Raw genomic sequence first — 56,379 nt, forward strand, 5'->3', positions numbered from 1 at the left:
TCGACAATAAAAAACTATCCATCAAAAGACAAAATAGGTAAAAAGTAATCTTTAAATTTCCTTTTTTAGGTAATTATACCTCATTATTCTCTTATTGATTATAGCATAGATATAATAATATCTGGAATAAAATTGTTTTATTTTAACTTAAATTACCTGTAATCTCTAGAATAAAGTATCAAATAATGAAAATCAGGTCTGAAATGTAGTAGGTTCTTGAACAAATAATAAAATTATCTTCATTTTTCCTTTTACTAAAATAATTTATTCTTATTCTACCTCCACTAAATAAACCCGATCATCAAACTTCCCGCGCTCCCTGGCCTTCTCCTCACGCACTTTCTCAAGTTGTTCTGGCGTGGCCCCGTGCACAGCTGCTAGCGCCTGCATAACTTCCAGTAAATCCGCGAGCTCTTCAATTGCCTCCTCATGCGTTTGGGCTTCTACGTACTCTTGAAGTTCTTCTTTTGCCTTTTTCGTCAGCTCATGTTGATATTCCTCTCGCTGGAGCACACGTGATTTGAAGGTTTTTCCGCTTTGTTCAATAACCGTAGGAATTTTATCACGCACTAGCTTGTTATAAGTAGGCATTATTTTTCCCTCCATCTCTTACCTTTCTAGTAAACTAGTATTTTTCAAATTCTGCTTGATTTCCGTTAAACACATTTAAATCAATAAACGTTTCTTTACCTTTATAGGCGCTTAACCGCCCTTTGTCCGTATACTGCCAAAACGCCCATTTCTTCTGTTCTTCAAGAGTAGGCTTTTTCACAACATCGCGAATCCAAATATCACACTCAGGATATCTGTTTTTAATATACAAGTTATACGCTTTAGGCGTCGTATAAAGAATGACGCGCTTGTCATAATGAGATTCAAGATGTTTAATCATGCTAGAAAGCTCCTTGTATACATATTTCTGAGACGGAAGGTTTTGTTTTTTGTCTCCGTAAAATTCAACATCAATCACGGGAGGCAGATCGTTATCTTTAAGAGAAACCGTTTTGATAAAATTAGCCGCTTGTGTGGAACCTTTACTATCGTAGCTAAAAAAGTGATAAGCTCCGATCCGCATGCTTTTGCGATTTGCTTGTTCCCAGTTTTGTTTAAATAAAGGATCTTGAAATGAACTTCCTTCCGTTGCTTTGATAAAAGCAAACTGAATATCTTGTTTACTCAGCACACTCCAATCAATCTCCCCTTGATAAGAAGATACGTCTACGCCTTTTACATCATAGCGGTTGGCACTTATCGCATTAGGAATTACCCATCCTTTACTCCATAGTAAAAATATAAAGCTTACAAGAGCGACTAATATGAGTCCTGCTGTAAAAAGTCTTTTGTTTTTTCGATTGGCTTTGCCTATTATGTTTACCCCCTTTTTTAGAAAATACTTCTAATATTCTAACATAAAAAGGATTTTCCAAAACAAGAGAGCCTACATGTCTTTGTTAATAGATACAAAAAACCACCTAAAAATCAGGCGGCTTTTCTTTTATGCTGCGTCTTCAGATGGTTCATTATCTTTGGCTGCTTCTATAAGCAAGAAAATAGCCGTTAAAATATGCATGATCATACCGACCACAGGAATCCACGCAATAGCGGAACAGACAATTCCCATGATATGCCCTGTCCGAACTTTGTTTGTTTTAATCGCAAATACTAAACCTACGACGTGCAATGCGAGCATTAGAATAAGCGGCGTGTAGGCTAGACTTATAACCAAGGTGCCTCCTAGGAGGGGAATCCCCCAAAGAGCCTCTAATCCTCCGCTGACCCATTTCAATATACGACTTGTTTTTCCCAATGTATCCTCCCCCTTTGTCTTCAATGTATGCACAGAGGTTTTGTTTCTGAACGGTTGTATATGAAAAAAGTGGCAAAAATACGTGTACTAAAAATAAATCGATAGTCCCATATAAAGATACGTTTTTATACGGGACTAGTGTAATAGTGGAAAATGAACGAGAGGAAAAGGCGTTGTTTTACATGTAATAACGAGGAGCTCTTCGTCAAGAGAACTAAGTAAACATCAACAAAGAAGCCGAACTCAAAATGTAAGCTCGGCTTTTTCTTATATGATAAATAGAAGTATTATAAAATGTTTTTTGTATTAGTGTTCTCGACTCTTCTCAAATTTTTCAACAGCCTCAAAATCAAGCTCGGCTGATATCCAATCGCCTTTTTCCGGGAATTCTAGATTTCGAACGACTATTTTATTCGGCCCTTTTTTTTCTAAAATTTTCGCCTGGCAGTTTTTGTACATAACTACTTCTCGTTCTTTGATATCTGTCCACAACAAGTGCAGAACCCCTTTCAATTTTAAGAAGTTAATATTTCGAAACACTGTTTTACATTTTATTATATTTTTTTGGATTTGTTAATTTTTTTGTCTTGTTTTTCATAAAAAAATGATCAAAACGCTTTTTTCTACTACAATATACCCAAAATATCTTTTAACCTTTAAATATTTATGTTATATTTTTAAAATTGTATTACAAGTTTTTTGTTTTTTCCTTTTCGTTTCTCCTCTTTTCTTCTTTTTACGTATTCACAATAGACATCTCAACCTATACTAATACGTATCAAGGCTTAAAAGTTCAAAAATATCTTAACATATCAAAAATTATTGGGTTGTTCCACTAGAAATCCAATCGAATTTACAAAAACTCCACCGAAAAAACTAGAGGCCTTTAGCCATACAAAAGACTGCTTTTACCGCATTTATATTTTAACGAATACTAACAACACAATTTGAGGTGCCAACAATGAACGTATTAACAAACGCTATAATTATCTTATTAGCTTATTTAATTGGGTCCATTCCTTTTGCTTTAGTGATTGGAAAGGGCTTTTACAAAACCGATGTTCGCAAGCACGGAAGCGGTAACTTAGGAGCCACTAATACCTTTCGTACTTTAGGAAAGAAAGCAGGTATTATAGTGTTGATCGGCGATATAACAAAAGGCTCGCTAGCTGTCTGTTTACCGCTTATGATGAATAGTCACTTGCATATGCTTGTCCCTGGATTTATTGCTATTCTTGGACATAGCTATCCGATTTTTGCAAGGTTTAAAGGAGGAAAATCTGTAGCGACTGCCGCTGGTGTATTCCTTGCATTTTCACCATTAGCTTTCATTCTAGGGATTCTTGCTTTTTTAATTTCTCTCAAAATTTCTAAATACGTATCCTTATCTTCACCTATTGGCGCATTGGTTGCCTTTTTGGCATCACTCTATATAGGTGATGTAGTATTAATGGTATTCGCAGCCGTTATTTTTGTTTTTATTACATGGAAGCATATTAAAAACTTCAAACGCATTAAATTAGGTACAGAACCTAAGGTTAATTTTTAAACGTACTAAAGTTAGTAATTTTTAAATGGTGTTACCAAAAAGGTGTTCATGCGTTGAACACCTTTTTAATTATTTTAGTATGTCTTGTCCCAAGATAGACGTAAATTATGAAATTTCTTTAAAAATGCTCTTGATTATAGACTAAACAATACATTTCGCTGCTTCCTATACCTCATTTTGTAATTTGATATTTACTATTTAACCACCTTAAAACGATGAGTGTTACGGCACCAGCAGCTAAATATAAGAAACCTCCAACTTCTATTACATACCCAAAAGGTGGAATAAGCTTTGGTAAAAAAACCATCCCGGCAAGAGAAATAAAAATTAAGACAAAGAGTAGAAAAAAGTCCTTAATCTTATTCGAAATTTTGTAAACAGATTTTTGTATCCATTTTAAAAGCAGAAAAACATCAAGAGAAATAATAGCTGCAACAATAACAAAAGTGACGATTGCTGTTCCGATATAAACAGTCTGGCTGCTATCCTTAACATAATGTACAACGATATTTCCTATCCCGCTTACTATAGCCATCAAGCTTGCTAGCTGTAACAATAAAAAGCTTATAAAAAAAGCAGTGCTTTTTAAGGGTTCTTTAGGTAACTGTTTAATCATTTCATCACAGTACGTCTTAAGGTTTTCTCCAAACACCTCTTCAGCACGCTTCCCTTCCGCTTGTGCGTCAATAAGGTGATCTAAAAGCTCCATCAATAATTCTTCAGCCTGCTGTTCAGAAACTGACACACTCGTTCGAATGTAAACAAGCATATTATCATAGTACTCTTCATTTTCCTTGGTCAGCTCTTTTCGCTTCTTATTATTTAATTTAATTAATTCCTTAGCGTTCATCTTAAAAACTCCTATTCAACAATTTATCTACAGGGTTTTGAATGTTGATCCATTCCTCTTGGATTTCACATAATGCGCTCTCACCAGATGCCGTAAGATGATAGTACTTTCGTTTAGGACCCGAAGGCGATGCTTTCATTTCTCCCTTTATTAATCCCTCCTTTTGAAGACGTAGTAAAATTGGGTAAATCGAACCTTCACTCACATCATTTAATCCATATTGTTGAAGCTTCTGGGATAGCTCATAGCCATAAACCGTTTCTTTTTGAATGATTGATAAGATACACCCTTCTAAAATTCCTTTTAACAATTGACTTCTCAAAGACATATCGATTTCTTCCTTTTCACTATCTTGTTATACAATATACATTTTTAAAGTAAAGCTACCTTGCAAGACAAGATAGCTTTATATCACTCATAATAACCTATTTATAGTAAATATTCAACCATTTATTTACTTTTTTTATTAAACCACTTAACATAGTAATCTTTTTAGTAAATTTGAATAAATAAATGAAACCTTTCCTCTCTACTAACCGTATACCTATCATGCACGTATTAGTTAAAGGAGGAAGACTTGTGCTAAAACGAATTTCACTGTTTATTTTCGTTAATATTTTAGTATTAATTACAATCACAACGATTACATCTTTATTAGGTGTTCAAAGCTATATGGGAAGCAGCGGTTACGGCGGCCTGCTGGCATTTAGCGTAATTGCCGGCTTCAGCGGCGCGATTATTTCTCTTATGATGTCACGCGTGATGGCAAAGTGGATGATGGGTGTTCAAGTTATTGATGAACGTTCTCCTCAAGGTGAATATGAACGATTTGTTTTAGAAGAAACGCACCGACTTGCATCTGTTGCAGGATTAAGAAAAATGCCTCAGGTCGGAATTTATCATTCAGCGGAAGTTAACGCTTTTGCAACTGGGCCAAGTAAAAGACGCTCGCTTGTTGCCGTTTCAAGCGGAATGCTTGAACGAATGGACCGCGATGCGATCAGCGGCGTTATCGCTCACGAAATAGCGCATATTAAAAGCGGGGATATGGTCACAACTACGCTTCTGCAAGGAGTATTAAATACATTCGTTATTTTCTTCTCTCGTTTAGTAGCCAAAGCGGTGTCAAACTTTGTGCGAGAAGAGTTTGCGATGGTTGTTTATTTCCTTACATCGATTGTATTTGAGATTCTCTTTAGTATCTTAAGCAGCCCAATTATCTTCTGGCATTCAAGAAGACGTGAATTCAAAGCCGATGAGCTTGCAGCTAAACTCGGTGGTAAAGAAAAAATGATTTATGCATTAGAATCGCTTCGTCATACTACTTCATTAGTAGATGACCGCCAAAAATCAATTGCTGCTTTTAAAATTAGCGGTAAAGAAAAATTCTCACGCTTATTCTCTACTCACCCGCCGCTTGAAAAACGCATTGAGCGCTTGCATTCACTATAAGCATAAAAAACCAGCTTCTTTATAGAAGCTGGTTTTTTATGTTATGACTGAGGAGCAAGCACACGTGTAGTTTCCCACAGCAAGACGCCATCTTCATTTTTTGTTAATTCAACGTATCCTTCTTTCTCTAAATACGTAAGCTGGCCGTACACTTCTGAGAAAATAAAGTCCGGTGCTTTTTGATACATATCCGGGAAAAAAGCTGCGCTGACTTCAAGCGTTGTTTTCTTTCCTTCACCCATCGCTTGTAACACGCGCAGCGCCCATTTATGCTGCTTTTGAATACGTTCCATAATTAAAGAATGAATATCACTAAGCGGTTCACCATGTCCGCTATAAATCAAATCAATGTCGTAGTTCAACGTTTTTTCAAGAGACGCCAAGTAGTCCAATAGCGGCTTTGGCTTAGGATTTTGAATGGTCGGCTCTAAATATGGATTTGACGGTACTTTTGGCAAAATATGATCTCCGCCAAACGCGACTTTTTCTTTTCGATTGTAAAACATCAGCTGACTCAAGGAATGTCCCGGCGTTTCAATCACTTCCCACTCACTCGCATACGGAAGTGTATCTCCTTCCTGTAAATACCCGGTTAGCTTCTGCCCTTTAGGTGAATACACTTGAATCGCAGCCGTGGCTTTACGAAGCCATTTTCCCATTACATCATCACTGACTCCAAACTCCATAAGGAAATTACGGTATAGCTCATTATGCTGCTGAACAAACTCTTCATCTTGGTAAATCCAAGGCTCCACAAGCTTATGACCGTAAACCGGTATATCACTCGGCAGCCATTCTAAAAATCCAGTGTGATCCGGATGCTGATGAGTAAGAATCACTTGTTCAATGTCTGTTACTTTATATCCTTCTTTACGAAGCGCTTCTTCAAAAACATTCCACGCTTCTTTGGTTTTCATACCTGCATCAATTAACGTTAACTTGTCTGCTTTTAATAAAAACACATTCACTGGTCCAATTGGAAATGGCGTAGGCAGCTCAATGCGTATTACTTTATGATCTAAACTCATTTTACCAAACCCCTATATCTGCATTCTTTTATATAGTCCATTTACTGCTAACTTTCACCTTTTTTAAAAGTACCCTGAGCATCAATAATTGAATGACTCTTTGTACTCTTACAAACGTTTTATAATGAATTCATACTATTAATAGTTTAGCAGGTTTGAAGACAAATTGATAAAGGAATGCTTTCCAGTGTACTTATTTAAAGCAAACGAATGATTCATCAAACTAAGAAAGTAAGATAGAATAAAGAGATGGAATGATGATATAAGGAGTATAGTTTATGATTAAAGCAATTTTTCTTTTTAGTTTAGCAGGTCTTGCTGAAATTGGCGGAGGCTATTTGATTTGGCAGTGGCTGCGCGAAGGAGCTTCAAGCTGGTTAGGGCTTCTGGGCGGTATTGCTTTGGTGCTGTACGGCGTCATCGCTACGTGGCAGTCGTTCCCGGACTTTGGACGTGTATATGCAGCTTACGGAGGTATTTTTATTGTTTTAAGCCTGTTTTGGGCGTGGTGGGTTGATAAAAAAATGCCCGATACATACGATTGGATTGGCGGACTTGTGTGTCTGATTGGAGTAGCCGTTATGCTTTGGCCAAGAAGTTAAGTGATAATACAGAAAACGGCAGAACACATGAATTCTGCCGCCTTTTATTTTTTTAGATAAATACAGCTATATTGCCAGTTTATGCACTTACAAAAAAGACAACCCCAAGGTTGTCTTTTTCATTACTTCAACTCAGCCCATCTTTTATCTAATGATTTTAACAGCTCATCTTCAGATGTTTGGCCGCCGATGTATTCTTGTACATCCGCTCCAAATTTTTGCGTTACGCCTTCAGGGAATTTTGTCCATTCCCAAGGAATCGTTTTTTGATCCTTAGAATATTTAAGAAGTTCTTCGCCTAAAGGACCGATGTCTTTTGCTTCGATTGACTTAAAGGCTGGAATGTACTTAAAGTCTTCTACTAACGCTTTTTGACCTTCTTTAGATGTAACCATCCAGTTTAAGAAATCTTTGGCTGCTTTTTTATCTGCCGCTGGCGCTTGCTTGTGAACAACCCAGTTGCTTGGAACGTCGATTGCAAGCTTGTCAGCTACAGCTGCATCATCGCTTAACGGCATAGGTAAAATGCCTACATCCATGTTCGGCGTAATTTTATTAAGCATTGGCTGAATCCAGTTTCCTTGCTGAATCATCGCTGCTTCACCGTTCGCAAATTTCGTTACTTGCGTGTTGTAGTCCGTCGTTAACGGATTTTTGTTTCCGTATTTTACCGTTAAATCAAGCAGCTTTACATACTGTTTGAACTGCTCGTTACCTGCGATTTTCGTACTGCCGTCATTTAGCCCTTTAATAAATGCATCCGGATCTTTTTGACTAGCAAATGGAATATTTAAGCCGTGGTTTCCAAGCACCCACCACTCGCCGTAGCCGATAGAAAATGGCGTAATACCGGCAGCTTTTAGCTTTTTAGCCGCTGCTTCTAATTCTGAATATGTTTTTGGAAGTTCTTTGATGCCTGCTTTTTTGAACAATTTTTTGTTATATGTAAATCCGTAGCCTTCAAGACTGATCGGCTGCCCATATACTTTACCGTCCATCGTCATTGGTGTAAGTGTGTTTTCATACGCGTCATCAATCCACGGCTGATCGGATAAATCTTCTAATTTATTTTTCCACGTTTTTGCCTCTTGATATCCCCCGTTTGTGAAAAGGTCAGGTGCATTCCCCGACGCAAACTGCGCTTTTAAAGCTGCTGCACCGTCAGCTCCTCCACCAACCGTTTGGATATTGAACTTCACATTTGGATGTTCTTTTGTGTATTGATCAGTTAGAGCTTTTAGCTGATCAGCGATTTCTACTTTTCCTTGAAATACATCTACTACTACTTGATCTCCGCCGCTTTTTTTATTACCTGATGCGCTTTCGTTTGAACACGCGGTTGAAAATAAAAGCGTAGCCGATAAAACACCTGCTGCTAAAGGCCATTTTTTCATTTTAAATGCCATTTTCCGTTCCTCCCTATTTGATGCTGATTTTGACGCCTCAGCATCAAAATCAGCCCTGTTGCCGCTTCTATTATTTAATTGAACCGCTTGTAATTCCTTTAACAATGTGTTTTTGCATTGCAAAGAAGAAGATTAATAGCGGGATAATACTGATTACAAGTGCTGCTAGTGCTAAATCCCACTGCTTTGTATACTGACCAAAGAAGAAGAATGTCGCAAGCGGAATCGTTCTTAGCTCAGGATCTTGAAGAACAAGAGACGGAAGTAAGAAGTCATTCCAAATCCATAGGCTGTTTAAGATAACTACGGTTACTGTAATTGGTTTTAATAACGGGAACACAATTCTCCAGAATACGCCTAGACGTGAGCATCCGTCGATGATTGCTGCTTCTTCTAGCTCGACTGGAATTCCTTTAATAAATCCGTGGTACAAGAAAATCGTCATACCTGAACCAAAGCCTAAATACATGATTACAATACCCCAGATGCTGTTTAACAGATTTAAGTTTCCTGCTACTTTTACAAGTGGAATCATGATGGATTGAAACGGAATAACCATTGCCGCTACGAATGCCATAAAGATAATGCTGCTGATTTTTTTCTTTGTTCGAACCAGCATGTAAGCTGCCATTGAACAGAAGATGACTAGAACTGCGTTACTGATGACTGTAATGATCAGCGAGTTGCTAAGCACTTTTAAGTAATTCATTTGGTTGAATGCATTAACAAAGTTTTGAAACTGAATTGTTGTCGGCAGTGCCGATGTGTTTGACAAAATTTCTGCAAATGACTTCAGTGAGTTTGAAAGCACGTAATAAAATGGAACCAAGAACACTAGTCCAAGCAGGACTGCTAAAATTTCAACAATAAAGGTTTTGCTCGTATATTTGTTTCCCATCACGATTCAACCTCCTTCTTCTTGGTGTATGTTACTTGAATAATTGTAATTGCTGCTACGACGATGAAGAAAATTAAGGCTTTTGCTTCACCTAGACCGTATCTGTTATTAACAAATGCTTCTGTATAAATGTTAAGCGCTAACATTTCTGTTGATTTAAATGGACCACCGTTTGTTAATGATAAGTTGACATCAAATACTTTGAATGACCATGAAATCGTTAAGAATAAACAAACCGTTACTGCTGGTGCTACCATTGGAATTGTAATGTGACGAAGAATTTGCCATCTGCTTGCTCCGTCAATTTTTGCTGCTTCAATCAGCTCTTGCGGTACGTTTTGCAGTGCTGCTGTGTAAATAAGCATGATATAACCCGCTCCTTGCCATACACTTACAATCACGATGCCCCAAAATGCTGTTTTTGCGTCTCCCAACCAAGGAAGTTCAAAAAGCGAAATTCCCGTGATTTGTCCGATAGATGCAAATCCTTTTACAAAAATGAACTGCCATACAAATCCTAGTAAAAGTCCGCCAATTAAATTCGGCATAAAGAAAACCGTACGTAAAATGTTTCTTGTTTTTAACATTTGAGTAACAAGGATTGCTAACACGAACCCCACCACATTCGTTAAGATAATCGCAACGACCGTATATTTTGTTGTGATCCAAAACGACTGCTGAAACTGCTTATCTTCGGTGAACAAGTACTTAAAGTTATCAAGGCCCACCCAGTTAATCGTGCCGTTTACTCCGTTCCAGTCTGTAAATGAGTAATAAATCCCTGTAAAAAATGGTATAAGTACAATCACACAAAACGCTAAAAGTGCGGGCCCTACAAATAGTGCAAATAAACCTACATTTTTCAAATTTTTACGTTTTTTTGTATTAATGGATGGTTCTCTTTTAAGTTCTTGCTCTAAAGGAACATATTCTGTCTCCTGTAATTTACTTTGGCTATTCATCTTACTAGCACCTCCCTATGTCTTATTTTAGCGAAATCAGCTATTTATGAAACCGCTTTAATTGACGAGTAGGGTGTAAAATATTGACCTTTGTGCAACATTTTCTCCCCTGTGCACATTTTACGCATTTTTTTAAAGTATGCATGAAAGAAAAGCTAGAAGTGGACGACGTATCTTCTTATCTTATACACTAGAAAAAAGATGTAGTTGGGAGGAACATACGCATGACAGCCAAACGAGCGTTAATTACGGGTGCTAATTCTGGAATGGGGCTGGCCACAACGATTGAACTAGCTAAAAAAGGATTCGAAGTCATTATGGTATGCCGAAATGAAGAAAGAGGAAATACGGCTTTAGAAGAAGCGAAGCGTCAAAGCGGATCGGATTCCATATCTCTTATGACCTGTGACCTAGGTTCTCTTGACAGTATCCGGGCTTTCAGTGAAGACTTTACGTCTCGCTACAGTGTACTTGATGTGTTGATTAATAACGCAGGCGTGGTGACAATCAAGCGTGAAACAACACAAGACGGATTCGAAATGATGCTTGGTGTCAATCATTTGGGTCACTTTTTGTTAACTAATTTACTTTTAGATCTGCTGAAAAAATCTCAGCAAGGACGCATTATAAACGTGGGGTCCGGTGCTCATAAAGCTGGAAAAATAGACTTCAACAACCCTCACTTAACAACAGGATTCGGAATATGGCGAGGATACTCTCAGTCTAAATTAGCGAATAATTTATTTACGGTCCATTTAAGTAAAAAGCTAAAAGATACTTCTGTAACCGTAAATTGCCTACACCCCGGTACAGTCTCTACCTCTATCGGCGTTAATCGTCAAACGGGTTTTGGAAAAAGCGTTCACGCCGTGCTTCGCCCTTTCTTTTTAACACCTCTTCAAGGTGCCGAAACAGCTATTTATTTAGCAGACAGCCCTGAAGTGACGCATATTAGCGGCGCTTACTTTTATAAAAAACGCGTTACGCCCTCTTCTTCAAGAGCAAAAAATGAACGGCTTGCAGAAGAATTCTGGAACTGGAGTGCACGCGAAGTTGGCTTATAATGTAGAATAAAAAAAGGTCAGCTTTTCAGCTGACCTTTTCGTATTAGAAAAACGTTAGTCCTATAGCAAAAATAAAGCCTGATACAATTAAGGTCGTCACGCAGTAGCCCATTATATCGCGTGCTCCGAGCCCTGCGATAGCTAGTGCGGGCAGTGCCCAAAACGGCTGCGCCATATTCATCCATGCTTCTCCGTAGGCAATGGCCATCGCAGCGACTCCCGGATCTACGCCGAGCTGTTCAGCTGCCGGCATAATAAAAGGTCCTTGTACAACCCAGTGTCCTCCTCCAGACGGAACAAAAAAGTTCACAACGCCAGAACTTAAAAACGCAAGAAACGGAAATGTCGTTTCATTTGAAATCGAGATAAATGCGTTCGTTAGCTTCCCGCCTAATCCCGATAGCTCCATCATGCCTTGAATACCTGCGTAGAATGGAAACTGAATCACAATCCCGGCGGTTCCTTTCGCAGCATTAGAAACGGCATTCATATAGGATAAAGGCGTGCGGTGAAGTAAAATACCCGTTGTAAAAAACAATAAGTTCACTGTGTTAATATCCATTTTAAAACCGTTTGTAGCAAAATAATAAATTAAATATGAATACCCAAGAAGCGCAATCGTCAGACTTAAAAACCTGCTGTTCTCCATGCGTACAGCAAATGTTGGCTTAGAAGAAGTTGTCTCAACAACTGTAGCCGGAGCCATTTCATCTTCCGCCAACAGTCTTGGATCAATTTCTACCACTTCTTTTCCCGTCGGCATCATCAGTCTTGTCATAATAGGAAGGACAATTAATAACCCGAGGGTAATAAATAAGTTGTACCCCGTAAAAATCGTGTCTGACAGTGGAATAAGTCCAGCCGTTTTTTCCATTGGGTTTCCAGGTGTAGCAGCGACAAGAGGAATCGAACCCGACAAGCCTCCGTGCCATGTTAAAAACCCTATGTAAGCACAGGCAATTAAAAACCGGTAATCAGATCCCGGCACGCGTTTCGCTACTTCTTTTGCAAACAGCGCACCTACAATTAAGCCAAACCCCCAGTTAATCATACAGGCCATAGCTGCGCCGAGCGTGACAAGAATTACCCCTTGTGCCGGAGTTTTGGCTAACAGTGCTATGTTCACAAGCCACTTCTTTACAAGCGGCGAGCTGGCAAGCGCATGTCCCGTGACAAGCACTAAGCTCATTTGCATCGCAAATGCTAAAAGGTTCCAAAAGCCACTTCCCCAAAACTGAACCATTTCAATCGGTCCGTGAGGAGTAAAAACAATACCTGATACAAATAAAATCAGCGTCAGGATTAAAGCAAATACAAACGGATCAGGTAAAAAACGCTGCACAAGCGCCGTAAAGAAATTAGATAACGCTTTCATTTTACTCCTCCTTTACAGGAATACTCCTGTGAATAAATGTCGACAAGCATCTTTAATTATACATAATTTGTTGAAAATTGTTAATATTTAGTTTAAATAAAAAACCCTTCTGTTTTTCAGAAGGGTTTTACACACTAAATGTTTGAATAAGAGTTGGCTCTCCGTCAAGTTCAATTTTCTTTTCTTGAAAGGAAATATGTAAGCTTTTATAAATATGTTTCCAAAATGAAATAGCCCGCTTATTGCCTGCAAGCTCAATAATCATATATGTTCCTTTTCGATGGGAGAAAATGTCTTTTACCGTTTTGGAAGCGATGCCCTGCCCTCGGTATTTGTTTAAGATAAAAAAATCATTGATGCAGTAATCTGCTTCTTGCTGAAGTGCGGGCTGTTCAAGAAGTAAAAAAAAGCCCATCAGCTTATCATCTACTTTAATAAAGTATGGCGAGAGGCCTTCTACTTTCCAAAACAGCGGCAGCTCTTCAAAGTGGAAAGCTCCATCTTCGCGAATATCTAAAGAAGGTGTATAAGCAGATAAATCGTGGAGATAAAGAGAATACAAATTTTGCAAAACGCCCGCTTGGCTTTTAGGTACTTTTTCAATCGTAAGCATTCTTAGTTCATCTCCTTCTTTTCCTATCATAAGGGTTTTTTGTGAAAGTTTACAGTAAAAATGTTTGGGGCAGAGTAAAGATAGATAGTGAAACAGCTCTTTTTCATTTTGTGGATAAATTAAATGCAAACAAAAAAACGATCATCTCCGGTACTGTACGCTCCGTCTGATAATCGTTTTTTATGTTTTGTTTGCTGATGCTGAAGTTTTTCCTTCTTTGTTTTGGTTTTGCGCGTTTCCATGTCTGCAAATATAAACAGGCTGCGGTTTAATTCTGGATTTCGCTTTCCTTCACGCGTCATTTTATCACGCATTTTTTTTGCTTTTGACTTTGCCATGTAACTTCCTCCCTATATAAACGATGTATACATATCTTACTGCTTTTTTATAAATTGTCAAGTGCAGAAGCACTGATGTGTTAACAGTGCTTCTGTATAGTCAAGACTCTTTATTTTTCAGCATATCATCTAACTTTTGCTCCATTCTCTGAAGCCTTTTTTCATTTGCCCCTTGCTTTTGAATCAGCCTTTTTAAGCCTATAATAAATGCGATAATAACTCCTGCTCCTCCTATAAGGATCAGCAGCATAAGAATTTGAAAAATAATATCACCTATATTAACCATAGTTCCACCTTTTATCTATTTTTTTACATTGTATCATTTATTTGGATGTATATTGCTTTATTTTATAAAAAAAGCTCTCAGTGCTGAGAGCTTCATTTACTATCTTCATCATAAACCGTCCACTTTTCCTGTTTGATTTGATTGGAAACATCAATCAGTTTATTTTTTACTCGATCCTTTTCCGGGCCTGTTAAAGGCGTAGGTCGGTAGTCGTTTCGTGCTGTTGTGGAAGAAATACGGAATGGAATGACGTTGATGTCTTTATTCGTCGTTAGCTTTCCATCTTTAATCGTAAATGTCTGCTGAAATACAAATGTATCTTTATCACTTGGATTTTTGTTTCCGCCAAACATAAAGTTTCCTAAGCTATAGACAATAAATTTATTTTTGTACTCTTCAATTCCTTGAACAACATGAGGATGATGACCTAAAATTAAATCTGCTCCGTTATCAATTGTATATTTCGCCAATGCTTGCTGCGCTGTATCAGGAACATAGTGTCGTTCAGACCCCCAGTGGAAATGCACAATGATAATTTTAGCTCCTTTTTCTTTTAAAGACTTAATTCCGTCTTTAATCTGGCTTCTTATTTCTTTGGTGTCATCCCAGCCCGGATATCCAAGCAATCCTACTTTGACTCCTTTTACCGTTGTGATGTATGTATCTTCATAGCCAAAATAGCCTATTCCGCTTTTCTTTAAGTTCTCTCTTGTATCATCATATCCTTGCTGCAAATAATCACGTGTATGATTATTAGCTAAGTTAACGGTTTCAATACTTCCTTGTTTTAAAATATTCACAAAAGAAGGATCACCTTTAAAACGAAATGTTTTACTTGCTTTTTCGGTCGCCTTTGTCAGCGTTGTTTCTAAATTAACCGTTGTTAAATCATCTTGTTCAAAAATCGACTTTACATTTTGCGTAAAATATGGAAGGCCATTTCTTGCCGCTACGTCATTAAAAGTAGAATCATAGCTGAAGCTTTCATCATTTCCTAAAGTAAAATCTCCCGCTGCGCTAATTTTAATGGTTGTATTAATGCCCTCTTTTTTTTCTTTTTTTGTCGCTTCTTCTTTAGATTTTACAGCTTCTTCTTTTTTCTGCGGTTCAGAAGATGTTTGTTCTCCTGCTCCTCCGCACGCTCCTAGTAAAAAACACAAACTTCCATAAATAACAGCTTTTTTTAAATACTTATTCATGTAACGTTAAAACCCCTTTTTACGTTTTAATAACTGTGTTTGGACATGGTGTTTAATGTACATTTCGCCAAATACATACAATCTTCCTGTTATATCGGCAAAATAAGTGAAATTTTTATAAAAAAAGGAAATTCCTATCTTCTTTTTGAGTTAAAACAAGAGGTTTTTTTAATACAAGCGCTATGAAGAAAGCTGATGATCTTTGATAAACGTCAAGGAATTTACAAAAATATAGAGGTTTTCAAACATCACCTAAAATAAAAAACCTCCTTTGCTCATGCAAAGAAGGTTTTATCTAAACTTAACAAATCGAATCATTAGATTTAGGGTTTTTGAGTCCAAATATCGGTCGGATAAATAGTGCTAAGCCTGTGCCAAGCATCGCCATAACCATCCATACCCATCCATGAAGACTAAATGAAGCAATGCCGCCAAAGTAAGCGCCGATGTTACAGCCAAAAGCAAGACGCGCACCATACCCCATTAAAAGGCCGCCAACAACAGCTGCTCCCGCAACTCCGGGCTTAATCTTTCCTGGTTTGAACGTCCCTTGCGCCGTCGCTGAAATGAAGGCCCCTAGTATAATCCCAAAGTTTAACACGCTGGTAGAGTCTGCTAGCACACTTTGCGTTAGTGCTTCTCCATTTGCACCTTGGAAAAATCCCCAGCTCGATACATCTATCCCGGCTGCCACCATGGCTTTTCCGCCCCATAATGCAAAAGCAGAAGTGATTCCCCAAGGGTTTCCTCTTACAGCAAGCGTCAATGCATTTAATACTGCCAGCACAATCGCTGCTGTGAATAGAGGCCAAGAGCCTCGAGTAATCTTTTTCCACCCTTTTGTAGTAGGAAGCTGTTTCATCATAGGCGGATTTTTCTTTTTAGCAATTTGAATCGTAATCCAGTAAATCGCTGCGAACGCGATAAGCTGTATAATCCAAGCTCCAAAATAACCAAGACCTGTCGATTCAGCTAATGAGATAGGGGGAAGCGAAGGTTGCTTTTGCCAAAATGGCAAATGATACGCCCCAAACATAGAACCTACAATAAAGGCTAAAAGTGTTAAAATCATAGAAGAAGAACCTCCGCCTAACGAATACAGCGTCCCTGAGGCACATCCATTTCCTAACTGCATGCCAATTCCAAACATAAACGAACCAACTATCACGCTTACTCCTACAGGTGAGACATATCCTTTTGGCGTTACCCCTGTAAAGCTAAAGCCTGTACTTAAAATAATAGCAAACAATGTTGACGCAATTGCAAGCATAAGCATATGCGCTTGCAAGCCTTGAACATTGCCGACAGATACAAGGCGGCGAAATGCTGATGTAAAGCCAAAACGTGCGTATAGAAGCGTCATCCCTAACGCTAGGCCGATAATAAATAAAACACCTTGCGTCCAATTAGTCGTGAGCACAATCGCAAGAAATAAAATAACTGCTGCTATAACCCCTCCTGCAAATAATGGCTTTTGCATAGGACTTAATTCTGTTACAACAGTAGTAGGCTTTGATTTATATGATGAGTGCAACGTTTGCGACACATCATCCACTCCTTTTCTGATAGAAATACTAAGAATTAATATTTATCATTTTATAGCACTTCCCTTCTCCTGTAAACTGTTTAGCAAAATGAAAGTGAATTGTTTATTTTTTAAATATTCTTACCTTTAGTCATACAAAAAGCAGAAGTTTCTATTCTTCTGCTTTTCGCTGCTAAGCGTAAATAGAATGAATCTCTTTTATCGGAGTAGGATGAGGCTTTGCAAAATAATACCCTTGAAACAAATCATATCCCATCTCTATCAGGCATTTTAAATCTTCTTCTGTCTCTACTCCTTCCGCAAGAGCCTTCGCCCCCATTTTATGGGTGATAGCTAACATCTCTTGGGCCACTTTTTTCTGTTTCTCATTTTTACTGACTCCGTTTGTGAATTCAAATGCTAACTTCACCACGTCAGGCTCCACTTCTAAAAGCCTCTTCAGCGTGTTATAACCAACACCTACGTCATCTAAAGCATATTTAAATCCGTGGGAACGATAATAATTCAAAATGTTTTTTAAATGCTCAATATCTTGAACATCCTCGGTTTCAATCACTTCAAACACTATTTGTTCGGGTTTTATATTCAATTCTTGAATTAACGCAAATGTAGATGCCAAGCAATGCTCGGGATTATATATTGCTGTAGGAATAAAGTTAATAAAAATCAGCTGACGATCAATAATACTAGCATTTTTTACAGCTTCTAAGCGGCAGGCTCGGTCAAGAGCGAAGGTTTTATTTCTTATTTGAGCAGCTTCAAACATTTTAAAAGGAGGTATAATACTTCCGTCTTCTTCTAATCCTCTTGATAAAATTTCGTGGCCAACGATATGCACGCGTTCATGATCAACCGATACAATCGGCTGATAATACGAGCAAATTCGCTTGTCTTCAATCAGCTCATCAATCCACAAGGCATCTTTCATTTTTTGAAAAACGGTGATTGACTCCATACCCCGCAGGTTTTCAAACGGGCTCCGCTGCTTGGCTTCTACAGCCCACACATGCCGAGGGTCTAGATGCTGATGAACATAATCCATAAAACTCCAAAAAATATCTTCCCTCATCCAGACCATATCTTCTCCAAGAGTCTTCCATTGGCTTTGAGAAATATCTTTAAAGTATTTTTCCAATTTCTTCACATCGCTTGATTTCTGAAAAGAAACCGTATATCCTGTCCTAATTGGCAGACACGCGTCGCACCCCATAGCTCATCTTCACCCTCATTTATCATCAGTTTTTTGTATGTATACATGGATAGTTCTTAGGAACTATACCACTTTTAAGAAACTTACAAACCCTATTTTCCCGTTAAAATAGAATGTACCAAAAAGTTTTGGTAAAATGATAGACGTATTTTATTGTCTACATCATAAGACGCACTTGATAAAAGGAAGTGAACGATACATGAGCAAAAACCGGTTTACGAAGTGGTTTTTATTTTCTTTAATACTCTTTGCCTTAAGTACCGGAGCAATGTATTATATGCTGTATCTATCGTACTGGGCGTATTCTATTAAACTGTTTTTAATCGCGGTGCCGCTCTTCACCTTATTATCGGTTGCTTTTGGTTCGTTGGTAATCGTACATGAACGCAAAAGAAAACGTGTATTTCATCTACAAAACGATGGAGGCAGTCCTAAAAGTACGTTTATTCAAGGTTTTTCCGAAATAACGGTAGGAGCAGGATGCATTGTGCTGTGCTTTTTTCTTTTTCTTTATTTTCTAATGGATTATTGAGTACATATAAAAAAGACGAGCAGGCAGCTCGTCTTTTTTTATTTGGATCTTTCTAGAATATCTCGAACGCTTGCATAGTCAAGCTCTTTATAAGTGCCAACACCTGGTTTTACAAAGGTCTTTTCAACAATCGCATCAAATTCACGATCATCAATATCATAGTCACGCAAGCAGTTCGGGGCTCCTAAGTCATTCCAGAAAGTGCGAAGCGCTTTTGCTCCTTCCATTGCTGTTTCTTCATCGCTTTTTCCTGCTGGATCAATGCCAAATACGTTTACAGCCAATTGTTTTACACGGGAAGGGTCTTCTTTTAAGACGTGCTCCAGCCAGTTAGGGAACAAGATAGCAAGACCGCCTCCGTGGGGAATATCATATACGGCCGACAGAGCATGTTCGATACGGTGAGTAGCCCAGTCTCCCCCGTCCGTTCCGTTTGCTAAGCTTCCGTTAAACGCCGTCGTGCTGATATACATCATCGTTTCACGATACTTATAAGAAGTCAGATCTTTAAGAAGCTTAGGACCTTCTTGTATAGCCGTTCTTAGTAAAGATTCAATAAAGCCGTCGATCATCGGCGTATTTTCCGTGCGATGAAAATAGTGTTCAAGCGCATGCGACATACTGTCAACAATTCCATAGACGGTTTGATCGCGCGGCACTGAAAATGTGTACGCCGGATCTAAAATAGAAAAGACGGGAAATACGTGAGAAGACGTCCATCCGAGCTTTTCTTTTGTTTCCCAATTTGTTATAACAGAAGTTGAATTCATTTCAGACCCAGTTGCTGCAAGTGTTAATACCGTTCCAAAAGGAAGCGCATCTGTAATCTCTTTTTTACGTGTAATCAAATCCCATGTATTACCTTCATACACGGCTCCAGCTGCAATAGCTTTTGTACAATCGATTACACTTCCTCCCCCAACGGCTAAAAGAAAATCAATGTTTTCTTTTTTACATATGTCCACGCCTTTAGCTACCGTAGTCAAACGAGGATTAGGTTCTACACCAGACAGCTCGTGAACAACCGCGTTAATAGACTGAAGTTCAGCTTTCACTTCGTCGTATACGCCATTTCGTTTGATGCTTCCTCCTCCGTATACTAACAGAACGTTTACTTGTTTAAGATAAGAAGCAAGCTCTTGCGATAGCTTCGTAATTTGACTTTTTCCAAAGTATAATTTTGTAGGATTGTGCTGCAAAAATATATTCATGTTCTACACCTCTAGTTTCATGTTTTATAAAAAGTGTAGCACGAAAACTACTTCATCATTATTGAAGATTCTCTATATCTATTATCAATATTTTTGATAACCTTCTTGAACAAGTGAAATAAATTGTTGAATAGGTGCCGTCAGCCATTTTTTCTTTTTGAATATGAGCTGTGAATAAAGATAAAATTCTTCGTGGTCAAACGGGACTTTAATCAGTTTTCCACTTTCCATCTCTTGTTTTACCGCTATTTCCGGTACAAGAGCAATACCTAAATTATCCGCTACGCACTGTTTAATCGCTTCAAGACTGCTAAACGAGATGACCGATTGCATATGAATACCGCTGCTGCGCATCATCTCTTCTAAAAGCGTGCGATAAGGGCAGCCGCTCTCAGTTAAAATAATGGTCTCTCCCTCAAACTCTTCCATTAGAACGCTGTTTCTTTTACTAAAAGAATGAGAAGACGAAGCAATCATAACCATGTTTTCTTTTCGAATAGGAATCACTTCTAAACTTGAAGATGTTTGAAGGCGATCAAGCAAAACGGCTACATCATACTTTCCGTCAATAATTCCTTGTGTTAAATTTGGACATAAACCCGCTTCTAGCATAATCTTTAGAGAAGGGTGCTGTTTTTTTAATTCACGAATATACGGTGTAATAAAATAGGCGGCCAGCGACTCCACGGTTCCTATTGAAACGGTTCCTCTAGCATCTTCGTTCGTAGTAAGACGCTCTTTTGCTTCATTTAATAACTCGGTTACTTGATTCACATAATAAAGCAATTCTTCACCAGGCTGAGTCAGCTTCATTTTTTGTCCTGTTCGTTCAAATAGTTTTTGACCGTAATGATCCTCTAATTTTTTTATATGAGTGGTAACGCTTGACTGAGCATACCCTAACTCCTCGCCCGTTCGTGTATAGCTCCCCCACTTCGCTACTTCTTTAAATGTATATAAATAATTAATATCCATGTGCTGCTCCTTATGTACTGCTGTTTGGTTTCGTTGTCCATATGTTAAAGCTGTTCTAGTAATTAGAACTTATACGTAAATAGAATCACAGTACAGTATAAGCGAACTCGTTTTGCCAAGCAATTTTATCAACCTTAAAAATTCTTTTTATATTAGGCAATTACGCCGTTTTTTGTTCATAGAATGAAAAACAAACCTATGAAAAGAAAGGGTGTATCTCATGACAGCCTACAAAGAAGTGTTATATAAAGGAAAACGCTTTGTACTGATTCACGTATATGATTCAGGATACTGTGAAATCCGACCGATTGATCATGCTTTTAAAGTCGAACTTGTGCGATTAGATGAGATAGAACAATGTGGATAACAATCATGAACGCAGCTAATGCAGCTGCTTTTTTATTTGTATTAAAAACAAGTGGATGAGATAAAAATAGCTGAATTGGCTGGCCTTTTACATAATTTCTTCCTGTATACTTTGTAACTAAGGATATTCGCACTTATTTAGTTTCTATACTTACTCGAGGTGATTACATGAAAAAAGGCTGGCTGGAATGGATATTATTATCCGTGGCGTTAATTTGGGGAGCCAATTATGCAATCGGAAAATTTGGAGTTGCTCATATGTCTTCCATTCAATTTAGCGCACTGCGTTTTATAATGGTTGCTCCTATTCTTTTACTTATTACAGGAATAATAGAGCGAGGCATTCGGATCGAAAAAAAAGACTGGGGACGCTTAATAGCGGTCAGTATAGTAGGCGTTACGCTCTATCAAACGCTGTTTATGGTATCTGTTAAGTATACGACAGCTACAAATGCTTCTTTACTTATTTCGATGTCTCCTATTTTCACAGGAATCCTAGCTATATTATATAAGCATGAAGCTTTTTCGTTAAAAACACAGCTAGGCTCTGTGCTTGCTTTTTTTGGGGCTGCGTTTGTACTGCTGTTTGGTCACTCTAGTCATGCGCTGTCGCAGCTTGCATGGTTCGGAAACATCATGGGGATTGTGGCAGCCATTGCTTGGGGCTGGTACCCGATTTTAGCAAAACCTTTAGTCGTAAAATATTCTGCTTTGCGCGTGACTGCGTGGTCCGCTTTAATCGGCGCTATTCCGCTTACTGTCTACTGTCTTTTCACCTATCAAACACTTGTATGGCCAACAGATATAGGTAGCTGGAGCTCTCTGGCATACTCTGTTTTGTTCGTGACAGTGTACGGGCTGGTGATGTGGTATGTAGGAATTGGAAAAATTGGTTCTACAAAAGTAATGGTTTACATGTATGTTATTCCTTTGTTCGCCGTTGTTTTTGCTGCTGTAACTATTGGAGAGACCATCAATGCTATGCAGCTGCTTGGAGGACTTATTATTTTTAGCGGTTTGTATATTGTCAAAAAAAGCCCTGCTCCTAAAACAGCTCTTAAACTTAAAAAAGCAAACTAACAAGAGTAACGGGTTCGGTTGATTCATGCTAATAACGCTCAGATTTTTTCTGGGCGTTATTCGTATATTATTTTAATGTCCTAATTGAATTAAACGCCCGTTAGTTTGATTAATGAACATTTTTTAGTTTATATTCATGAGTGATTTTATGCTGATTGTATACGCGTTTAAAACCGTTTCGTTCATAAAATAGTTTCGCTTTGTCCGTATCGGTATAGAATCCGAGGCTGTCGTAATAATTCTCTGCATAGTGAATGACTTCTTTTAAAAGTCGCTTGCCTATACCCTTTCTGCACAATTGAGCTGAAACATAAAACCTCCTTACTCTTCCAGCGTTAGCATACTGGCTGTGAGGATTTTCATTAAGGCCGGCTACGCCAATTAATTTGTTGTGTTGACTGTAAATGCTCCACAAGATACATTAGCCTAATGATTCTCATATACCTTCTCTCCGTTCAGCAGATGTCTTGTCTATTTCGATAGAATGCTTGTTATACATTAATCCTGCCATGCCTATTAGAGCCGTTAAAAGTAGCATGAAGCTTGAAAATAGATATACAAACCTTACCCCAAACAGATCGGCTATTGTCCCTACAAATGCTATGGAAAGTATAAACACAGACTGTACAAGAGTTGATTTTGCCGCTATTACTTTAGAAAGCATCCCATTGCTGCAGGTATTTTGATAAATGGTTTCCTGAGCTACATCTCGAAGCTGATAGGCAGGACCCATCATTATCAAAAGTACTAAAGCTAGATACGGGTTCGTTACTAGACCGTAAAAACCGGTTAAAACAGCATAACCGAGTGAGCCTGCGAACATAAAAAGCAAAAGCCTTCCTTTTACTATAGAAGACATTCGGTACACAATAATTCCTCCAACTATGCTTCCAAAATAATACGCACCGTTTATATATCCCCACCACGCTTCTCCTTTTTCAAGCACTTCTTTCACAAAAGAAAGAGTAATAGCTCCAATCCAAATGGTTCCAAAAAGCGACTCGATGATGTCCATTATAACGAGGGCTCTGATGCGTTTATGTATCCATAAAAAGCGCCATCCTTCCATTAGTTTTGCCGTTCTTCGCTTTTGTGTTTGTTTATATGTATGGGCTTCTTTTATAAACAGTAAGCAAACAAATGAGAGCGATAGAAGACCTGCCGTTATAAATAGAGACTGAGTGGATCCCGTTAAGGACAAAACGAAACCACCAAGCGACCACCCTGCAAACAGAAAAGTTTGATCAATTGTTGAAAGCAAGCTATTCGCCTGCATTCTTTGACTATCATTTACTAAGCTGCGTACAACTGACGTTTTAAAGATGAAAAAAAAGCCGTTAAAAAAAGAAATGATTCCAACAATGATAAAACCCATCGTTAGTACTGTGACTGTAAATTCTTGTGTAAGCAGCACATACAATCCAACAAGCATCCCTATCTGCATCACTTGAACAGACCGCATAATGTGAATGGATTTATACGTATCGGCTAGTAAAGGTACGCTAAGGCCGCTAAGGAGCCGTGCAAGTAAGCTCGTCATCGTAATCATCGACGCAAGAGCTGTTGAACCGGTGTTTTCCTTTATATAGGAAGTGACAGCCATTGTATAAAGAACAAAACCTACATTTGCGGTTACTTGACTTGCTGCTAAAAGATAAAAACGCTGAGTCAATTCTTTTCTCCTTTCTGTTAGACGTAACATGCAAAAAGATAATTCATTTTTGTTAATTTTTCCCTTTTAAACTATAACACTATTTGACGAAATCCAAAACTATCTATAATTTAGTAGATGGAGGTTTTTATGTTTAAATATAGTTTTCTTATTGTTCTTATCGCTTTTTTACTTATTAACTTTAACGGCCAGGAAAATCAAATTGTAGGAGGCAAAATAAAAAAGGAACGAAGTGAGGTTTTCTTTGGCAAATACGACAGCTTTACGGGCCGCTACTCCCGGAGCATTAAACTCAAAAAAGGCGTAACCTACGCTTTTACGCTATCTAAAAATACCAAAAGCGGAGACCTGTCCCTGTACGTAGAAGATCCAAAACAGACACGATTTTTTGAAATGACTAATAACTCTCTTTATTTAACACCTGAAAAAACGAGGAGATATCGTATTAATTTTGTAGGCTCTGAGCATAAAGGCTCTTTTCAGCTTCACTGGAAAAGCAGTAATCAAAAAGAGCGCGAAAAATTTGTGTAATACCATTTTAGACAACGCTTAAACGAGGAGGAATGGTTTATGATCATTAATCAAGCTGTCCTGTACACCCACTTGTTGGACACAATGAAGGATTTTTATGTAAATTCTCTCGATTTTCCATTAACCGCCGCTTCACCGCGTTCTTTTTCCATCAAGGTTGGTGAAAGTGAGCTAACCTTTAAAGAAAGTTCTCTACATACAAAGCCCTTTTACCATTTTGATTTTAATATTCCAGCAAACCGGTTTATGGAAGCAAAGCAATGGGCTACTCAGAGAGTCTTCCTCAATACAGAAGAGAAGAAAGATGAGATTTATTTTGAAGCATTTGATGCTCATTCCTTTTATTTTGAAGACCCTGCTCATAATATTGTTGAATACATTTCAAGACATTCGGACTGCGCGTCATCCAAGGACCCCTTTTCTTCTAAATCGCTTTTAAGCATAGGAGAAATCAACTTGACAACTCCTCATGTCCACTCTGTAGGGACAAAGCTTATTAACTCCGGTATCACCATACGTAACAACAGGCTATTAAACGAGACCTTTAACTTTTTAGGAAGCGGCAGTGCGTTTTTTCTTGTAGGGACGCCTAAAAGAAGGTGGTTTTTTTCGAACCGAGACTCTGAAGTTCATCCATTAATGGTAAAAGTCAACCATTCTCTAACGCTTGCGCTCGACGAAGAAGGAATGTTGAAGATTACGCAAGAATGATTGTTTTTTTAATAAAGCCACGTAACAAGCGAACTTGTTACGTGGCTATTTTTGTTCAAAATTCAGCACATACTCCTCCCTATAGGTTTTGTATATAGTTCTCGATGTCCTTTCTGTTCATCAGCATAAAAACCTTGTAATCCTCATCTTTTTTAAGCTTTTTAAACCGGTTTCTCATCTTTTTTTTCCGTTCTCGATACGTAGTAAGAATAAACGTAAAAAATGACCAATCTACTTTTTCAGGGCATCCTTTTGCCATATCTTCACGCGTTTTTCTTGCATATACGATTCTCCGCTTTATTACTCGGTACACACAAACGATTAGCGGCAGCTCTAAATAAATAACGGTATCTGCACGTTTCACTCGCAGGTCATAGGAATTGCTGTAGTTCCCGTCGATAATCCAGCTGTCTTTTTTTACAATGTGCTCCTGCAATTCTCTAAAGCTATCATTGTCTCTTTCCGTCCAGCCAGGCTGCCAATACAGGCTGTCTAAATGATATACTTCTAGATCAAGCTTTTCCCCTAATTTCTTGGCAAATGTAGACTTTCCTACTCCTGGAGAAACGCCCATTACCAGTACTCTTTTCATCTTATCACCTTACCTTTTTAAGAAATAAAGCTGATTGAAGAGAAGGCAGCTGTTTATAGCTGACTCGGCGCATTCCGTGTACTCGGAGCGAGCTGCTTTATAAAACGACTTCATGTTAGGATTTTTATTTCCATGATTTTCAGGCAACCTATAAATATTCATTATAAATTCCTATATTCCTTCTTGCTTTGTAGTAAATAGGTTGCTTTTATGAATCGTTTCCTTTACCTTAAATGTGAGTATATAAAAGTAAGGTGAAAAAAATGAATGCATCTATGCTAAAGAGATTTTTACGAAACCTCGGTATTTTTGTTTATATTGTCATTGCAGCTATTAATATTTACTTAACAAGAAATGATTTAGGCGATATGCTTACCCGCCTTGTGCTGCTGACTATTTTACTTCCTTTGTTTTTTAGTTTTGTGTATGCGTTAGGAAAATCACATTTTAAAAGACAAGAAGAGCTCGCTGAACAAGAGAAGAAGAAAGAGTAAAAAAAGCCTTTTATCGAGGGGGATTCCCCTTTCTAAAAGGCTTTTTACTTTTTTTCATATAGCTGAACATTAACTACATCAGGATGAACGTGATACTGTTTGGCAACTTGATTTACCATTTGCTGAATTTCCCTTTTCTTATGAGAAGAAAGGTGTTCGCGGGGCAGAAGAACTAGAATTTGAGCTTCCGCATAGTTATTCAGCACCCTAACTTCTTGAAAGCCATGCTGCGTCAAAAAAGCTTTTAACGCTTTTTCAAAGTCTGTGCTTTCTTTTTGAACAACTATAGAAGGCTGATCGTAAGAAAATAGCGAAATCTCTTTCTCTTCAGGCTTTGTATACACCGCCCAAGCAGTTATGAGCACTGTGACAGAAATACCCATATTTAACATCCACCTTTTCATACCACGAACGCTCCTTTTAATTAAGTTTGTTCATGATATGAAAAAATTCGTTCATTCATGCGTTATCTTCCTAGCCAGCCTCCGTCTACAGCAAGTAAGTGCCCATGAATATAGGCAGATGCATCAGATGCTAAAAAGACAACCGCTCCTTTAAAATCATCTGCTTCCCCCCATCTGCCTGCGGGAATACGTTCAATGATTTGTCTGCTGCGCGTTTCATCGTTAATAAGTGCTTCATTCATATCAGTAGCAATATACCCTGGTACAATTCCATTAACATTTACGCCTTTTGCTGCCCATTCATTAGATAAAGCCTTTGTAAGCTGAGCAACTCCGCCTTTTGCTGCAGCATAAGCCGGAACGGTAATACCTCCTTGGTAAGAAAGCAAAGATGCCATATTAATAATTTTTCCGCTTCCTTGTTTAAGCATTTGGCGGCCCGCCTGCTGACATAACAACCATACGGTTTTTAAATTAACATTCATAACAGCATCCCAATCTTCTTCTGCAAAGTCTACAGCGGGTGAACGTCTTTGAATGCCAGCGTTGTTCACTAAAATATCGAGCTTGCCAAAATAAGCAACAACCGATGAGATCGCTTCGCTTACTTCAGAAGCATTTTCTAGATCACAATTAACAATAAAGCATTTTCTTCCGAGACGTTCAATTTCTTCTTTTACTCCAAGAAATTCCTTTGATCGCTGCAGAAGAGCGATATCCGAACCTGCTTCTGCCAAAGCAATCGCCATTGCTCTTCCAATTCCTCTCGTTGCTCCCGTAATCGCTGCTACTTTACCATCTAAAGAAAATAAATCTACTGTCATTGTTCATTCTCCTCTCCGTTTGGTGCAAATAAAACCTTAAGTGATTCATCAGGCCGCTGCATAAACTCAAACCCCGCTTGAATATCTTCAAGCGGCAGTTTATGAGAAATTAAAGAATCTGCTGCTATTTCACCGTTTGCCAGTAAATCAATAGCCGTCTGAAAATCTTCCCTTGTATAACATCTCGTTGTAGTTAATGAAATTTCTTTAAAGTGCATTGCTGCTAAATCTACTTCTGGAGCGTTTTTATATACGCTCACCACCACAATCTCTCCCTGAATACGGCTTGTTTCAACCATTTGTTTTGCTGTCATTTGATTTCCAGCTACTTCAAATACAACGTCTGCACCGACGTCATTCGTAAGCAAGCGCGCTTCTTTTACGACGTCTTTTTTCGTTGCATCAATTGGTATAAAGCCAAGTTCTTTCGCTTTAGTTAAGCGATAAGAACTAATATCTGAGATCATTACTTTTTTTGCTCCTGCTCGTCTCGCAATCATCCCGATCAGCAGTCCAATAGGTCCTGCCCCTAAAATGACAGCTTGGTCCCCTACTTTCAACCGCGAGCGTCGTACTGTATGTACGGCAACCGCTACAGGTTCTGCAAGAGCTGCATGCGCGCTAGACAGTTTCTCTGGTAAGAGGTGAAGGCGGTTCACTGGAACAGCCACGTACTGCGCGAACCCTCCATCTTGATCAATGCCGATTAGTTTTAACTTCTTACAAACGTGAAACTGTCCTCTTACACAGGCTTCACACGTTCTGCAGCTAAGCGTAGGTTCAACTGCTATGCGGTCACCTAAAGAAAATTTCGTTTCCCCTCGGATCTCTTCTATAACTCCGCTGAATTCATGCCCCATAATAAGTGGCGCTTGTGATCTAGGATGTTTTCCAAAATAAATCATCATATCCGTTCCGCAAATTCCAGCATGAGATACCTTTACAAGCGCTTCTCCTTCTTTTATAACCGGTTTCGCTTTTTGCTGCATAACGGCTTTTGTTTCTGAAACGTAGACACCTGCTTTCATTTTTCCATCCCCTTTGTATACTTGTCGACAAGTTAAAGATAAGAAGGTCCAAAAACATTTTGAATCTTTTATCCTTTTTTATGCTTCATTCAAAAGTGAAGCTGTTATCGTATTTCGCGTGTCTTCAAAGTGACGCTTCACTTCATCTTGAATACGTTCTGTATTTTGAGACTTTAATGCTTTAATCATTTCATGATGCTGCTTTATCAGTGGGAGCACAGCTGCTTTATCATCTCGAAATCTTTTTTCAGTGGTAATTAAAAGAGCAGCTAAAATAATTTCACGGATGCTTTCCCACAATTTTAATATCCGTTTGTGGTCTGCTTCGATAATCACGAGCTCATGAAACCGCAAATCTTGATAAGCAAACTCTACATAGTCATCGTATTTAGCTGCCATGTTCATTTGATCAATACTTTGCTCAAGCTTTTTAATAAGCGAATCATGGTTGATTTCAGATAGACGTTCTAAGACAAAATGTTCTAAAAGCAGACGAACATCGTACAGCTCGTTTAAATCCCTAGCTGTTAAACCAATAACAACTGCTCCCATTCGCTGTAAATCAATGAGTCCTTCGTTTGAAAGGGTCCGCAGCGCTTCTCTTATAGGAGATCGACTCGTTCCAAACTCTGCCGAGAGCTGATTTTCCGATAGTATGGTTCCTTTCTTCAGCTCGCCGCTCATAATTTGAATTCTTAATTTGCTTACAACTTGCTCTCCCAGCGAGGCTCCGCGAAGCCATTTTTCCGGATAGGTTACCTTTTTAATGTGTCATCACTTCCTTAGCCAAATTGTATACAAGTATTCAAGATTTAGTATATAGAGAAGCAATCTGATTGTAAACGTTTTCTTTATAGAATGTATATTTTTACAATTCTTTCTTACACTAAGAACTACTGATAAATAAAAGGTGGGAAGATGAATGAATCAAATTATATTATGGGGGATTCTTGTTATTCCATGGTTTTTACTGCTGCTGCTTGATAAACAGCGTGTTAAACGATTTTTTACTGTAGGGTTATTTGCTGCATTAATGATGACAATCGCCTATCAAGTAGCGGAAAAAATGCACTGGTGGACGGTTCAAGAAAACGTATTTTTTCTTACTAGCATGGGAGCAACGATTTATTGCCTTCATATTGTGATTACGATCTTTGTCTTTTACCTTACGTATCCGGGGTTTATCTTGTACATAATTGTTAACATTATTTTGGATTTGATTCATGGTTATGTTATTGTTCCTTTTCTTGCTAAAATCGGGCTTTATAATCTGTATGATATCAGTCATTTTGGGCTTTTCCTTGTCATGACTACCGTAGCTATTATCCTTTACTTGTTTCAACGGCTGCTTGACTTTATATTTGAGGAAAGCCCTGCATAAAAAGCCACAGCAAACGCTATGGCTTTTTAATCAGTAAAAAAATGGAATAACCGTATCTCCGCGAATCGGTTCAATGGCCGCATGAAACCGAATTCGCAAACTTTTTGACGTTTCGATGTCAGAGGCATCCATGACGTGAAAATGAATGTGGGGTTCGGATGAATTCCCGGAATTTCCACACCTTCCGAGCAGCGTTCCTTTACGAACCACGTCTCCTTTTTTCACAGAAACCGATCCTTTCTTCAAATGCGCAAGCACACTGTATTCTTTTCCTTCATGCTCAATGATGACGTGATTTCCTAAAGGATTTTTTTTATTCGTATGTCCAATTTCATTATCTTCTTGACCATCAACTGCTGTGATAACGACTCCTTCAAGCGGCGCTACAACTTTTTTTCCATAGGCATAGTAATCTTCGTTTTTCATTCCATCATTTTTATAGCTTTGCTTTCCTTTTCGCACGACTAAATCATACGCATACCTTTGGTTTTCGACTGGATGGTGATAGTTCAACACCTCATGCTTTCCTCCCCAATAGACAAACCATTCACTTTGAATCGGCATCGTATATTTGTTTGTACTCCATCGATCTCTCTCTGAAAATGATTCTATAGGAGCAATCACAAGTGCTTGTATAATGTTATGTTCATCAAACATAACGCTGATGAATTTCGTCTGTGTAGAATTTAACCAAATAAACTGCTCAATTTGAGGAGTTAAATAGAGATTTGTTTCTAGTCTGTAGAACTGTTCTCCTTGATTAAACAATTTGCTCTGCTCCAAAAATTGCTGAAGCGAAACTTGACGTTTAAATTCTTCGCTTACACAATCATAAAGTTTCTTAAAATCCCCTTGTGCAAATAAAATTCCAAACTCTTCTCTGATGTTCACTTTTCTCTCTGTATCCATCATTGTAATCCACCCTTTTATATGTATTTCAATTTGTTTGAATTATCTATAAGTAATACGTTTTATGTTATAAAAAGGTTTCATTTTCCAGTTATTCTATCTCAAAATCTTCTTCTATACCGTATTTACAATTTTCTTAATCCATTTTATACTTATTTTACAAATATTTGAAAGGAGGTGCAGCATGATGAAAATAACATTAAATAAGAAAATCAAGTTGCGCCGAATAAGTGTTTTTGGCGCTTAGATTTTAAGGAGATTTCACAATGAAAGTAGCATTAGTACGTCATTACAAAGTAAACAAAGGTCTTCCAGAAAACCACCGCTTATCCACTGACGAACTAGTGGCTTGGTTTCAGGAATATGATGAATCAGATATTACGTATGGAGAGACTGATTTGAATAATATCCAATGGAAACGCTGTTTTTCAAGCGATATGCCGCGAGCACACAAAACGGCAAAGCATATTTATAAACAAGAGATCACGCTTCTTCCGGAACTTAGAGAAATACCTATGCCTATTATTCCAGTAAAATTTAAACTTCCTTTTATCCTATGGGCATTACTGTTTCGCACGTCCGGACTCATCAACAAACAAGCTCGTAAAGATATGGCTGAGACTAAGAGAAAAGTAGCAGCAGTGCTAGATCGCGCCATTTCCGAGTCAGAAGACGATTTGCTGATTGTCAGCCACGGAGGCATTATGAAGTTTATGCGTAAAGAACTTATAAAACGCGGCTTTAAAGGGCCTCGGTTTGATATTGCTGTTAACGGAAAGCTTTATCTTTTTGAAAAGCAATAGAATGAAACTTACTAGAAAAAGTCGCAGAGACTACTCTCTGCGACTTTTTAATAACCATTTTCTTCAATTGTTAATGCTTCACGCAAAGCGATATCTTTTCGGATATTATGAGCGATTTCACGCGTAATTTCTCCTTTTTCATAAAGTTCTTGCACCGTTTCCCGCTCGGTATGAAACGCTTTATAACATAAATCTCTCGTGGCTTTTTTACGTTTGCGTGAATTATACTCCGTACTCTCTTTTCTAAGTCTTGCCATGGATCTATGGTATTCGCTAATAATAGCAAGTGAAATCATTCGATTTTCTTCGTTCATATTTTCTTTAATGACCTTTATCGCTTCTTCAATCATTTGAATACGTACTTTATTCACTTTGCTTCTTCTTCGCAAGCTTTGTTTTCTTAACGCCTGCTTATTAGGTGAAAAAATTCGGACTAGTAATAATAAAACTTTTTTAAACCTCATCCAGCTCACCAATAATTTGTACCTTACACGATTGGTTACAGCCATTTCAAGCTTGTGCGTATGTTCCAAACAAATATACGCTGTCTCACGGTCTATTTTTTCCTCTTTTAATAGCTTTTCCACCAATTTCCCCTTGGCCTGAAGAGCCAGCAATCGAATTTTTTCTTCATACTGTTTGTTTTCAGAGGCTTCTAAAGGATGAGTTTTAACGATGATGTTATTAATCGTTGTATTATACGTTGAAATTAACGAAAGGGCTGCTCCACGATTTTCCTCGGTCATTTCTCTTTTTAACCGCTGAATAGCAGCTTTGTGCACTTTAATGCGTGCTTTAACCTCTTTTGTATTGCGCTCAGGCTTCTTCGGCGCCTTTTCTGTTTTCGCAATGAGAGGTAAAAGAATACTTGCCGCAACTAAGGTTAACAATATAACGCCTGCTGCTAGAAAAATAATCAGAGAGCGTTCCGGAAAATCACTGCCGTTATCAAGCGTATATGGGATCGAAAACGCTCCGGCTAACGTAACCGCTCCTCGTACACCTGAAACCGTAATAATGCCAATAGACCGAGGCTCAGGTTTTAGATGCTTGTTATTTTTGTAATACCAGCCTACTGACCATGACACCATCACCCAAATAAATCGTAATACAAGCAAAAAGACAGTAATAATCAAAATATAAAGAAGCACTTGTCCATTATTAAAGTTTGGATCTTGAATAATTGCTTTCGCCACTTTAGGTATTTGCAGACCAAGCAGTACAAACACCAAGCCATTTAACAAATATAAAATAACCGTCCAAGTACTTTTTGATACTACTTTAAGCTGCTGATTAGGTGATTCCTCTCGGTCGCGCTCAATCGCATGCACAATGCCGCCTGCTACAACTGCCAAGATTCCTGATAAATGAAAATGTTCAGCAATGTAGAAGACAACAAATGGAGTTAGAATTTGTATTAACATATGAATCGTAATATCTTCCATTCCTAAACGTCGAACAAGTACACGCAGTCTGATAATCAAAAAAGCGATAAATGCTCCTACAAACAAACCGCCCAGCGCTACCCAAAGGAACTGAAATGTAGCATCTACTATCGAAAAGACGCCCGTTACGGTAGCAGCTACTGCTACTTGAAACGCTACAAGACCAGAGGCATCATTCATCAGCCCTTCGCCTTCCAGCAAATGCATAATTCGCTTAGGGAGCTTTACTCGGCTCGCCATAGCTCCAACAGCCACTACATCTGTTGGGGACAAAATAGCAGCTAGTGCAAATGCCGCCGGTAACGGAATGGAAGGAATGAGCCAATTAATTAGATATCCCCCTACTGCCACCGTTACAAAAACCAGTCCCAGCGCTAGTAATAAAATAGGTGTACGAAGCTTCCAAAGAGCAGCTCTTGACACGTTTTTCCCATCATTAAATAATAGCGGGGCAATAAATAAAATAAAAAATAACTCAGGCTCTAAATGTACATCTCCGCCAAATGGCAAGATAGCAAGCCCTGCTCCCAAAGCTATTTGAACTAATGGAACAGGAATAAATGGTACAAAATGATTAATGATATTAGATAGACCAATCAAAGCCAATAAGACTAATATCGTCAGAAAAAATTCCATAAAAACAATCGACTCCTACTTCTATTTACATCCTTTTAAAGGTATCACGTTATCTCTTTTCATTCATTTTATAGTGTTTAGTTTACGCTTTTTGTGCCAAAAAATGTTGTGGGTTATTAAAAAGTGCTCTTTCTTTTCGGTAAGTTTATTTCTGGGGACATTAAGGGAACAGTATACATGATATTCTTTATTTACCATATAAATCAGCTCATCAAACTTTTATAAGGGAGGTGTTCCCTTATCCGTTTCAACGGGGTAAGGAGATAAATTTGGAAACAGTAAATGTCATTTTATTCATCGTATTAATCATATTAACAGCCTTTTTTGTTGCAACGGAATTTGCCGTCATTAGGGTACGGTCGACTAGAATCGACCAGTTAATTGAAGAAGGAAACCGGAACGCTTTAGCAGCAAAAAAAGTAGTATCAAATTTAGATGGTTATCTTTCAGCCACACAGCTGGGCATTACGGTTACCGCACTGGGTCTAGGCTGGATAGGTGAACCTACGGTAGGTCATTTATTAGAGCCGCTTATTGACATGCTTCCTTTTGCTGCATCACTTTCGCATGTCATATCTTTTGTTCTTGCTTTTTCGGTTGTCACATTTTTAAATGTGGTAGCTGGGGAACTGGCGCCCAAAACAGTGGCGATTCAAAAAGCCGAACAAGTGACGCTGTTATTTTCCCGTCCTCTTATTCTTTTTTCTAAGTTACTTTATCCGTTTATTTGGCTTTTAAACCACTCAGCAAGAGGCGTTGTCGGATTATTCGGCCTGAAGCCAGCTTCTGAAAATGAAGTAGCTCATAGTGAAGAAGAACTTAGAATTATTTTATCTGAAAGCTATGAGAGCGGTGAAATTAATCAATCGGAATTTAAGTTCATGAATAATATTTTTGAATTTGATAATCGTACGGCTAAAGAAATCATGGTGCCTCGTACGGAAATTGTTAGCGTATCAGCAGATGAAACGATAGAAGAATTCTTAAAAATGGCTAGAGTAGAGCAATATACTCGCTATCCAGTAGTTGTAGATGGAAACAAAGATCAAGTGGTGGGATTAGTTAATATTAAAGAAATATTAGCGGATTACATAAAAGAAGATGATATTAAACCACGTACCGTGCAAACGTATATGAAACCCATCATTCAAGTCATTGATTCCATCGCCATTTACGACTTATTGCTTAAAATTCAAAAAGACAGAATTCACATGGCCATCTTAATAGACGAGTACGGAGGAACAACAGGGCTTGTAACGGTAGAAGACATTTTAGAAGAAATTGTTGGTGAAATTCGTGATGAATTTGATGATGATGAAATACCGGATGTACACAAAATTAATGAAAATCACTACGTACTCGATGCGAAGGTGTTGATTGAAGAAGTAAATGACTTACTCGGAACAAATATTGAGCAAGAAGACGTTGATACCATTGGCGGCTGGATGCTGACCGAAAAGTTTGATCTTGCTAAAGGTGACAGCATCACAAACGAAAGTTTTTCATTTAAAGTCATTGATATTGAACATCACCATATTAAACGAATCGAAATAACAAAGGAAAAAAGTACGGATAACAGCTGATTATCCGTACTTTTTTTGATGCTCTTTTTTAAATGTCAAGTACTCTTTATTCTCTCGTACCTCCTTCCATTTTTTCATAAAAATAGCCGCCGATTTTGCTTTTTGTTCATCAATTTTCCGTTCGTTACGCTCTCCGTCTTTGCTGTATTTCTTTCCGCCTTTGTAGTTCGCGTAGCGCCTGGATCGCGTATATCCCATTTGGAGAAATTTCCGGGCCATGTCCATTCCAACAAAATCGCTTTTTTCTTTGTAGGTTAAAAAAAGCTGATAAATGGCGTCCGCCGATTCCTCAGCAATTTCAGGTGTTCGAAAACGCCAATGAGGAAGAATTTCACTTTTATACGGCTCCACAAGGAGAACTCCTTGTTCTCCTTTTCCTACTCTATACTTTTCAGGATGTTTTCTAAAATCGATATGCTCAAAGTCAAGTGAATAATCAAATGCCACGGCTCTCCCCTCCTTTTTGATCTCTACCCCTTACAAATGAATGATAAAACTTTTCTTAAAGAAGTTTTTCACATGCAGATGCGGGTAATAATAGGTGGATAAGTATGACTAACTTTTTTCTCCATGCTAAAAGAAGGCCGAACTTATTAAATCATGATACGGGAGATTTCGTTATGTCAATAAAGCTACAGCAAAATCGAATCAAAGCTAATTTTTGGATTACTCCTTCTATATACGGAATCGTTGCTTTTGTTTTAGCCACTATTAGTACGTATATAGACCGATTTTTAACAGCTCATAAACAGTGGTTAAAATTAGTTCCTTCTGTATTTCTAACGGATAAAGAGCTTGCTCATACTATTTTGAGTTCAGTATCAAATTCCTTATTAACGATGACGACGATTACGTTTTCTTCTGTTTTAGTGGTATTGACTACGTTTGTAGGCCAGTTTTCTCCTAGAACGATTCAAAATTTTAATACAGATGCCAAAACTCAGCGCGTGCTTGGCACTTTTATCGGTGGGTATGTGTACGTGCTTGTACTGCTTATTCAAGTTCGAAGCAATCAAGTCAGCAACACTTTTATTGTTCCTTCACTAGCCATTTTGGTAGCTTTCATTTGTCTAGGTATGTTTGTATTTTTAATTCATCATGTTATTAACTGGATTAAAGTCGGCAACTTAATTTCAAACATTGCCAAAAAAACGATGCTAACCATTGAAGAACGGCAGCTAGAACAGCAAAAATCACCTCAATCAAAAAATGAAGAACAGCTTAATTTTGATAGTGAAAATACGCTGCAAATTAAAAGTAACAAACAAGGATATATTCACTATATTGAACTCAAGCATTTAACTACACTAGCATCTAAATATAATGTTATTGTGAAACTTGAAAAAGCACCCGGTGAGTATGTCGAAGAAGACACACCTCTGTTAAGCGTGATTCATCACGATCAATCATTAGAACACGAAAAATTTCTTCATTGTTTGTTTATTACAAATGATCAAGAGTCGATTCAAGATGTGAAGTTAGGGATTCAAAAGCTAAGTGAAATTGCATTAAGAGCTATTTCACCCGCTATTAATGATCCTGAAACAGCCATTAACTGCATTGAACAGCTCACGCAAGTGTTTATCAAACTTGGAAAAAGCTATTCTTCTTCTCCTTATTATTACGATGAAAAAGGATGCATTCGCGTCATGCTAGAAAAACCTTCTTTTATGGATTATTTGTACAAAGCGTTCTATCAAATTCGTCATTATGGGAAAGAAGATGTTTCCGTGATGTCTGCTGTCATCAAGGCATTAACCGTAATCGCTGAAACAAATCACTCTGCCATCAAAAACGACGTGTGGGTTTTCTCTTCCTATATCGTAGAAGGGCTGCAAAAAGAAGAGTGGCTTAAAATGGACAAAGAGTTTCTTAATCAGCTGCTCAAAAACCTTGCAAAAGCTTGTGAAAAAAAAGGCGCTTCTATGTTGATAGAATAAAAGCCAAAAATGCCGCTCATCAACTGAGCGGCATTTTCTTACGATATAAAGTGCTCTATCTCTTCTCTCTTTTTCACTATTATAAGTTTATCGTTATATGACGTACGAAGGATATGCAAAATTTCAGGTTTACTTTGCTTTTCGAAATCCGCATTCCACTGAAACATTTTAATGAAAATAGAAAGCGTCGGTGCATAATTTGCTTTTTCTATTTTAGCTTTTTGCAGAACATACCTTTTTATAATAAACCATATTCTTTTTAGATAATGGATGTCGAGAAAAATAATAAGGTCAGCTCTATTAAAACTTTCATTCACCCACGTATAGTGTACGTCTTCTATAATCCATTCTTTTGAAGCTGCAATATGATGTAAACACTTTTTTCTATCCGTTTCACTTCTTCTTTTATCTCCTTCATATGTTCGTTCCCACATAATATTATCAAGTTCGTAGTGAGGAACTTTTAATTCATGGGATAATAAACGGGCAAGAGTTGTTTTTCCACTTCCAACAGATCCAACGATATGTATTTTTTTATATGAAGCGCTTTGAATACCTCATCTCCTCCTACTTTAAACCTGTTTTTTTACACATATTGTATAATTCACATTCTTTTTCTCTAATGCAAACGAGAACGTTTTATGCTAGTATTTTATGGTACTTGACTGAAAAAAGGAGTGAGATCGCAGTGCCTAAAACCCTTTTTGGAAAACTTACGCTGTTTTGGATTGGACTATTTTTATTGATTACAGGTCTATTTTTTTATTATAAATATACAAACCAAGCGTTTACCGCTGCAGATTTATTCTTTCGTGCCTCTCCTCCTTTAGCTGCTATTGGCTTCCTTTTAAGCGCAGCCGGACTATATGAAGAACGAGGAAAAAACAAGCTAATTCCTCTCGTTGTACTCAGCATTAGTTTTGTCATGCTTTGCCAAGCAGGCTATCATTTTATACATATGCATATCCCCCCGCCGCGCCCCTGACTTTGTCTCATTCTCATTTATAAAAAAGCTCTTCGTTTAGTATATTAAACGAAGAGCTTTACTCTCTATTCAAATAAACGCACAAGCTTTTTTGTATAGGGATGCCTGTTTTTATCAAGTAGCTTTGCACGTTCAAACTGATCAATAACCTCACCTTGCTGCATAACTATCATGCGGGTACTCATAAAATTTACCGCTGCTAAATCATGCGAAATAAACAAATAAGATAGCTGAAACGTCTCCTGCAAATCTTTTAATAAATTTAAAATTTTTGCCTGTACCGTAACATCAAGACTCGCTGTTGGTTCGTCTAATAGCACGAGAGACGGGCCTACGCTAATGGCACGCGCAATTGCTACACGCTGAAGCTGTCCACCGCTGAGTTCATGAGGATAATTCAACGCATATTCTGCGCTAATCCCGACTGTTTCTAACAAATAAAAAGCGAGTTCTTTTTCGTTTCTGCTCACATGAGATAAAAATGAAGGAACGGTTCGCTGCTGCCGCAAAGGCTCGAGCAAAGAATCGATGATTTTTACTTTTGGATTAAAAGAAGCCGCGGGGTTTTGAAATACAACTTGCATGCCTAGACGAGCTTGCTGCAGTTTTTTTCCTTTTAACCGGTGAAGAGGTTTCTCTGCAAACCATACTTCTCCCTGCTGAATCTCTATTAACCTTAGCACACTTTTTACAAGCGTACTTTTTCCGCTTCCACTTTCTCCAACAATCCCTACACATTCCCCTCTATCGATATGCAGGGAAACATTATTTAGCGCTTTAACGTCTTTATACTGTTTCACCAGCTGCGTGACGCGTAATATACTTTTTTCTTTCATATCTCACTCCTATATCAACACTTTTTTCTGCGTATCTAACAATCGATCAGGCGTTTTCTGTAAAGAAGGAATGGCGTTAAACAGTTTTTTTGTATAAAAATGATCCGGAGCGTGAAACAGAGATTCGATACTGTTTTCTTCCACGATCTCTCCCGCTAACATAATGGCTGCCCGGTCTGCATATTTCCGCACATGACGCAAATCATGGGTAATAAACAAAATGGCACAGCCTGCTTCTTCTTTCAGCTTATGCAGCAGCTGAAGAACTTCAGCTGCTGACACGCTATCTAAAGCCGTGGTTGGTTCATCTGCAATAATCAAGGCAGGCTTCATCACCAGTGCTAAAGCAATCGCTGCTCGCTGAAGCTGTCCTCCACTCAGCTGAGAAGCATAGCTTTTATACACGCGTTCATTAGGTAAATTCACAGCTTTTAGAGCCTGAAAAATAGCAGCAGTCCTGTCTTTTTTAGCAAGCTTACTATGTGTACGAATCGTTTCATCAAACTGCTTTCCAATTGTTAAAAAAGGAGTAAAGGCGCTTCGATAATCTTGAAAGATATACGAAATATCTTTTCCAAGGATAGGCCCCTCTCCTTTCTGCTTAAAGATAATAGATCCTCCTTTAAGCGTTACACCTGAAGGCAACAGTCCTCCTATCGAAGCAGCAGTGATACTTTTACCGCTTCCGCTTTCTCCAACGAGCGCCATCCACTGTCCTTGCTCGATTGTAAAAGAAACGTCTTTTACAATTTGTTTTGTTTTATTATGAATGGCTAGATGCTTTATTTCTAAAACGATGACGATCACCTCTTTTACTGATTAACTTGATATTTCCCTCGAATATATTCACCTAAAGCTGTAAACGCCAGCACAAATAAAATAATGGCCACGCCTGGTATCAACATTAACTGGGGAGCATTGTAAAAGTAGGCCCTGCCTTCATTTAGCATCGTTCCCCATTCCGGAGTAGGCGGCTGAGTCCCTAGTCCAATATAGGATAGTGAAGCCATCATTAAAATAATTTTCCCTATATCCAGCGTAGCAAGAACAAGAATATGTCCTCCGACATGAGGAAGAAAGTGGCGCAGGATTAGAGGTAGTGTTCCCACTCCGTTTAATTTAGCGACCAGCACATATTCTTTGGACTTTTCTTGAAGCACAATACTGCGCACTACCCTTGCATAACCAACCCACTTTACAATAACCATCGCAGCAATTAAGTTAAATAACCCAGGCCCTAACAGTCCGCTTAAGACGATAGCTGCAATATAGTCAGGAAAAGCTAAAAAAGCGTCTACAATTCTCATTAAAAAGCGGTCTATTTTCCCTCCAATATACGCTGAAACTAAGCCAACAGGTACTCCAATCAAAAGAGAAAGAGCTAAGACAAGAAAGCTAGTTCCAATTGTGGTCTGAGCTCCAGCTACGATTCGTGAAAAGAGATCTCTGCCTAAGTGATCAGTTCCTACCCAGTGATCACCGGTGGATTTTTGAAGCCGGTCTTGCATATTAACTTGTGTGGGATCCATCGGTGTTAGCTGACTTCCAAACAGACAAAATAAAATAAGCGCAATACCACACACGCTTATCACTACAAAAGGAAGCTGCGGCTTTTTCACGTTTTATCCCCTCCCTTTACGTAGAGCTGAGGATTTACATATTTGTAGCTCAAATCCACAAATGAATTAATTAAAACAACAAACAGGCCCATCCACAAAATATACCCTTGAATCACAGGATAATCACGATTCATAATCGCATCAATGACTAATTTTCCAATGCCAGGATAAGCAAATAGGACTTCAATGATGACCGTTCCTCCAAGCAAACTGCCTAAGCTCGTCCCTAAAATGGTAAGAAGCGGCGTTAAGCTATACCGAAACGCGTGGAAAATAAAAATGCGGCTTTCACTGATTCCTCTTGCTCGAGCGGATCGTATAAAATCTTGTTTCAGTCCTTCTAGCAGACTAGCTCTAATCATTCGCATATACACAGCGGACATGGCAAAACCAAGCGTTAAAGAAGGCAGCACAAGATGAGCTGCTGTGCCTGTACCCATTGAAGGAAGCCATTGAAGACGTACAGAGAACAGCTGTATAAACAAAAGGCCGAGCCAAAAGCTTGGAATAGACGCTCCAATTAAGGAAATACTTCTGCTGAGATAATCAATCCACTTGTTCGGATACAGTGCTGACAGCGTGCCGAGTGGCACAGCTATTAACAGCATCACAACCAAAGATGCAGCCGTCAAGCGCAGCGTAGCCGGAAACTTTTCGGCTAATTCATCGATCACAGGCTCTTTTGTCATATACGAAGACCCTAAATCAAACTGAAAAAAGCGCTTCAGCCACTTTACATATTGAATATATACAGGTTCATTAAACCCTAGCTCTGTTCGCAAACTATTTATTTGTTCCTCAGAAACTGCCACGTCATCTGCGCGGAGCATTTGCTTAACTGGGTCTCCTGGAGCCAGCTTCATCAAAACAAAGCTGAGAAACGATAGGATAACTAAAAAAATGAGTAATTCTATTATTCTTTTACCAATTAATTTCATATCTATTTCACATCTAAATCCTTTGTTATCACATAGTATTCACTTTTAGTTGTGACCCAATTTTTTACATTGTCTCTATAGGCCACAAAATTATTCGGATGAACAATCGAAGAGTGGAGCGTTTCTTTTTCTGCTATTTCTCCGGCTTGTCTTGCTAACTCATTGCGCTGTTTTTGATCAACGGTTTTATTGAGTTTATTGATAATGGAAGTTAATGCTGGTTCATGAAAATGACCTACATTAAATGCTCCTCCCTCCATGTAAAGAGCATTAAAGAAATATCCTGCATCTCCTCGCGGCGCGGTTACTAGACTATATGTAACGATTCCCCAATCATTTTTTGTTGTCATATACTCGTCCATATTTTCCACTTGTTGAATGTCTATTTTTACACCAATCTTTTTTGCTTCTGACTGAAGCATTTGTGACATTAAAGGCAATTCTGGACGATAAGGGTATGTAACAAGCTTAAAGGAAAGCTGTTTTCCATTTTTTATTGCTTTTCCATCCTTGAGTATATAACCGGCTTTTTCTAAATATGTTTGAGCTTCACTTGGTCCATAGATTTTCGTTTTTTGATCGTTCGAAAAATCTAAACTCTTTAAAAATGGACCATTTGCCGGGGATCCTTGACCTGCAAGCGCTGTATCGACAACATCTTTTGGATTTAATAATACATCAAACGCTTTTCTCACATTTTTATCTTTAAACGCTTCTTGCCTTGAATTATAGAAAAGCATTTGATTTCTCAGGCTCGGCTGTACATCTACTACAATAGAAGAATCTTTTTTTAACGTGTTTAAGCTTTCAATAGCCGGCCGGTACACAATATCGGCTTCACCTGATTGTAAAGCGGACGTTCGTGCATTTTCATCATCATTAAATGTTAACACAACTTCATCCAATTTTGGTTCCCCGCCCCAGTATTCTTTATATTTTTTTACTTTCATTTCATTATCAGGTTTAAACGAAGCTACTTTAAATGGCCCTGTTCCCACGGGTTTACTTTTTGTATCTGGAGCATCTACATCAATAATTGCTGTGTTTGGATGAACAAGTTCAGAAGGCAGCGTGGCAAGCGGCTCTGTTGTTGTAATGGTTAAGATTTGGCCACTGGCTTTCATTTCTTTAATTTTAAGTGCACTTTTCATTGCTTCGCTTTCTTTTATCGTTCTTTCTAACGAATGTTTCACGGCTTCAGCATTTAGATCCTTGCCATTTTGAAATGTAATCCCGTCTCTAATCTCAAATACCCAGGTCGTCCCATCATCTTCTGTTTTCCACTTTTTTGAAAGCCACGGTTCAATCTGTAATTGCTCATTAACTTTTACTAACGTTTCGGCAATACCGGCTCGTACAGTTGTATAATTTAACTGTGGATCGAGCGTGTCACTTGGAAAATTCGATACAAAAGTAAGTGATTTCTTTTTACACTTTTCTTCGGTACTCGCAGAGTTACTCGAACATGCCGCTAGCAGACCTATCGCAGCAAGCGTTAAGCATAGAAAACTTATCCTTTTTCTCATATAAACCCCTCCTTTATTCAAAACTATCTTTCTTTTATGTACGGTCTCTAACTATAACTTCCCCCCTTTAAATCGTAACGATTATTATTATCATAAAAAGTTTAATTTGTTTACCTTACTTTGTCAACAAAGGTTTTTAAAGGATATGGGTGCTCTAACACTTGTTTTCACCCGTTATGATGATTAAATTTATTGATAACGCATACAAATGAGCATAAAAAAACAAAGCCTTCTCGAGGCTTTGTTTATGCAGCGTGTTTTTTTCTTTTATATTTCCACATCATATATCGATAACGAATCGTGCAGCCTATACAATATCCCATCAGCGCTACACCAGCAGCAAGAATCACCATTGCACTAAATACATAGCCGACAAGCGTATAACCAAGTAAAAAGGAAATGAAAGCAATTCCGATACATACAGTTGCAATCCATTGGTTAAAAAGCTGCTGATCCCGGTCTTCCATTTGATAAGAAGAAGCAGGCTTTTTGAGAAGCGTTTTCCCTGCCATAATTACGGGATTACGCTTTGTTGCAAGTGTGACTACTCCAATGAGAAAAGGCAAAAGTAAAAGCCACTTTGCCGCAAGTAAAGCGATCAAAACCGTTATAACGATAAAGAATTGATTAAGCTGAACTAATGGTTTGGGAATGCTCATGGAACTCCTCCTTCTCAAAACCCATTATACAAATTGGTTTACTAATTTAAAAGAAAAAGCACTCCAAATGAGCGATAAGACTCATACAAAAAAGTTACATAATTTCACTAACGTACTTTAAGATCAGTATCGTAAATAAAATCAAGACAACGTATCGTAAAGAACGAATTCGACGTTGAAGAAGACGTTTTACATGCCTTTTATTACGCATATGGGTTCTTCCTTTCGTATATTGAATTGTCTCTAGACACACTTATATCATACTTTTTTGGAAAGTACCAACGTCAGAAAAAATTGCCAAGAACCACAGCTTTATGCGCTTAAAAAGCCTTTTCCAATTACATCTCGTACATCGTGCACAATCACAAATGCTTCATCATCAATTTTTTTAATCAGCTTTTTAAGTTTAATAAGCTCTTGTTTATTAATGACCACATACAAGATTTCTTTTGATTCTTTTGTATAGTTCCCTCGACCGTTTAGAATCGTTACTCCGCGATCAAGCTGTTCATTGATTTGATCCGCTACTTCATTTTTGTTGCTTGAAATAACGGTAACGGCCTTTTTGGCATCAAATCCTTCAATAACGAAGTCAATTACTTTTGTTGTAATATAAAGCATGACGATCGTAAATAGTAGCTTTTCGATTCCAATAATAAAATAAGAAGCCAATACCACTAGTAAATCAACTATTAAAAGTGCATGACTGACTTTCCAGTTTAAAAACTTATTTAGAATTCGAGCAATAATGGTTGAACCTGCTGTTGTTCCACCAACTCGTAGAATCATCCCAATTCCAACGCCTAGCAGTACACCGGCAAAAACCATGCCAATGAGTTCTTCATGAAGATGAAGACCCCAGCCTTCAGTTACGTGAAGAAAAATAGATGTAGCGATAATCGTAATCATCGTATAGACGATGGTTTTTTTCTCTAAAAATTTATACCCTACGATAAGCAAGATACCGTTTAAAATAAAGTTAGTGATGCCCGTTGAAAGATGCATTGTATAATATAAAATAATTGATATACCCGTAACGCCGCCTTCACCTAATCCTATTGGAATGACAAACATGTTAACTGCAAGTGAAAATACAAACGAACCTATTAATAAAAAGATGACATCTTTTATTGTTTTACTCATCGATTAAACCCTCCTCGACATAAAAATTCACATAAAAAAGCCCCTTCTCCAAAAGAGAAGAGACGCTTATGTTTAGTTTTTATATTGCGTATTCTTAAATTGCCATGTATGACTATAATATGTTCACATACGTTTGTCAAACGGAAAGTTTATGCATTATGTGTAACCAAGGCGATGAATCATTTATCTTTTATGTATACTAGGAATGTTTTAATTTATTTAAACAAAGACGAATGCAGGAATTAGTTGACTCAATTAATTCTTTATCGCCTTTTTTCAATCGAATTTCTAACGCACGTTGAAAATAATGATGTGCTCTGGAAACAATCCGCTGATCAAGTAAACATTTTCCATAATGCTGATAGACAAAGTCTTCATATATGTGAAGGTCTTCATCTGCTTTTAATTGTTCAATGAGTAGCTGAAACGTTTCATTCGCTTTATCCCACTGTTCTTGCCAGTGATATGTATGTCCAAGCCGGATCGTATTCAAAAATTCACCTATTGTATCAGCATGCCGGTCATATAGATAAATGGCCAGCAGCAGATGTCTTTCACTGCTCGTTAATTCTCCAAGTATGCGCTCATATACACCAATATGTCCATATGTTTTAGCAGCGGCACACTCATCCTCTTCTTCAAGAGCTCGTTTCTTTAAATAGATAATTCCCTGCTTCATTTGGTGTGGGTTAACCGGAACTTCTCGAAGCTGTTCATTAAATCGATAACTCATATTAAACGGAAGATCTCTGATGTTCATGCACGCTCCTTTCATGTGGCACATCAGCAAACATACTTTCATGACCGCTTGCTTATGGTCCATTGGATGTAGGATTCTTTCCATTTTGATACGTTTACGCGATTTACAGGAAAGCTCAGCAAAAGTGCTGAGCTGTTGGTTCTTATTATTTTACTTATATATCCATTTTATCACAAAAAATACTACCGTAAAGATGCTCAGGCGGTCTTCATATAAAAAAATGGTTTTTTATCAATAAAAATGGTTTTATGCTCTTGAAAGCCTATACGCTGATACAATTTTTTGGCTTCTACGTTATTATATTCAACGTTTAACGATAAAAACATCTTACGCTTTTTGGCTTCTTGCTTGGCTACATTTAAAAGAGCCGTTCCTATCCCTTTTCCACGATAAGCTTTATCTACACATAGAGAGTCAATATAATAATCTCCATGTTCAGTTTCTATATCAATTTCCCACGCTGGATTATTAAGTTTAGCACGTACAAAACGCTTAACTGGTTCATAAAGCGTTTGTAACATACTTCCTTCGTAGCAAAGCATAAGTCCAACTACCTTCTCGTCGACTTCTGCGACTGTAATATGATGATAGCTATAGCGATTCTTCTCAGACAGAATAAACGCTTTAAGTCTTAAAAGCGCTTCTTCGTTCGTTGTAGCCGCTGTGTGAGAGCGCGCAATACTGCCAAGCATGTCATAAAGTAATTCCGTTACAGCAGAAGCATCTTCTTTTCTTGCTTTCCTTATTTTCACGATTTTCAAACTCCCTTTATTCTCTTCGCTTGCGTTATTTGTAGCAAACCTTCTTACCTATCTACTTTAACACGAAAAAGAAAAGAAAGAAAAAATTAACTCCTAATCTTCCTTTCATTGTATAATTAATGTATATTTTCAAATGAATGGATGATGACTATGAAAAAACGCCGTCAGCAGAAAGATACTACGGTAAGTGGATGGGAAGTTTTAGCAGAAATTCTTTTACAAGTGCCTCAGCTGCTCATATGGCCACTGCGTCTTCTTATACGGATTGGTCGCTCTTTGTTGGATGGTATTTAGCCACTCCTATACAAATACTTACTTAACTCAAAAAAAAAAGAAATTCAGCAGTTACTGAATTCCTTTATTAGTTTTTTGCTTTTGTGTATCCTGCTTCTTGCGCATCTTTTTCGGTACAAAACCAAATGACGTTGTTCATGGTTTGATTGTAGTGCGCCCCAGTTGGCACGTGATAAATTTTAGAGTTTTGATTTCCTTTTATTTTACCTTCGCAGCTTTTGGCAGACTGAGTATCTTTTTGATTAGAAGAGGACTGATTTTTTACAGCATCCGTGTTGTATCCTTTTTCTTGTGCATAGTTTTCAATACTCCAGATTCCTTTTTCGCTTTTTCGAGCCTGCTCCTGGATTTTCTTAAATTCATCTACGTACTTTGTGTTAGGAGGAAATACTGCTACGCGGGCTAGCCCTTTTGCTAGCAGCTCTTCATTATACAGCTCATTGTCTATCCATACATACGCAAGTAACCGGCCATATTGATCACGCTCTTGCACATCAAATTCAAGGGTAATTTCCTGTCCTTCTAGCCTTTTTTTTGTGTAAGCAGATGCTTCTGGACCAAAGGGCTGTACGCCTAGTTTGGGATGCTTTGTTTCGGGGGTATCAACAAGAAGTAATCGCACGCGATCTCTCTTTCCGTTCAGCATTTTCACTTTAAGCGTATCACCGTCCACTACTCTTTCTACCGTAGCCGCCTCACCTACTACATCTTCACGATTTGCTTTAGAAGGACTATGATCTTCTTCTTGATCTGATGAATCTTCTACTTGAACTGCTTGTTTTGTATCGGCAGAAGATGTGCTTGAATGACTTGCCTGCTCATCGCTGCATCCAGTAAGAAGCAGCATAAACATCGCAAGCATCGTGCAAATAATTGCTTTTATTTCTTTCAAAACCCGGGCCCTCCTTTAACACGTTCCCTATCTACTATATAAAAGTAAAATGATTTTATAAATAGTGTAAATCACCTAAAAACAAAAACTCGTGAAAATACCTTTCACGAGTTTTTTCGTGCAACTGTTATAAAAATTGGTTACCTGTTTTAAAGTTATTCTTTTAAATAGCATCTATTTTATTTTTATCTCACGAACACATTTTTCGTTTTAGTGTATCCAGATTTTTAATCATGAGGATATTTTACACTACAAATACATTTATCGTCTACCGCCTTATAAGAATAAGGAATAGCCGCACAAATAGAATAAGTGTGAATATTTCAATATAATAACTGGCTAACATGATTGCTATTTTTTTGTAACATAAATAAGAGCCCTCATTAACAATAGCTAATAGGGCTCTTCAAACCTTTGTTTTTACGATCGAATTTTTTGTTTGCGCATCCACTGGGTAGCGACCCACTTTTCTCCTTTTATAACAGGAGCTCCCCCGTGGAGAGTACGGTCATTAAGTTCAGCGTCACTATAAAAATATTCAAAGTACACGGCCATTCCTTTTGTCGGAGATACGGAAAGACCCAGCTTAGGAAAATAAGTTTCTCCTCCTTCTTCGACATCGTTTAAGTACATAACCAATGTACTAATACGGTTGTTTTTAGATGCTTTACTTGCAGAAGTGAAATAATCGTGATGTGCTTTGTATTCTTGGTCAGGCAAGTATTTTAAAACTTGAAGACCTTCAGCATATTCAATAGATGGTCCCATGATTTTAGAAAGTCGTCTTTCGATTTGATGTACAAGCTCGTTTTCGCTTTCTTCAAAAAACATGCCGCTGCTCGTTCGAATACTGTTTACTTCACGTGCAGCACCAATTTTTGATCGCTGCATTTTATCTTTGGATAGCTGTATAAGTTCGTCACATTCTTCGTTACTTAGGACATTTCCTAAAACTAGAACAAGAGGCTCTTCAAATCGAGCAACAATATCAATCTCTCTGTCTTCTAATTTAATTTTATTCCCTGTATGGTTAAAAATCGTTTGTTCTTTCGTTAGTAAAGATGTATTAGTTAGAATCATCTTTTATCGGCTCCTCGAAATAGCTATTTTCCAATTTTTTACTCAATTATATGTAAACGCTTACTAATAAGAATTATATCATGAATACGAAGTAAATTCTGCTAGTAAAGGAAATAAAAAAAAGAAGCCCGTTATATAACGAACTTCCCTCATTTTTTCTTATAGATTTCACATGTCGTTTAAATGCTTTAACTATCTAAAAAACTCTTTTAATATAGAGTATACGTATCAAAGGCTGCCTAAAATCATCGGTACACAAGTTCTTTTTTACTTAAATCAAGCGTTTGTGCTGTAGAAGCATGAATTTCGTTAAAAAGCGCTGGATTTTCTACCAGTGACAAGCCGTAAGAAGGAATCATTTCTTTTATTTTTGATTCCCATTTCTTCATATGCTGCGGGAAACACTTTTCCAGCACTTCAAGCATGACATGAACGGCAGTCGAAGCACCTGGCGAAGCCCCGAGCAATGCAGCAACGGAACCATCAGCTGAACTCACAACTTCGGTACCGAATTGAAGAGTTCCTTTACCTCCGGCTTCCGTATCTTTGATTACTTGTACACGCTGACCCGCTACGACGATATCCCAGTCTTCGCTTTTTGCGTATGGAATAAACTCGCGAAGTTCTTCCATACGCTTTTCATTGGACAACAGCACCTGCTGAATCAAGTATTTCGTTAAGCCTAGCTCTTTGACGCCTGCTGCTAACATCGTTAAGATATTATTCGGTTTTACAGAATTGATTAAATCCAAATTTGAACCCGTTTTTAAGAACTTTGGTGAAAATCCGGCAAAAGGTCCAAACAGCAGTGTTTTTTTGCGGTCGATATAGCGTGTATCAAGGTGCGGAACCGACATCGGCGGAGCACCAACCTTTGCTTTTCCGTACACTTTCCCGTGATGCTGCGCTACAACTTCGGGGTTATTGCATACCATAAATAATCCGCTTACCGGGAACCCTCCAATATGTTTGGACTCAGGAATACCCGTTTTTTGGAGTAAAGACAGACTTCCGCCTCCTCCTCCGATAAAAACAAAGTTCGCCGTGTGATATTCCTGTTTGCCGGTATGAATATCATGTACTTTTACTTTCCACGAGCCGTCTGCGGTACGTGTCAGATTTTCAACGCTGTGGTTATAGTTTATTTCTACCCTTTTACTTTTTAAATGTGTGAACAACATACGAGTTAAAGCTCCAAAGTTCACGTCCGTCCCTGAGTCGATTTTGGTTGCCGCAATTGCTTCAGTCGATGTACGGCCTTTCATAACAAGCGGCATCCATTCTTTTAGCTTTTCAGGACGATCTGAATATTCCATCCCTTGAAACAATGGATTATTTGATAGCGCTTCAAAACGTTTTTTCAAAAAGGATACGTTCTTTTCTCCTTGTACGAAACTCATATGAGGGATTGGCATAATAAACTCTTGCGGATGATGAATTAAATTACTGCTTACAAGATACGACCAAAACTGTCTTGAAAGCTGAAACTGTTCATTAATCCGCACTGCTTTCGTAATATCTATAGATCCGTCAGCTTGTTCAGATGTATAGTTCAACTCGCACAGTGCAGCATGGCCAGTCCCTGCGTTATTCCATTCATTCGAGCTTTCTTCTCCTGCATCTGCGAGTTTCTCAAATACTTTGATTTCCCATTCCGGCGCTAACTCTTTTAGTAAAGATCCCAACGTTGCGCTCATCACTCCGGCCCCAATTAAGATAACGTCTGTTTTTTTATATACATTGCTCATCACAATCTTCCTTATCTTTTATATTTTAAAAAAGCACCTTTTAGCAACACGCCTGTTCTACCTGACTCTCTACAGATTAAGTATGTCTGACAAGTTATCTGTCTTACATAATGGGTGTTTTTATACATACCCTTTCGTCTTGTCCTTTTTTAACATGCTCAATATCACTTCAGCGGTTTCTTCAACTGCTTTACCTGAGACATTAACAATAGGACAGCCAATGCGCTTCATAATTTTCTCAGCATAGTCCAGCTCTTCAAGGATTCGATCTACATTGGCATAATTGGCTTGAGACGCTAAACCTAAATTTTTTAATCGTTCTTTTCGGATTTCATTGAGCTTATCCGGTGTAATAACTAAACCAATACATTTATTTTTCGGAATAGTAAAAAGTTCATCAGGAGGAGTCACTTCTGGAACTAAAGGTATATTCGCTACTTTAAGACTTTTATGAGCTAAATACATAGAAAGTGGCGTCTTAGATGTTCTCGAAACACCAATCAACACTAGATCAGCTCGCTTGATACCTCTGAAGTCTTGTCCATCATCATATTTAACAGCGAATTCTACTGCTTCTACTCTTCGAAAATAGTTATCGTCTAATTTTCTCGTTAATCTCGGTTGAAGATTAGGTTCCTTATTAAAGGTTTGGCTAAAGGCACTCATAAGAGGGGTCATTAAATCAATGGCTACAATTCCTTCTTCATGTGCCTTTTGGTCAAGATATTGTTTTAAAGGTGGGATGACGATAGTATACGCAATGATGGCCTTATTACACCTTGCTTCAGCAATGATATTATCAATATTTCCCTCATCTTCTACGTAAGAAGTATTTTGAATTTCAATATCTTCTCCACTAAATTGAGTTAAAACTGCTTTTACCATCAGCTCAGCCGTTTCACCTACTGAGTCAGAAACTATATAGACAATTTTTCTTTTATTCACATTAAATCTTCCTATTCTTTGATTTTAATAGTTTAATAACGCTAGTATTTTTTGTTCAACTATCATTTAGCGGCTTGCAAGCTACATATTTTATGGGTAATGAATGGGCTAATATCCTGGATACTGTGATTATAAACACTTAAAAAAACGAGCGAATTCAAGATTTATGTCATACTAATTATAAAATAAAACTAAATATGTTATACTATTTTCATTAAATGTTATATTAGCATTAAATATACGGAGATACAATCCCTTTTCTCCGCATTTTATAAAAAGTTTGAAGAAAGAAAAAGTTTAGATGTTAAAATATTTTTTGCTTTGGCATGGTGGCACTCATCAGGGCTGAGAGGCGTTTTGCAGCGATAGGTACGAGGATAGTTATATAGTTATGTTGTTTATAGCATGATTTTTAAATCATAGAAGATTTATTCTTATCTATTCTTTTTAGCTAAGAGTGCTATAACTAAAAATAATGAACGGTTTATTTTCCACCTTATGTATACTAAAAACACCGCCTAAAAGACGATGTTTTGAATAGTGGGTTATAATGCATTGTCATGAAATAGATTAATTTTTATAAAACGGGATTACTTCTAGTAGATTTTTGTAATAAAAATTTAGAAAGATAATGAGATACGCCGTTTTCATCACAGTTAAATTCCGTTACGTCATCGACAATTTCTTTAATATGATCCGGCGCATTTTTCATCGCTACGGCATAGCTAGCAAACTGAAACATTGGTAAATCATTGTTGCTGTCGCCAATTGCTAGAATGTCTTGCTCGGACAAATTAAAATGTTTTAGCATTTGCTGAATTCCCGTTGCTTTATTTACGTTTGCCACCATCACTTCAACATTGTGTTTAGATGAAGTAGAAGTTGTAAAGTCGATTTCTTTTTTAAGTTCTTCAAGTTCCTCTTTCCATTTATCGATATGCTCGTGCGTTCTTGCAAAGAAATAGAACTTTGAAAATTCACTTCCCTCTACAGTATCTTTCCAGTCAATTTCTTCTTTAATCGCTTGTTTACGAGAAAGCCACTCGTTAATTTCCACACTGTCTGGCTTTGGATCTCTAATTTCATTTTCTACATAGGATTGATCTTGTTTTAACGTCACGCGAGGTGTGCCGTACGGGAAAAGCTCGTAGTACACCTTATTCGCTCTTGCTTTTTCAATAATAGTTTCCACCAATTGAAGCGAAAGCGAGTGCTGAAAGACTGATTCTTTTCCTACATAGCCCGCCATACCATTTGATGTGATAAATCCATCTACTTGAAAGCCTTCAGGAACTAACTCTTCTATTTCATCAAACGCTCTTCCCGTAGCAATAAAAACAAAAATTCCCTGTTTTCGTAATTCGTCAATGATTTCTTTTGTTTGAATACTTACTTTGTTGGAGCGATTTAATATCGTACCGTCCATATCTAAAAAAATTGCTTTAGGTTTTAACAACATATTTATTCCCCCTATTTGTAAAAAGAGTGTACTTGGCAAGTATAAACTTTTCCATTTTTAAACTCAATGAATGTACTTTGCTTTTCTCTTTTATAAAACTACTATAATACTCTCCTTACATTTAAAGTATATACTGATATTGTACAAGCGCTATAAAGAAAGAATTTTATATTTTATACTAATAGCCGGCTAGGCTAATTCGATATAAAACAGCATTCACAAAAACGAATTTTCCTTTTAGCCTTTAGAGTATCGTTCAAAAAAGATATAATAAGACTGTTACAGATTAAATACATACAGAGGAGGTCAACATGAACGAACCATCCAATTTTTCTCCTTACCTTATTAAACAAATCAGCGATGCGATCGATGACAATATCAAAGCAAAGTGCATAGACTTTTTATATGATTCTCATTCGTTTTTTTCGAATGAAAAAGATTTTATAGAAGACTACATTTTAAATATATTGCAAGATACGTTTGTTTTAGAGAATAAATTAATAAATCCTAAGGAAATACGAAACCCGGCCTACAAAAGAAGACAATCAAATAAGAAAAACTGGCTGCAAACGTTAAAAAAAGATATTAAAGCAGAAAAGCCTAATCCTATTTTTGAAGACATTGAATTGGCCAAAAAAGTGATGGATAAAAAAGTGGATACCGAACACTTAAAAAAGCTGTTTGGCGTGGAAAAACCTGAAGATATTTTAAAGATAAAGTTAAAAGAAGTAGAGGCATGGGCTAAAAGTAAAAAAACAAACATCACCGATTTTCCTTATTTAGATTCAAAAATGAATTATCAAATAGAGAAAGCATTTCACACGGACTTTACTTTTTTAATTGCTGAAATCATATTAGAAAAATACAATGGAAATTTGAGTAACTGGATTGATAAACGATTAAATTCGTGGGTAGAGGCCCCTATCTTCTCAAACGAAAGTCATTCTCTTAAAACCAATATGGAAGTTAAAACAAACTCCCAAGAAGTCGTTTTATATAATGACTATAAAGTTGATGAAGAATATTTCATTCGCACCATTATCCCTGTGAATGATAATCAAACGGTTCTTTCCAAACGAAATATGGTTTTAGACCCAAAAGATTCCCAAATTATCCAGTTTGCTCTTTCACAGCGCGACGAGATGTTTTATAAAGAAAAAACGGTGACTCTTGATTTAGCGGATATCGTGAAAGAAATTTATAATTCAAAAGGTGTAAAAAACTATGAAGCGGTTGAAGCCCGCATTATGAAAATTGCCAGATACCACGTAGAAGGTGTAGCGAAGAAGAAAAATTCCAGAGATACAAAATTTGCGATAAACTTCTTCCAAAAAGCTGTTATTGAAACCGATGAAGTAACGGGCAGACGATATGCAACCATCGTATTTAGCGACGATACGCATCAAGGCTTTTTAAATCAGCAGTTTGTACAAATTTACAGTGACGTTATTAAAAAGTTTAAAGATAACTCGCTGTCTTCTTTGCTGCTGTATGCGTTTCAAAAAGAGCGATTAGATTGTTATTTACAAGAGAAGTCTTACACTCATTTTTACCCGTATCAATATTTTGCTTCAAAAGTTCGTTTTCGTTCAAAGAAAATTGATGTCAATCTAAAATTAATTAATGAATCTCTAGCAGAGTTTGTTAGCAATCAAGTACTGATCCAAAGTTATCAGCAAAAACTTCAAGGATTTGAAATCTCTTTTATTCCTCTTCAAAATTATGAAATTCAAGACTATTTTGGAGGAGAACATAGAGAAACATTGGAAGGGTAAATTGTTCCCTTCTTTTTTTATTTGATATTTTGCCACTTTCAGCTTATAAATACAAAATATCCCTCTACTTTTATTTCATAGTTTGGAAGTTTTGTCATTTTTAACGTACTAACCAGAAGCTTTTGCCGTTTTTGACGTACCTGTTCGCTTCTTTTGCCGTTTTTAGCGTACTAATTACTACCTTTTGCTGTTTTTGACGTACCACTCTGATTCTTTTGCCATTTTTGACGTACTACATTCATTTTATTTACTCGTAATCACTTATTAATTGTTAATTATTCTCTTTTTCCCGTAAAACAATCCTACCTTTTGCCGTTTTTGACGTACTCCTTCACTACTTTTGCCGTTTTCTGCGTACTAAACGTTGTTTTTCCCTTTGTTATTGCCTTTTCAAACCTCATTTTTTATTTTTTTCGCAGCACATATAAAGCTTTTGCCATTTTTGACGTACCAAACGAAAACTTTTGCTGTTTTTGTCGTACTACTACGTCGTTTTTGACGTTTTTCACATACTAAAAATAGCTTTTGCCATTTTTGACGTACTAACAAAATTCATTGTGCTATTTACAACGATCAGAGAAGTGATTTTCTTCCCTTTTTTTAGGTGAATCGAGATCACTTTTGCTGTTTTTAGCGTACTACTCTTCACTTTTGCTATTTTTGGCGTACTATACTGAGCCTTTTGCCGTTTTTTACGTACTAAAACGCATAAAGTTTTTTTTGATTTTTACTGATCGTAACAAACACTGTTCTGCCGGCGCTTGTTTGCTTTTGCCGTTTTTGTCGTACTAAAAAACCTATACGCTGCACCCCTTGATATGACAGCATTCTTTGAACCTTTTGCCGTTTTTAGCGTACTACTCGTTCGTTTGCGATTCTGTTTCTTATTGATATAATTTTCACAAGGTATTCTTTGTTATTTTACCCTAATAAATTATTGTTGATATGAAATAGATTGGAGGGATTCTCATGATAAAAAAAGAATTTGCGAAAATTGGAAAACAAATTATTCGCCAATTGTCTAGCACCATAGAAAAATATAAAGATATTGAAGATCACATGGACCTAGACGCTCATGGGAACCCTACAATCAAAACAGTGGCAGAGCATCACCGTTTATCTAAATCTCAAATTTCACAATTAATTTTTTATCACTTCCTTCACGTTGATGAAAGAGGTATTATTTGTGATGTTTCTGAAAAAGAGATTGCAGCCGCTTTGAATTGTACAGTTCGAACAGTTCGCAACAACAATATAGTATTAGCGGAAACAGAATTAATTTCCTATTCTCGCAGCGGCAAAGGAATCAATATTTGTATTGTTCCCTATCCTCAATATTTTGAAGAACACGGCTTTGGGTTTATGGAATTAGAATATACTCGCTTTGAAGAACTTATTCTAATTGAAAACGTAAATGCCCTTCGCTTAGAGCTGCGCAAAGAATTGGTTTATGACAACGATACGATTAAGCGTCAGTTTAATCCTGGAGAAAACACTTCAAAAATTAGCTTTAATGATTATAAAATTTTCACGCCGAAATATACTCACTACAAAGGTATGATGCAAAAAATAGCTGAAACACAGAAGAGCGCATTTAAAACCGTTGTCCAAGGATCTACTATTTTCTTTGTTTTAAAAGACGGAGCTAAAAATGGCA

General features: G+C 37.6%; 62 protein-coding genes (1 of these 62 cut by a window edge). 18 read left to right on the forward strand and 44 right to left on the reverse strand.

The genetic code is table 11. The features are described 5' to 3' along the window. Window positions 1-270 precede the first annotated feature (270 nt). The 4 genes from AC1DEF_RS11575 to AC1DEF_RS11590 all read right to left on the reverse strand — a co-directional run bounded on the left by AC1DEF_RS11575 (window position 271) and on the right by AC1DEF_RS11590 (window position 2,302). Complete coding sequence (locus AC1DEF_RS11575; protein ID WP_318331220.1) at window positions 271-591, reverse strand: pyrophosphohydrolase domain-containing protein; 321 nt, start codon at window positions 589-591, stop codon at window positions 271-273. Between the two features lie 34 nt (window positions 592-625). Further along, window positions 626-1,366, reverse strand: a complete 741-nt coding sequence (locus AC1DEF_RS11580; protein ID WP_477727426.1) for a glycoside hydrolase family 25 protein — start codon at window positions 1,364-1,366, stop codon at window positions 626-628. Window positions 1,367-1,495: 129 nt separating this feature from the next. Continuing rightward, window positions 1,496-1,807: a hypothetical protein gene (locus AC1DEF_RS11585; protein ID WP_048019095.1), complete on the reverse strand. Its 312-nt coding sequence runs from the start codon at window positions 1,805-1,807 to the stop codon at window positions 1,496-1,498. A gap of 306 nt (window positions 1,808-2,113) precedes the next feature. Then, window positions 2,114-2,302, reverse strand: a complete 189-nt coding sequence (locus tag AC1DEF_RS11590; protein ID WP_016764545.1) for a hypothetical protein — start codon at window positions 2,300-2,302, stop codon at window positions 2,114-2,116. Window positions 2,303-2,768: 466 nt separating this feature from the next. Between AC1DEF_RS11590 and plsY the strand changes: the two genes are divergently transcribed. Next, entirely contained in the window at window positions 2,769-3,356 is a 588-nt protein-coding gene (plsY, locus tag AC1DEF_RS11595) for a glycerol-3-phosphate 1-O-acyltransferase PlsY (RefSeq protein ID WP_477727380.1), read from the forward strand. A gap of 172 nt (window positions 3,357-3,528) precedes the next feature. Here the strand turns inward: plsY and AC1DEF_RS11600 are convergent, their stop codons facing one another. Beyond that, window positions 3,529-4,206: a DUF1129 family protein gene (locus AC1DEF_RS11600; protein WP_097825091.1), complete on the reverse strand. Its 678-nt coding sequence runs from the start codon at window positions 4,204-4,206 to the stop codon at window positions 3,529-3,531. Window position 4,207: 1 nt separating this feature from the next. Then, on the reverse strand, window positions 4,208-4,534 hold the full coding sequence (locus tag AC1DEF_RS11605) for a PadR family transcriptional regulator (RefSeq protein ID WP_097825092.1): 327 nt from the start codon (window positions 4,532-4,534) through the stop codon (window positions 4,208-4,210). A 251-nt stretch (window positions 4,535-4,785) separates the two neighbouring features. On the opposite strand from AC1DEF_RS11605, the gene htpX reads away from it, so the two are divergent. Next, window positions 4,786-5,658, forward strand: coding sequence for a protease HtpX (gene htpX / locus AC1DEF_RS11610; RefSeq protein ID WP_013057489.1), 873 nt, complete (start codon window positions 4,786-4,788; stop codon window positions 5,656-5,658). A gap of 41 nt (window positions 5,659-5,699) precedes the next feature. On the opposite strand, the gene AC1DEF_RS11615 is transcribed toward htpX, so the two are convergent. Continuing rightward, window positions 5,700-6,686, reverse strand: coding sequence for an MBL fold metallo-hydrolase (locus tag AC1DEF_RS11615; RefSeq protein ID WP_097825093.1), 987 nt, complete (start codon window positions 6,684-6,686; stop codon window positions 5,700-5,702). A gap of 278 nt (window positions 6,687-6,964) precedes the next feature. Between AC1DEF_RS11615 and AC1DEF_RS11620 the strand changes: the two genes are divergently transcribed. Beyond that, on the forward strand, window positions 6,965-7,288 hold the full coding sequence (locus AC1DEF_RS11620) for a YnfA family protein (protein ID WP_060747327.1): 324 nt from the start codon (window positions 6,965-6,967) through the stop codon (window positions 7,286-7,288). A gap of 122 nt (window positions 7,289-7,410) precedes the next feature. Here AC1DEF_RS11620 and AC1DEF_RS11625 read toward each other — a convergent pair whose 3' ends face one another. From AC1DEF_RS11625 to AC1DEF_RS11635, 3 genes are all read right to left on the reverse strand, one after another. Continuing rightward, window positions 7,411-8,694 carry an ABC transporter substrate-binding protein gene (locus AC1DEF_RS11625; RefSeq protein ID WP_097825094.1) on the reverse strand — a complete coding sequence of 428 codons (1,284 nt, stop codon included), beginning with the start codon at window positions 8,692-8,694 and terminating at the stop codon, window positions 7,411-7,413. Window positions 8,695-8,764: 70 nt separating this feature from the next. Beyond that, the gene (locus tag AC1DEF_RS11630) at window positions 8,765-9,592 is read right to left on the reverse strand and encodes a carbohydrate ABC transporter permease (protein WP_013057493.1); all 828 of its coding nucleotides are present in this window, start codon (window positions 9,590-9,592) and stop codon (window positions 8,765-8,767) included. Next, window positions 9,592-10,554, reverse strand: coding sequence for a carbohydrate ABC transporter permease (locus tag AC1DEF_RS11635; RefSeq protein ID WP_013057494.1), 963 nt, complete (start codon window positions 10,552-10,554; stop codon window positions 9,592-9,594). Before AC1DEF_RS11635 ends, AC1DEF_RS11630 begins: the two co-directional genes overlap by 1 nt. A 224-nt stretch (window positions 10,555-10,778) precedes the next feature. On the opposite strand from AC1DEF_RS11635, the gene AC1DEF_RS11640 reads away from it, so the two are divergent. Next, window positions 10,779-11,618 carry an SDR family oxidoreductase gene (locus AC1DEF_RS11640; RefSeq protein ID WP_097825095.1) on the forward strand — a complete coding sequence of 280 codons (840 nt, stop codon included), beginning with the start codon at window positions 10,779-10,781 and terminating at the stop codon, window positions 11,616-11,618. Between the two features lie 43 nt (window positions 11,619-11,661). On the opposite strand, the gene AC1DEF_RS11645 is transcribed toward AC1DEF_RS11640, so the two are convergent. The 7 genes from AC1DEF_RS11645 to AC1DEF_RS11675 all read right to left on the reverse strand — a co-directional run bounded on the left by AC1DEF_RS11645 (window position 11,662) and on the right by AC1DEF_RS11675 (window position 18,185). After that, window positions 11,662-12,993, reverse strand: coding sequence for a TIGR00366 family protein (locus AC1DEF_RS11645; protein ID WP_014459643.1), 1,332 nt, complete (start codon window positions 12,991-12,993; stop codon window positions 11,662-11,664). Between the two features lie 127 nt (window positions 12,994-13,120). Next, a complete protein-coding gene (locus AC1DEF_RS11650) occupies window positions 13,121-13,636 on the reverse strand; it encodes a GNAT family N-acetyltransferase (protein WP_477727381.1) in 516 nt (171 codons plus the stop codon). 89 nt (window positions 13,637-13,725) lie between these two features. Next, window positions 13,726-13,944: a hypothetical protein gene (locus AC1DEF_RS11655; RefSeq protein ID WP_097825096.1), complete on the reverse strand. Its 219-nt coding sequence runs from the start codon at window positions 13,942-13,944 to the stop codon at window positions 13,726-13,728. Between the two features lie 100 nt (window positions 13,945-14,044). After that, window positions 14,045-14,230 (reverse strand): DUF4083 family protein, encoded by a 186-nt coding sequence (locus AC1DEF_RS11660; RefSeq protein ID WP_097825097.1) that lies wholly within the window; start codon window positions 14,228-14,230, stop codon window positions 14,045-14,047. 92 nt (window positions 14,231-14,322) lie between these two features. Beyond that, complete coding sequence (locus AC1DEF_RS11665; RefSeq protein ID WP_043981613.1) at window positions 14,323-15,429, reverse strand: CapA family protein; 1,107 nt, start codon at window positions 15,427-15,429, stop codon at window positions 14,323-14,325. A gap of 301 nt (window positions 15,430-15,730) precedes the next feature. After that, entirely contained in the window at window positions 15,731-16,975 is a 1,245-nt protein-coding gene (locus AC1DEF_RS11670; protein WP_097825098.1) for a YeeE/YedE family protein, read from the reverse strand. A gap of 172 nt (window positions 16,976-17,147) precedes the next feature. Then, window positions 17,148-18,185 carry an EAL domain-containing protein gene (locus AC1DEF_RS11675; protein WP_097825099.1) on the reverse strand — a complete coding sequence of 346 codons (1,038 nt, stop codon included), beginning with the start codon at window positions 18,183-18,185 and terminating at the stop codon, window positions 17,148-17,150. A gap of 199 nt (window positions 18,186-18,384) precedes the next feature. Between AC1DEF_RS11675 and AC1DEF_RS11680 the strand changes: the two genes are divergently transcribed. Beyond that, complete coding sequence (locus AC1DEF_RS11680; RefSeq protein WP_043981610.1) at window positions 18,385-18,717, forward strand: hypothetical protein; 333 nt, start codon at window positions 18,385-18,387, stop codon at window positions 18,715-18,717. A 38-nt stretch (window positions 18,718-18,755) separates the two neighbouring features. On the opposite strand, the gene AC1DEF_RS11685 is transcribed toward AC1DEF_RS11680, so the two are convergent. Beyond that, a complete protein-coding gene (locus tag AC1DEF_RS11685) occupies window positions 18,756-19,928 on the reverse strand; it encodes an iron-containing alcohol dehydrogenase (protein ID WP_097825100.1) in 1,173 nt (390 codons plus the stop codon). An 84-nt stretch (window positions 19,929-20,012) separates the two neighbouring features. Further along, window positions 20,013-20,903, reverse strand: coding sequence for a LysR family transcriptional regulator (locus AC1DEF_RS11690; RefSeq protein ID WP_034651093.1), 891 nt, complete (start codon window positions 20,901-20,903; stop codon window positions 20,013-20,015). Between the two features lie 220 nt (window positions 20,904-21,123). Between AC1DEF_RS11690 and AC1DEF_RS11695 the strand changes: the two genes are divergently transcribed. Continuing rightward, window positions 21,124-21,270 carry a hypothetical protein gene (locus AC1DEF_RS11695; protein WP_013057506.1) on the forward strand — a complete coding sequence of 49 codons (147 nt, stop codon included), beginning with the start codon at window positions 21,124-21,126 and terminating at the stop codon, window positions 21,268-21,270. A 167-nt stretch (window positions 21,271-21,437) separates the two neighbouring features. Continuing rightward, on the forward strand, window positions 21,438-22,349 hold the full coding sequence (locus AC1DEF_RS11700) for a DMT family transporter (protein ID WP_097825101.1): 912 nt from the start codon (window positions 21,438-21,440) through the stop codon (window positions 22,347-22,349). Between the two features lie 109 nt (window positions 22,350-22,458). Here the strand turns inward: AC1DEF_RS11700 and AC1DEF_RS11705 are convergent, their stop codons facing one another. Together AC1DEF_RS11705 and AC1DEF_RS11710 are read right to left on the reverse strand one after the other, a co-directional pair. Continuing rightward, window positions 22,459-22,764 carry a GNAT family N-acetyltransferase gene (locus tag AC1DEF_RS11705; RefSeq protein ID WP_230184848.1) on the reverse strand — a complete coding sequence of 102 codons (306 nt, stop codon included), beginning with the start codon at window positions 22,762-22,764 and terminating at the stop codon, window positions 22,459-22,461. Between the two features lie 21 nt (window positions 22,765-22,785). Next, window positions 22,786-24,051 (reverse strand): MFS transporter, encoded by a 1,266-nt coding sequence (locus AC1DEF_RS11710; protein WP_477727382.1) that lies wholly within the window; start codon window positions 24,049-24,051, stop codon window positions 22,786-22,788. 99 nt (window positions 24,052-24,150) lie between these two features. On the opposite strand from AC1DEF_RS11710, the gene AC1DEF_RS11715 reads away from it, so the two are divergent. Together AC1DEF_RS11715 and AC1DEF_RS11720 are read left to right on the forward strand one after the other, a co-directional pair. Beyond that, window positions 24,151-24,552 carry a hypothetical protein gene (locus AC1DEF_RS11715; protein ID WP_097825104.1) on the forward strand — a complete coding sequence of 134 codons (402 nt, stop codon included), beginning with the start codon at window positions 24,151-24,153 and terminating at the stop codon, window positions 24,550-24,552. Window positions 24,553-24,591: 39 nt separating this feature from the next. Beyond that, window positions 24,592-25,263 carry a glyoxalase gene (locus AC1DEF_RS11720; RefSeq protein WP_477727383.1) on the forward strand — a complete coding sequence of 224 codons (672 nt, stop codon included), beginning with the start codon at window positions 24,592-24,594 and terminating at the stop codon, window positions 25,261-25,263. A gap of 79 nt (window positions 25,264-25,342) precedes the next feature. On the opposite strand, the gene AC1DEF_RS11725 is transcribed toward AC1DEF_RS11720, so the two are convergent. Then, window positions 25,343-25,855, reverse strand: a complete 513-nt coding sequence (locus AC1DEF_RS11725; RefSeq protein ID WP_097825106.1) for a P-loop NTPase family protein — start codon at window positions 25,853-25,855, stop codon at window positions 25,343-25,345. Window positions 25,856-26,118: 263 nt separating this feature from the next. On the opposite strand from AC1DEF_RS11725, the gene AC1DEF_RS11730 reads away from it, so the two are divergent. Next, window positions 26,119-26,349: a hypothetical protein gene (locus tag AC1DEF_RS11730; RefSeq protein WP_043981603.1), complete on the forward strand. Its 231-nt coding sequence runs from the start codon at window positions 26,119-26,121 to the stop codon at window positions 26,347-26,349. Between the two features lie 44 nt (window positions 26,350-26,393). Here the strand turns inward: AC1DEF_RS11730 and AC1DEF_RS11735 are convergent, their stop codons facing one another. The 4 genes from AC1DEF_RS11735 to AC1DEF_RS11750 form a co-directional block, all read right to left on the reverse strand. After that, window positions 26,394-26,753, reverse strand: coding sequence for a hypothetical protein (locus AC1DEF_RS11735; protein ID WP_318331217.1), 360 nt, complete (start codon window positions 26,751-26,753; stop codon window positions 26,394-26,396). 62 nt (window positions 26,754-26,815) lie between these two features. Then, window positions 26,816-27,577 (reverse strand): glucose 1-dehydrogenase, encoded by a 762-nt coding sequence (locus tag AC1DEF_RS11740; protein WP_097825108.1) that lies wholly within the window; start codon window positions 27,575-27,577, stop codon window positions 26,816-26,818. Next, complete coding sequence (locus AC1DEF_RS11745) at window positions 27,574-28,605, reverse strand: zinc-dependent alcohol dehydrogenase (protein WP_477727384.1); 1,032 nt, start codon at window positions 28,603-28,605, stop codon at window positions 27,574-27,576. Before AC1DEF_RS11745 ends, AC1DEF_RS11740 begins: the two co-directional genes overlap by 4 nt. 78 nt (window positions 28,606-28,683) lie before the next feature. After that, the gene (locus tag AC1DEF_RS11750; protein ID WP_255255819.1) at window positions 28,684-29,328 is read right to left on the reverse strand and encodes a GntR family transcriptional regulator; all 645 of its coding nucleotides are present in this window, start codon (window positions 29,326-29,328) and stop codon (window positions 28,684-28,686) included. A 199-nt stretch (window positions 29,329-29,527) separates the two neighbouring features. On the opposite strand from AC1DEF_RS11750, the gene AC1DEF_RS11755 reads away from it, so the two are divergent. Beyond that, entirely contained in the window at window positions 29,528-29,986 is a 459-nt protein-coding gene (locus AC1DEF_RS11755; RefSeq protein ID WP_013057518.1) for a hypothetical protein, read from the forward strand. A 30-nt stretch (window positions 29,987-30,016) separates the two neighbouring features. Here the strand turns inward: AC1DEF_RS11755 and AC1DEF_RS11760 are convergent, their stop codons facing one another. Next, window positions 30,017-30,898, reverse strand: a complete 882-nt coding sequence (locus AC1DEF_RS11760; protein WP_097825111.1) for a M23 family metallopeptidase — start codon at window positions 30,896-30,898, stop codon at window positions 30,017-30,019. A 263-nt stretch (window positions 30,899-31,161) separates the two neighbouring features. Between AC1DEF_RS11760 and AC1DEF_RS11765 the strand changes: the two genes are divergently transcribed. Next, window positions 31,162-31,698, forward strand: a complete 537-nt coding sequence (locus AC1DEF_RS11765; RefSeq protein WP_097825112.1) for a histidine phosphatase family protein — start codon at window positions 31,162-31,164, stop codon at window positions 31,696-31,698. A 47-nt stretch (window positions 31,699-31,745) separates the two neighbouring features. Here AC1DEF_RS11765 and AC1DEF_RS11770 read toward each other — a convergent pair whose 3' ends face one another. Continuing rightward, window positions 31,746-33,779 (reverse strand): Na+/H+ antiporter, encoded by a 2,034-nt coding sequence (locus AC1DEF_RS11770; protein ID WP_097825113.1) that lies wholly within the window; start codon window positions 33,777-33,779, stop codon window positions 31,746-31,748. A gap of 269 nt (window positions 33,780-34,048) precedes the next feature. Between AC1DEF_RS11770 and AC1DEF_RS11775 the strand changes: the two genes are divergently transcribed. After that, window positions 34,049-35,362 (forward strand): hemolysin family protein, encoded by a 1,314-nt coding sequence (locus AC1DEF_RS11775; protein WP_043981596.1) that lies wholly within the window; start codon window positions 34,049-34,051, stop codon window positions 35,360-35,362. Here the strand turns inward: AC1DEF_RS11775 and AC1DEF_RS11780 are convergent, their stop codons facing one another. Beyond that, window positions 35,363-35,809, reverse strand: coding sequence for a DUF4385 domain-containing protein (locus tag AC1DEF_RS11780; protein ID WP_097825114.1), 447 nt, complete (start codon window positions 35,807-35,809; stop codon window positions 35,363-35,365). A 173-nt stretch (window positions 35,810-35,982) separates the two neighbouring features. Between AC1DEF_RS11780 and AC1DEF_RS11785 the strand changes: the two genes are divergently transcribed. Further along, window positions 35,983-37,302, forward strand: a complete 1,320-nt coding sequence (locus AC1DEF_RS11785; protein WP_255255807.1) for a DUF2254 domain-containing protein — start codon at window positions 35,983-35,985, stop codon at window positions 37,300-37,302. A 38-nt stretch (window positions 37,303-37,340) separates the two neighbouring features. Here the strand turns inward: AC1DEF_RS11785 and AC1DEF_RS11790 are convergent, their stop codons facing one another. Next, on the reverse strand, window positions 37,341-37,736 hold the full coding sequence (locus AC1DEF_RS11790) for a P-loop NTPase family protein (protein ID WP_318331215.1): 396 nt from the start codon (window positions 37,734-37,736) through the stop codon (window positions 37,341-37,343). Window positions 37,737-37,990: 254 nt separating this feature from the next. Between AC1DEF_RS11790 and AC1DEF_RS11795 the strand changes: the two genes are divergently transcribed. Continuing rightward, a complete protein-coding gene (locus AC1DEF_RS11795) occupies window positions 37,991-38,287 on the forward strand; it encodes a hypothetical protein (protein WP_097825117.1) in 297 nt (98 codons plus the stop codon). Between the two features lie 65 nt (window positions 38,288-38,352). Here the strand turns inward: AC1DEF_RS11795 and AC1DEF_RS11800 are convergent, their stop codons facing one another. The 9 genes from AC1DEF_RS11800 to AC1DEF_RS11840 form a co-directional block, all read right to left on the reverse strand. After that, window positions 38,353-39,123 (reverse strand): ABC transporter ATP-binding protein, encoded by a 771-nt coding sequence (locus AC1DEF_RS11800; protein ID WP_097825118.1) that lies wholly within the window; start codon window positions 39,121-39,123, stop codon window positions 38,353-38,355. A 9-nt stretch (window positions 39,124-39,132) separates the two neighbouring features. Then, window positions 39,133-39,930 (reverse strand): ABC transporter ATP-binding protein, encoded by a 798-nt coding sequence (locus AC1DEF_RS11805; RefSeq protein ID WP_097825119.1) that lies wholly within the window; start codon window positions 39,928-39,930, stop codon window positions 39,133-39,135. 5 nt (window positions 39,931-39,935) lie between these two features. Beyond that, window positions 39,936-40,742 carry a nickel transporter permease gene (gene nikC / locus AC1DEF_RS11810; RefSeq protein WP_097825120.1) on the reverse strand — a complete coding sequence of 269 codons (807 nt, stop codon included), beginning with the start codon at window positions 40,740-40,742 and terminating at the stop codon, window positions 39,936-39,938. After that, window positions 40,739-41,680, reverse strand: coding sequence for a nickel ABC transporter permease (gene nikB / locus AC1DEF_RS11815; RefSeq protein WP_097825121.1), 942 nt, complete (start codon window positions 41,678-41,680; stop codon window positions 40,739-40,741). Before nikB ends, nikC begins: the two co-directional genes overlap by 4 nt. Window positions 41,681-41,682: 2 nt before the next feature. Continuing rightward, window positions 41,683-43,206 (reverse strand): nickel ABC transporter substrate-binding protein, encoded by a 1,524-nt coding sequence (gene nikA / locus AC1DEF_RS11820; RefSeq protein ID WP_318331214.1) that lies wholly within the window; start codon window positions 43,204-43,206, stop codon window positions 41,683-41,685. Window positions 43,207-43,451: 245 nt separating this feature from the next. Continuing rightward, the gene (locus tag AC1DEF_RS11825) at window positions 43,452-43,865 is read right to left on the reverse strand and encodes a DUF4395 domain-containing protein (RefSeq protein ID WP_097825123.1); all 414 of its coding nucleotides are present in this window, start codon (window positions 43,863-43,865) and stop codon (window positions 43,452-43,454) included. A 312-nt stretch (window positions 43,866-44,177) separates the two neighbouring features. Next, a complete protein-coding gene (locus AC1DEF_RS11830; protein WP_097825124.1) occupies window positions 44,178-45,008 on the reverse strand; it encodes a YitT family protein in 831 nt (276 codons plus the stop codon). Between the two features lie 199 nt (window positions 45,009-45,207). Continuing rightward, complete coding sequence (locus tag AC1DEF_RS11835) at window positions 45,208-45,768, reverse strand: hypothetical protein (RefSeq protein WP_025751320.1); 561 nt, start codon at window positions 45,766-45,768, stop codon at window positions 45,208-45,210. Window positions 45,769-45,965: 197 nt separating this feature from the next. Then, window positions 45,966-46,520, reverse strand: coding sequence for a GNAT family N-acetyltransferase (locus tag AC1DEF_RS11840; RefSeq protein WP_097825125.1), 555 nt, complete (start codon window positions 46,518-46,520; stop codon window positions 45,966-45,968). Window positions 46,521-46,679: 159 nt separating this feature from the next. Between AC1DEF_RS11840 and AC1DEF_RS11845 the strand changes: the two genes are divergently transcribed. Next, window positions 46,680-46,823, forward strand: coding sequence for a hypothetical protein (locus tag AC1DEF_RS11845; protein ID WP_153254062.1), 144 nt, complete (start codon window positions 46,680-46,682; stop codon window positions 46,821-46,823). A gap of 67 nt (window positions 46,824-46,890) precedes the next feature. Here AC1DEF_RS11845 and AC1DEF_RS11850 read toward each other — a convergent pair whose 3' ends face one another. From AC1DEF_RS11850 to AC1DEF_RS11870, 5 genes are all read right to left on the reverse strand, one after another. After that, window positions 46,891-47,715: a thermonuclease family protein gene (locus tag AC1DEF_RS11850; RefSeq protein WP_097825126.1), complete on the reverse strand. Its 825-nt coding sequence runs from the start codon at window positions 47,713-47,715 to the stop codon at window positions 46,891-46,893. A gap of 420 nt (window positions 47,716-48,135) precedes the next feature. Further along, window positions 48,136-48,795, reverse strand: coding sequence for a 2OG-Fe(II) oxygenase (locus AC1DEF_RS11855; RefSeq protein ID WP_013057538.1), 660 nt, complete (start codon window positions 48,793-48,795; stop codon window positions 48,136-48,138). Window positions 48,796-49,040: 245 nt separating this feature from the next. Continuing rightward, window positions 49,041-50,543 carry a malate:quinone oxidoreductase gene (locus tag AC1DEF_RS11860; protein WP_318331213.1) on the reverse strand — a complete coding sequence of 501 codons (1,503 nt, stop codon included), beginning with the start codon at window positions 50,541-50,543 and terminating at the stop codon, window positions 49,041-49,043. A gap of 120 nt (window positions 50,544-50,663) precedes the next feature. Beyond that, complete coding sequence (locus AC1DEF_RS11865; protein WP_097825128.1) at window positions 50,664-51,488, reverse strand: pyruvate, water dikinase regulatory protein; 825 nt, start codon at window positions 51,486-51,488, stop codon at window positions 50,664-50,666. Between the two features lie 577 nt (window positions 51,489-52,065). Then, on the reverse strand, window positions 52,066-52,947 hold the full coding sequence (locus tag AC1DEF_RS11870; RefSeq protein WP_097825129.1) for an HAD family hydrolase: 882 nt from the start codon (window positions 52,945-52,947) through the stop codon (window positions 52,066-52,068). A 311-nt stretch (window positions 52,948-53,258) separates the two neighbouring features. Between AC1DEF_RS11870 and AC1DEF_RS11875 the strand changes: the two genes are divergently transcribed. Then, a complete protein-coding gene (locus tag AC1DEF_RS11875; protein ID WP_013083667.1) occupies window positions 53,259-54,722 on the forward strand; it encodes a hypothetical protein in 1,464 nt (487 codons plus the stop codon). Between the two features lie 969 nt (window positions 54,723-55,691). Beyond that, on the forward strand, window positions 55,692-56,379 hold the 5' portion of the coding sequence (locus tag AC1DEF_RS11880; RefSeq protein ID WP_318331212.1) for a hypothetical protein. 335 nt of this gene lie beyond the right edge of the window; 688 of the gene's 1,023 nt are visible here — the first part of the coding sequence; it begins with the start codon at window positions 55,692-55,694; its stop codon lies off the right edge, out of view.

It is taken from the genome of Priestia sp. 10L35 (assembly GCF_056395685.1).

What these genes read in the sequence shown, in the direction of transcription:
- AC1DEF_RS11575 (WP_318331220.1), bottom strand. Translation starts at nt 591, where the DNA reads ATGCCTACTTATAACAAGCTAGTGCGTGATAAAATTCCTACGGTTATT.
- plsY (WP_477727380.1), top strand. Translation starts at nt 2,769, where the DNA reads ATGAACGTATTAACAAACGCTATAATTATCTTATTAGCTTATTTAATT.
- AC1DEF_RS11600 (WP_097825091.1), bottom strand. Translation starts at nt 4,206, where the DNA reads ATGAACGCTAAGGAATTAATTAAATTAAATAATAAGAAGCGAAAAGAG.
- AC1DEF_RS11605 (WP_097825092.1), bottom strand. Translation starts at nt 4,534, where the DNA reads ATGTCTTTGAGAAGTCAATTGTTAAAAGGAATTTTAGAAGGGTGTATC.
- AC1DEF_RS11615 (WP_097825093.1), bottom strand. Translation starts at nt 6,686, where the DNA reads ATGAGTTTAGATCATAAAGTAATACGCATTGAGCTGCCTACGCCATTT.
- AC1DEF_RS11620 (WP_060747327.1), top strand. Translation starts at nt 6,965, where the DNA reads ATGATTAAAGCAATTTTTCTTTTTAGTTTAGCAGGTCTTGCTGAAATT.
- AC1DEF_RS11625 (WP_097825094.1), bottom strand. Translation starts at nt 8,694, where the DNA reads ATGGCATTTAAAATGAAAAAATGGCCTTTAGCAGCAGGTGTTTTATCG.
- AC1DEF_RS11630 (WP_013057493.1), bottom strand. Translation starts at nt 9,592, where the DNA reads ATGGGAAACAAATATACGAGCAAAACCTTTATTGTTGAAATTTTAGCA.
- AC1DEF_RS11635 (WP_013057494.1), bottom strand. Translation starts at nt 10,554, where the DNA reads ATGAATAGCCAAAGTAAATTACAGGAGACAGAATATGTTCCTTTAGAG.
- AC1DEF_RS11640 (WP_097825095.1), top strand. Translation starts at nt 10,779, where the DNA reads ATGACAGCCAAACGAGCGTTAATTACGGGTGCTAATTCTGGAATGGGG.
- AC1DEF_RS11645 (WP_014459643.1), bottom strand. Translation starts at nt 12,993, where the DNA reads ATGAAAGCGTTATCTAATTTCTTTACGGCGCTTGTGCAGCGTTTTTTA.
- AC1DEF_RS11650 (WP_477727381.1), bottom strand. Translation starts at nt 13,636, where the DNA reads ATGATAGGAAAAGAAGGAGATGAACTAAGAATGCTTACGATTGAAAAA.
- AC1DEF_RS11655 (WP_097825096.1), bottom strand. Translation starts at nt 13,944, where the DNA reads ATGGCAAAGTCAAAAGCAAAAAAAATGCGTGATAAAATGACGCGTGAA.
- AC1DEF_RS11660 (WP_097825097.1), bottom strand. Translation starts at nt 14,230, where the DNA reads ATGGTTAATATAGGTGATATTATTTTTCAAATTCTTATGCTGCTGATC.
- AC1DEF_RS11665 (WP_043981613.1), bottom strand. Translation starts at nt 15,429, where the DNA reads ATGAATAAGTATTTAAAAAAAGCTGTTATTTATGGAAGTTTGTGTTTT.
- AC1DEF_RS11675 (WP_097825099.1), bottom strand. Translation starts at nt 18,185, where the DNA reads ATGGGGTGCGACGCGTGTCTGCCAATTAGGACAGGATATACGGTTTCT.
- AC1DEF_RS11680 (WP_043981610.1), top strand. Translation starts at nt 18,385, where the DNA reads ATGAGCAAAAACCGGTTTACGAAGTGGTTTTTATTTTCTTTAATACTC.
- AC1DEF_RS11685 (WP_097825100.1), bottom strand. Translation starts at nt 19,928, where the DNA reads ATGAATATATTTTTGCAGCACAATCCTACAAAATTATACTTTGGAAAA.
- AC1DEF_RS11690 (WP_034651093.1), bottom strand. Translation starts at nt 20,903, where the DNA reads ATGGATATTAATTATTTATATACATTTAAAGAAGTAGCGAAGTGGGGG.
- AC1DEF_RS11695 (WP_013057506.1), top strand. Translation starts at nt 21,124, where the DNA reads ATGACAGCCTACAAAGAAGTGTTATATAAAGGAAAACGCTTTGTACTG.
- AC1DEF_RS11700 (WP_097825101.1), top strand. Translation starts at nt 21,438, where the DNA reads ATGAAAAAAGGCTGGCTGGAATGGATATTATTATCCGTGGCGTTAATT.
- AC1DEF_RS11710 (WP_477727382.1), bottom strand. Translation starts at nt 24,051, where the DNA reads ATGTTACGTCTAACAGAAAGGAGAAAAGAATTGACTCAGCGTTTTTAT.
- AC1DEF_RS11715 (WP_097825104.1), top strand. Translation starts at nt 24,151, where the DNA reads ATGTTTAAATATAGTTTTCTTATTGTTCTTATCGCTTTTTTACTTATT.
- AC1DEF_RS11720 (WP_477727383.1), top strand. Translation starts at nt 24,592, where the DNA reads ATGATCATTAATCAAGCTGTCCTGTACACCCACTTGTTGGACACAATG.
- AC1DEF_RS11725 (WP_097825106.1), bottom strand. Translation starts at nt 25,855, where the DNA reads ATGAAAAGAGTACTGGTAATGGGCGTTTCTCCAGGAGTAGGAAAGTCT.
- AC1DEF_RS11730 (WP_043981603.1), top strand. Translation starts at nt 26,119, where the DNA reads ATGAATGCATCTATGCTAAAGAGATTTTTACGAAACCTCGGTATTTTT.
- AC1DEF_RS11735 (WP_318331217.1), bottom strand. Translation starts at nt 26,753, where the DNA reads ATGAAAAGGTGGATGTTAAATATGGGTATTTCTGTCACAGTGCTCATA.
- AC1DEF_RS11740 (WP_097825108.1), bottom strand. Translation starts at nt 27,577, where the DNA reads ATGACAGTAGATTTATTTTCTTTAGATGGTAAAGTAGCAGCGATTACG.
- AC1DEF_RS11745 (WP_477727384.1), bottom strand. Translation starts at nt 28,605, where the DNA reads ATGAAAGCAGGTGTCTACGTTTCAGAAACAAAAGCCGTTATGCAGCAA.
- AC1DEF_RS11755 (WP_013057518.1), top strand. Translation starts at nt 29,528, where the DNA reads ATGAATCAAATTATATTATGGGGGATTCTTGTTATTCCATGGTTTTTA.
- AC1DEF_RS11760 (WP_097825111.1), bottom strand. Translation starts at nt 30,898, where the DNA reads ATGATGGATACAGAGAGAAAAGTGAACATCAGAGAAGAGTTTGGAATT.
- AC1DEF_RS11765 (WP_097825112.1), top strand. Translation starts at nt 31,162, where the DNA reads ATGAAAGTAGCATTAGTACGTCATTACAAAGTAAACAAAGGTCTTCCA.
- AC1DEF_RS11770 (WP_097825113.1), bottom strand. Translation starts at nt 33,779, where the DNA reads ATGGAATTTTTTCTGACGATATTAGTCTTATTGGCTTTGATTGGTCTA.
- AC1DEF_RS11785 (WP_255255807.1), top strand. Translation starts at nt 35,983, where the DNA reads ATGTCAATAAAGCTACAGCAAAATCGAATCAAAGCTAATTTTTGGATT.
- AC1DEF_RS11790 (WP_318331215.1), bottom strand. Translation starts at nt 37,736, where the DNA reads ATGTGGGAACGAACATATGAAGGAGATAAAAGAAGAAGTGAAACGGAT.
- AC1DEF_RS11800 (WP_097825118.1), bottom strand. Translation starts at nt 39,123, where the DNA reads ATGAAAGAAAAAAGTATATTACGCGTCACGCAGCTGGTGAAACAGTAT.
- nikB (WP_097825121.1), bottom strand. Translation starts at nt 41,680, where the DNA reads ATGAAATTAATTGGTAAAAGAATAATAGAATTACTCATTTTTTTAGTT.
- nikA (WP_318331214.1), bottom strand. Translation starts at nt 43,206, where the DNA reads ATGAGAAAAAGGATAAGTTTTCTATGCTTAACGCTTGCTGCGATAGGT.
- AC1DEF_RS11825 (WP_097825123.1), bottom strand. Translation starts at nt 43,865, where the DNA reads ATGAGCATTCCCAAACCATTAGTTCAGCTTAATCAATTCTTTATCGTT.
- AC1DEF_RS11830 (WP_097825124.1), bottom strand. Translation starts at nt 45,008, where the DNA reads ATGAGTAAAACAATAAAAGATGTCATCTTTTTATTAATAGGTTCGTTT.
- AC1DEF_RS11835 (WP_025751320.1), bottom strand. Translation starts at nt 45,768, where the DNA reads ATGAACATCAGAGATCTTCCGTTTAATATGAGTTATCGATTTAATGAA.
- AC1DEF_RS11845 (WP_153254062.1), top strand. Translation starts at nt 46,680, where the DNA reads ATGAAAAAACGCCGTCAGCAGAAAGATACTACGGTAAGTGGATGGGAA.
- AC1DEF_RS11855 (WP_013057538.1), bottom strand. Translation starts at nt 48,795, where the DNA reads ATGATTCTAACTAATACATCTTTACTAACGAAAGAACAAACGATTTTT.
- AC1DEF_RS11860 (WP_318331213.1), bottom strand. Translation starts at nt 50,543, where the DNA reads ATGAGCAATGTATATAAAAAAACAGACGTTATCTTAATTGGGGCCGGA.
- AC1DEF_RS11870 (WP_097825129.1), bottom strand. Translation starts at nt 52,947, where the DNA reads ATGTTGTTAAAACCTAAAGCAATTTTTTTAGATATGGACGGTACGATA.
- AC1DEF_RS11875 (WP_013083667.1), top strand. Translation starts at nt 53,259, where the DNA reads ATGAACGAACCATCCAATTTTTCTCCTTACCTTATTAAACAAATCAGC.